This is a genomic window from Clostridium sp. UBA6640 (assembly GCF_002455975.1).
Lineage (GTDB): Bacteria > Bacillota > Clostridia > Clostridiales > Clostridiaceae > Clostridium_J.
Genome location: NZ_DKLM01000138.1, coordinates 1 through 57,671, shown reverse-complemented (window position 1 = coordinate 57,671; position 57,671 = coordinate 1). Strand labels below are relative to the sequence as shown.

Here is a 57,671-nt window from a genome sequence, read left to right as displayed (position 1 = left end):
AGCACAGTTTGTTGTTATAAGTGGTAAGAATATACCAAGAGCTCTATACAAACTAGGATTAGTTTTCTTTATAACTATTTCAATAAATTGTACTAATGACGCAATAACAAGTACAAAGGCTAAAGTTGATAAATATTCTATATTAAGTGGTTTTAATATAAACATATTTACAATGTAAGTTATGATTGAAGACAATACTATTACGAATACAACAGCAAAGCCCATTCCTTTAGCAGTTTCTGTTTTCTTTGATACTCCTAAGAATGAACATATCCCTAGGAATTTAGCTAATAATACGTTATTAACAAGTAATGCACTTAAAAATATACCAAAAAGTCCCAAATTTATTCACCTCTCTATTGCTTATTTAACAGCTTTAGCTTTCTTTTCTTTAGATATTTTAACTTGATTCATTACAGCAAGTATAATTCCTAAAGTTATGAAAGCACCTGGTGCTAGTTGCATAATTCCCATTGGTTCGTATGAACTTGGAAGTATTTGAATTCCATATATTGTTCCAGCACCTAATAATTCTCTTATACATGCTAATACTGTTAATGCTACTGTAAAACCAAGACCCATACCTATAGCATCAAATATAGAACTTACTACTGAATTTTTAGAGGCATAAGCTTCAGCTCTACCTAAAATTATACAGTTAACAACTATAAGAGGTATGAATATACCTAAAGATTTATAAAGGTCTGGTAAGTAAGCTTGAAGCAAAAATTGTATCAAAGTTACGAAACTAGCTATTACAACTATAAAAGCTGGTATTCTGATTTTATCAGGAATAAGTTTTCTAAGTAGAGAAATAACTGCGTTTGAACCAATTAAAACAACAGTAGCTGCAATACCCATACCAATAGCATTTTGCACACTGCTTGTAACAGCTAGTGTAGGACACATAGCTAAAACTTGTACGAAAACAGGATTTTCTGTAATTACTCCAGTCTTTAATCTTTCTATAAGTTTTTTCATAATTACTGTGCTCCTTTCAATTGTTCATTAAATACTTTTGTTGCAATATTTACACCATCAGCAACTGCCTTTGATGTAATTGTTGCACCTGAAAGAGCAGAAATTTGATCATCACCTGAAGAAGCACCTTTAACAACATTCAATTCTGTTTCTGCTTTTTTATCTTTAAATTTATCCATAAATTCAGGTTCAGCAGCTTTTGCTCCAAGTCCTGGTGTTTCACCGTGTGATAATATTTTTATTCCTTTTATTGTTCCGTCTGAAGATATTCCTACCATCATGTTAATATCACCGCCATATCCTTTAGTAGAAACATTTAAGCAATATCCAACATTTTCTCCACTTTTAACACCGCTTTGCACAGCTAAAATTTCAGGTGTTTCAGCATTATCAAATTTAAATTCTTCAAAATCTTCTGCATCTGGAAGTATTTCTCTCATCGCAGCATTTTTTTCTTCTTTTTCTTTAGCCATAATTGGTTCCATTGTTACAGAATAAGCAATTCCTAAGATTATTCCAGCAATAGCTGCTATTGTAAGAAGTATTCCACCTAATTTTAAATTCTCTTTCACTTATTTTACCTCCCCAAAAGCACGTGGCTTGAAAAATTTATCAATCATAGGTACAAACAAGTTCATGATTAATATTGAATAAGATACACCTTCTGCATATCCTCCAAATATACGTATTACTGCAGTTAATATACCGCAACAAATACCAAAGACTATATGACCTTTTGTAGTCATTGGAGAAGTGGTGTAGTCAGTAGCCATAAAACAAGCACCTAAGATTAATCCGCCTGAAAACATTTCTATTAAAGCTTGTTGTGCGACAAATCCGTCTCTTCCAAATTTTCCGAGTACTAATGTTAGTATAAAAGTAGTTGCTATATAACTTACAGGTATGTGAAGTTTAATGACTCTTCTATAAAGTAAATAAGCAAATCCTATTAATAATGCTAGTGCTGAAGTTTCACCTATACATCCACCAACATTACCTATAAACACATCCCAAAGTTGAGGCATTGCACCGCCGCCATTTTTAAAGATTGCTAGAGGAGTAACTGTAGCTACACCATCTAAAGTCCATGTTGTCATATGAACTGGATATGCAGATAATAAAAATGCTCTTGCTGCTAAAGCAGGGTTAACTATATTTTGGCCAATACCTCCAAAAAAGCATTTAACTACTATAATTGCAAATGCACTTCCAATAACTGCTACCCATATAGGGGTTGTTGGAGGCATATTGAACGCTAATAATATTCCGGTAACGATTGCACTTAAATCATATATTTTAATTGGTCTTTTAGTAATCTTTTGAAATAAATATTCAAATGCTACACATGAAATAACACAAGTAGCAGTAACTATTAAAGCACCAGTTCCAAGAAAATATATTCCAGCTATTAGAGCAGGTAACAATGCAATAATAACATCTCTCATTATAGTATTAACGGTTTCTTTTGACTTTACATGAGGAGATGATGATACTGTATATAGTTTATCTGACATACTATTTACCTCGATTTCTTTAGAATTTATCTGAGGAGATGATGCCGTTGTATTTAATTTATCTGACATATTTTTCACCTCGATTATTTATTTTTTATTTCTTCTATTATTTATTATTACTCTTTTTCCTTCACGACAAGTTTGAGTTAAGTGACGTTTAGCAGGGCAGACATAAGTACATGCACCACACTCAATACAAGATAATCCATTATCCTCTTCAAAAGTTTCAAAATCTCTTCTAACTACAGAACTGTTAAGTCTATATGGTCTTAAGAACATTGGGCAAGCACCTACACATTTTCCACATCTAATACAGCTAGATTCTTCTGTAAGTTCTGCTTGTTTTGCAGTTAAAGCTAATACTCCGGAAGTTCCTTTTATAACAGGTGTATTTATTGAAATAAGGGTTGTACCCATCATTGGACCACCAGAAATTATTTTAACTGGATCCTCATTAAAACCATTACATGCTTCAACTAGTTCGCTTATTGGAGTTCCTAATTTAACTCTTAAGTTCTTAGGAGTTTTTACTGCTTCACCAGTAACTGTAACTACTCTTTCAGTTAAAGGTTTACCTGTAGATAGAACGTTTCCAATTTCATATGCAGTTGCAACGTTTTGAACTATACATCCTACGTCAGCAGGTAGCTTTCCTGTAGGTACTTCACGTTTAGTAATAGCATAAATTAATTGTTTTTCAGCTCCTTGAGGATATTTAGTTTTTAAAGCTTTAACTTCTATATTTTTTAGTTCTGCAACAGCAGATGACACTATTGAAATAGCATCTTTTTTATTATCCTCTATACCTATGTAGCATTTTGCATTTGGAAACATGTAAGATAGTATCTTAACTCCTTCAATAATTTCCTTGTAGTTTTCTACCATTAATCTGTAGTCACAAGTTAAGTAAGGCTCGCATTCTGCAGCATTAATTATAATGCTATCAATTTTTTTATCGCTGCCTGGAGATAATTTTACATGAGTAGGGAAGCACGCTCCACCTAATCCAACTATACCAGCTTCATTAATTATAGAGATTATTTCTTCATTACTTAGCTTTGTATAATCATGACCTGTAGCTTCAATTTCCTCATACAATCCATCATTTTCAATAATAACAGACATAATTTTTCTACCGTTTGTATGAAGCATTGGAACAACATTTTTTACAGTTCCAGAAACGCTTGAATGTATTGGAGAAGAAACAAATCCTGCAGCCTGTCCAATTTTTTGACCTACAAGAACTCTATCTCCTTTATTTACTATTGGTTCACATTCACCACCAATATGCTGAGACATAGGAAAGACTAAATCTCCCTTTGGAAGTAATCTTTCAATTGCACTATTTTCAGTTAAGTGCTTTCCATGTGGGGGATGAATTCCACCTTTGAAAGTTAAAAGTCCCATAATGATCCTCCTTTTGTTATAAATAATACAAATTTTCATAATTTATTATACCGCTTAAATATGTAAGGTGCAATAATTATAAGCAATATTGAAAAAAATGTAGAAAAAATAAGAGGTTTTTTAATACTTTTTTAAAGTAATTAAAAAATATTGATAAAAAATAAACAAAATTATACAAAGCTAAAAAAATAATTTTAAATAATTGTTGATTTTTTTAACAAAGCTATGATAAAATAAAGTAAAATCATAAACAAATGTTTATGAAATAAGCATAGGATTAGGAGGTTAAAATGACAAAACGGGAAGAAGAAATACTAAACTTAATAAAATCTAACCCCTTAATATCTCAAAATGAACTCAGTGAAGTTTTAGGAATTACTAGATCCTCAGTAGCAGTTCATATTGCAAATCTTATTAAAAAAGGATATATATCCGGTAAAGGATATATAATTAATGATGAAAATTTTGTCACTGTAATTGGTGGTGCTAATGTAGATATTTTGGGATTTTCGTCTAATGAATTAAGATATAGAGATTCTAATATTGGAAATATAAAAGTTTCATTAGGTGGAGTAGGAAGAAATATAGCAGAAAACCTAGTTAGACTTGGAGTTAATACTAGATTAATAACCACAATTGGTGATGATATCTATGGTATGAAAATATTAAATGAATGTAGGGATATAGGTATTGATTTAGAACATAGTTTAAAATTAGAAGGATATGATTCATCAGTATACATGTCAATTTTGGATTCAAGTGGAGATATGCATGTAGCTATATCACAAATGGATATTCTAGACAATATGTCTATTGATTTTATAAAACAAAAGAAAAATGTAATTGAAAGTTCGAAGATATGTATTATAGATACCAATCTTCCTAAAGAAGTTATTGAATATATAGTAAATAATTTTAAAGATACAAAATTTTTCTTAGATACGGTTTCTACTGAAAAAAGTAAAAAAGTTAGAGATATTATTGGAAGATTTCATACTATTAAGCCAAATAAATATGAAGCAGAAATATTATCTGGCATAAAGATTAATAGTAATGAAGATTTACCAAAGGTATGTGATTACTTTTTAAACAAAGGAGTAGAAAGAGTATTTATATCTCTAGGGGCAGAAGGGGTTTACTATAAAGATAAGTTTACATCCAAATATGTACCTAATTCTAAAATAAAGGTAGTTAACTCAAATGGAGCAGGAGATGCTTTTATTGCTGGGTTAGTTTATAGTCACCTAAATAATTTTGATGTTGATAATACTATAAAATTTGCTATGGGATGTTCACATTTGGCACTATCCCATGAAAATACAATTAATCCTAATATAAATTTAGACAGTGTTAATGAAAAATTAAAGGAGATGGAATTATGTTAAAAAACTATTTAGAAATAAGTGAAGAAGTATCAAAAGCATTAAGTGAGGGAAAACCAGTAGTAGCGTTAGAATCTACAATAATATCTCATGGTATGCCATATCCAAGAAATGTAGAAACTGCATTAAATGTAGAAAAAATAATAAGAGAAAATGGTGCTGTACCTGCAACTACAGCTATATTAAATGGAAAGATAAAAGTTGGATTATCTGCTGAAGAGGTAGAATACTTAGGAAAAGCTAAAAATGTTATTAAAATGAGTAGAAGAGATATGCCATTTATAGTAGCAAATAAATTAGATGGAGCAACAACAGTAGCAGCTACTATGATAATTGCACAATTAGCAGGAATTAAAGTTTTTGCTACAGGTGGAATAGGTGGAGTTCATAGAGGAGCGCAAGAAACTTTTGATATATCTGCAGATTTAGATGAATTAGGAAAAACTAATGTAGCAGTAGTATGTGCTGGAGCAAAATCTATATTAGACATAGGTTTAACATTAGAATACCTAGAAACAAAAGGAGTTCCTGTTTTCGGATTTAAAACAGAAGAATTACCAGCTTTCTTTACTACTAAATCTGGATTCAAAGTAGATTACAGAATTGATAGTGAATTAGACTTAGCTAAAGCTTTAAAAGCTAAATGGGATCTAGGCTTACAAGGAGGAGTAGTTGTAGCTAACCCAATACCTAGTGAATACGCTATGGACTTTGATAAAATAAATAATGCTATAAATGATGCTGTAAAAGAGGCAGAAGAAAAAGGGATAAAAGGTAAGGAAAGTACACCTTTCTTATTAGGTAAAGTTAAGGAAATTACTGAAGGACAAAGCTTAGAAGCAAATATTCAACTTGTATACAACAATGCAAAATTAGGTGCAAAATTAGCTACTGAGCTTAGTAATTTAAAATAGAAGATAATTTATAAAGAATCAGGTTTATAAAGAATCAGGTTTATAAAGAATCAGGTTTATAAATGTAATAATTTATAAACCTGATTCTTTTATATACCTATATTAATGTAGAGAATTTTCTACTAGAGAAAGAAAAAGAATTATGCTATTATGAATGTTGGGAAAAGTTACATATATTTTATTTGGGGAGGAAGTGACATATGGAGAATAGCTTAGATAACAAAAGAAGGTTTTATAAGACAATGTTATCTTTAGCACTTCCAATTATGATTCAAAATTTAATATCATCATCACTAAATATGGTTGACACTATGATGATTGGAAAATTAGGAGAAGCACAAATTGCAGCTGTAGGCCTTGCAAATCAATTTTATTTTTTATTCTCCTTATTTATTTTTGGATTAAATAGTGGGTGTGCTATATTTATAGCTCAGTTTTGGGGGAAGAGGGATGTTAAAAGTATAAGAAAAGTATTGGGATTATGTATAATCTTAGGGAGCATAGGATCGATATTTTTTACAGTAGTAGCATTGATATTTCCTACGAAGGTTATGAGCTTTTTTACTAAAGATAGACAAGTTATTTCATTAGGAGTAGAATATTTAGAAATTGTAGGATGGAGTTATGTAATAACCGCCATTAGTTTTGCTTTTTCTTTTGCATCAAGAAGTATTGGGAGAGCTAAATTGCCTATGATCACAAGTGCAGTTGCATTAATATGTAATACTGTTTTTAATGCAATACTTATATTTGGAAAATTAGGGTTTCCTGTTTTAGGAGTTAAAGGTGCAGCTATAGCTACGGTTATAGCAAGAGTAATTGAGATGGTATTAATTTTATCTGTTACATATATACGAAAAACTGCCTTAGCTGGCAAGTTAAATGAATTTTGTGATTTAAGTAAGGAATTTATATTTAACATAATTAAGACCATATATCCTGTAGTAATAAATGAAATATTTTGGTCTTTAGGCATAACTATGTATTCTGTAGCTTATGCAAAAATTAGTACTAACGCATTGGCTACGTTCCAAATTGCAGGTACAGTTCAGAATATATTTACTGTAGCAGCTTTTGGACTTGCTAATGCTTGCGCTGTAATGATAGGAAATGAAATTGGTGCCAATAGGGAAGAAAATGCTATGACTTTTGCTAAAAGATTTATTAAAGTAAGCTTTTCACTGGGAATACTTATAGGTGCATTATTATTTATTTTCTCATCATCAATAGTTTCACTGTATAATGTATCGCCAGAAGTCATTCGTAGTGCTAAGATAATACTTAGAGTATTTTCCTTTGTTATGCCTTTTAAAATGATAAGTTCGCTGTTCATTGTAGGAATACTGAGAAGTGGAGGAGACACAAAATACTCATTAATACTTGAGATGAGTGGAATTTGGCTTGTGGCAGTCCCTATTGCATTTTTAGGTGCATTAGTATTTAAATTGCCTATAGAGCTTATAGTTTCCTTGGTGTACTTAGAAGAATTAGTTAAAATATCATTTTGCTTTCCAAGGCTTTTTTCTAAAAAGTGGATACGGAATTTAGTAAAAGATATTTAAGAATTTTGAAATAGTATAAAATAAGAAAGCCTATGCATATAATATGCATAGGCTTTCTTTAATCATTTATTTGATTTGTAACAAGTCATAGAGAATTTTAATATGTTTACTGCAGCTAGTCCAATTAAGATATATAAAAATCTACTTAAAAATGCAGTAATAGATTCTGATGGGATTAATGAAAAGAACTTAGATATTAGATTAAAATTAAATAATCCAACTAGTCCCCAATTAAAAGCACCAATTACTATTAATACAAAGGATAGTTTGTCTAATAAATTGACTCTATACATAATATTCCCCCTAAAACAGATATTTATATGTTTATATAAATATATGCTTTAAATATTCTTTTAGAACAGATTAAACACGAACAAACGTATTACTTTTTTGAATTAAGTATGTTATAATATGAATGATACAACAATAATAATAAATTAAGTACGGAGGAAACCATGAGAAATTTATATAGTTCACCATTAAATAAAAGATATTCTTCAAAAGAAATGTCATACATATTTTCAGATGAAATGAAGTTTAAGACTTGGAGGAAGCTTTGGATTGCATTAGCAGAAGGAGAGAAGGAACTAGGCCTTAATATTACGAAAGAGCAGATAGATGAGCTAAAAGAAAATATAGATAATATAGATTTTGCAGCAGCAGAGGCAAAAGAAAAGGAAATACGCCACGATGTTATGAGCCATGTTTATGCTTATGGGTTAGTAGCACCAAAGGCAAAGGGAATTATACACTTGGGAGCTACTAGCTGTTATGTAGGAGATAATACTGATCTTATAGTTATGCGAGAAGCGCTGCATATAATTAGAAAAAAACTTATTAATGTAATTAATCAATTAAGTATTTTTGCTATGAAGTATAAGAATATGTCTACATTAGGTTTTACACATCTGCAACCAGCTCAATTAACTACAGTAGGAAAGAGAGCTACATTATGGATACAGGAACTATTGATGGATTTAGAAAATTTAGATTTTGTTATTGATAATATGAAATTTAGGGGTGTAAAAGGAACTACAGGAACTCAAGCTAGTTTTATGGCTTTATTTAATAACGATGAAGATAAAGTTAAAAAGTTAGATAAGATAGTTTGTGAAAAAATGGATTTTAAGGCCTCTTACCCAGTAACAGGTCAAACTTATTCAAGAAAATTAGACTCTATAGTTTTAAATACTTTATCAGAAATTGCTCAAAGTGCATATAAGTTTAGTAACGATTTAAGAATACTTCAAAATATGAAAGAGATGGAAGAACCCTTTGAAAAAAATCAAATAGGTTCATCTGCTATGGCTTATAAGAGAAATCCAATGAGAAGTGAAAGGATAAGTGCGCTTTCAAGATATATTATAGTAAATTCATTAAATCCAGCCATAACTGCTGGAACTCAATGGTTTGAAAGAACATTAGATGACTCTGCTAATAAGAGAATATCTGTAGCTGAAGGCTTCTTAGCTTTAGATGGAGTTTTAAACTTATACTTGAATATAACAGAAAATATGGTTGTATATCCTAAAGTAATAGCAGCTCACGTTAATAACGAATTGCCATTTATGGCAACGGAAAATATATTAATGGAGGCTGTAAAGCGCGGTGGTGATAGACAAGAATTACATGAAAGAATAAGAATTCATTCCATGGATGCAGCAAGAAAAGTTAAAGAAGAAGGGGAGAGCAACGACTTAATTCAAAGGATTATAGAAGATGAGAGCTTTAACCTTACAAAAGATGAAGTTCTTTCAATTATAAATCCAAGCAAATTTACCGGCAGAGCTAGTGGTCAAGTTGATGATTTCATTCAAGAAATTGTTAATCCAATATTAGAATCCAATAGAGAATTGTTAGGGGAAACTAGTGAAATAAACGTATAGAGCTTATAATACTAGGAACTTATAGAAATAAAAGAGTATACAGAAAATAATTTTTTATATAACATTGTAAAAGTGGATTCCCAAGAATCCACTTTTTTGTATATAATCTTATTACATAGAAGTTAAGATGATACGATATAAACTAGTAATTTAAGAGGAGTGAGAATAAAAATATATGAAGGATTTAATTGATAAATTATATAAGACACATAGCTTAGAAAAAGAAGAGTTCATCTTTTTGATAGAAAATTTTAACGCTGAAATTAGTGAATATCTTTTTGCAAAATCTAGATCTTTGTGTGAGAAACACTTTGGGAAGGATATTTATCTTAGAGGACTAATCGAATTTACAAATTACTGTAAAAATGATTGCTATTATTGTGGAATAAGAAGAAGTAATAAAAATTCTAATAGATATAGGCTTAATGTGGAGGAAATATTGTCATGTTGCGAAACAGGATATAAGTTAGGTTTTCGTACATTTGTTTTACAAGGTGGAGAAGATGCTTCTTTTACAGACGATATAATAGTGGATATTGTTAGTAATATTAGAAAGAACTATCCTGATTGCGCTATAACACTTTCAATGGGGGAAAAAGATTATGAAAGTTACTTAAAGTATTTTAAAGCAGGAGCGAATCGATATTTACTTAGACATGAAACAGCTAATAAAGAACATTATGAACTACTCCATCCCACTGAACTTTCTTTAGGGAACAGGAAAAATTGCTTATATAATTTAAAAGAAATTGGATATCAAGTAGGTACTGGATTTATGGTTGGCTCACCTTACCAAACAGCAGAACATATAGCTAATGACTTGCTATTTATTAAAGAGTTATCTCCTCACATGGTAGGAATAGGTCCTTTTGTTTCGCATAAAGATACAAAATTTGCAAGTTTTCCATCAGGAAGTGTAGATTTAACTTTATTTTTAATAGGGCTTTTAAGACTTATGCTTCCAAAAGCTCTTATTCCAGCAACTACTGCACTTGGTACACTTGATAGTAAAGGTAGAGAAAAAGGAATATTATCCGGAGCTAATGTATTAATGCCAAATCTATCACCTGTTAATGTTAGAAAAAAATATGATTTATACGACAATAAAATATGTACTGGGGAAGAAGCAGCAGAATGTAATGTTTGTCTAAGAAATCGTGTAGCTTCAATAGGTTATAAGATTGTGGAGTCACGAGGTGATTATAATAATATTTCTGCTAGTATAGATGAAAGAGAAAAAACATATCCAAAAACTATTATAGATCTTGGGCTATAAATTTTTCAATTAGTTTTTAAAGGTTTACAGAGTTGTAAGAATATGAAAAAAATAAGAAAGGCATCTAGGAATTACTTTGAAGTAACTTTTAGGTGTTTTTATATTTTTCAGAATTAAAAAATCAATATGTAAGATTATATAAAAGTTAGTACAATTAAGTATTAATAATGAATGGAATTTTTATTTTTAAAAATTTTATTTATTTACCAACCTTTTTTAAAAACTAGACAGTATATAAGTATAAAAGAGAATGAGAGGGGTTTAATCTTGAAAAAGAAGGAAGCAGATAGAATAATAGGAGAATATATAAAACCTCTATATGGTTTTTCTATGAATAAGACTAAAAATATAACTGAAGCTGAAGAGCTTACTAGTAGAATTATACTCCAGGTATATGATGTGCTTGTAAAAAAGGATAGTTTTATTAATCTAAATAGTTATGTTTTTAAAATTGCTCATAATGTATGGACGAAATATCTTGATGATAAAACAAAGATAACTAGCAATCTGTCTATTGATAATATAAATATTTCATCTAATGAAAGAATAGATAGTGACATTATAGAAAATGAAATAACAGGTAAGCTAAGAGTAGAAATATCATTTTTATCAAATCAGCAGAGGGAAATAGTTATCCTTTATTACTATAAAGGATTAAAAGTCAAAGAAATTGCTGAAAGATTAGATCTATCAGAAGGAACTATAAAGTGGCATCTTTATGAAAGTAAAAAGGAGATGAAAAAGGGTATGGAGATAATGAGAACAGTTGGAAATTTGGGCATTAACCCCGTTAAGTTTATAAATATGGGGCATGATGGAGAACCAGGAAAGAGGGGAGATACAAGTGATTTTTTTAGAAAGTCTATAACGCAAAATATAGCTTATGCCGCTTACCACGAGCCATTAACAATAAATAAAATTGCGGAGGAGCTTGGAATATCACCTGTTTTTGTAGAAGATGAAATTAATGAGTTAGAAGAGTATGGTTTTGTAGATAAGTCGCTTGGAAGGAGATACCAAACAAATATGATGATTTTAGAGTATTCAGATGCAAAATGGGATGAGATGTACAGGTTAAGCAAAAAATATGCTGATATAATAGTAGAAGAATATTTGCTTCAGTTTTTCCACATGGAGAAACAATTTAAAGAACTAAATATTTATTATCCTAACAATGATTTCAATCTGTTTTTATGGAGTGTAATCCCTTATGTTACGAAAAAGCTTTCATTTAAAGAGTTAATGCAGATATCCTATGATGAGGTAACCATTCTACGTAAAGATGGGGGAAACTATATAGCTTTTGCTCAGATTCAAAAGGAGCTAAAAAAATGTGATGAATTTAACTATGGCTACTGTGGAGATATGTATAGAGAAAATGAGGAACTAAAAATTTTATCATGGCAACTAAATACCACATGGAGTAATAGAGATATGGGCTGGAGAGATAATCTTACTTCAGATTATGTAGGACTTTATCATTTTATTAATGAAGATTTGATGGAGAATGCTGTAAATATAGATACATATAGAAGGTTAATAGATAAAGGATATTTAATAAAAACTAAAGATGGCTATAAGATTAATATAGTTTACTTTAATAGCGTTGAAAGCACAGATAGATTTGAAAAAATGTTACCAGATCCTTCTGAAACTCTAAAAAGGGTTGCTAAAGAGTTTAGTAGAAAAATTTACGAAATAGAGAAAGTTGGCCAACCTATCCATATGCATAAAACTTTGAAGTATTATTGCCAAAATAAATTAACTAGCTTAAAAACATATGTGTTAAAAAATTTAATTAATAGAGGATTATTAAAGGAACCAAGTGAAGAGGAGTCAAAGGGCATATCAACGATTCTTTTTATTGAGAGGTGAATTAAATGATTAAAAGAATATTGAATTTTTGTAAAATAAGTATTGCTTCAGCACCGGTATTTTTTATTATAAATCTTAGTGTGCTGCTTATAATGGCATTGGCTGGCCTTGGGGTTAGTTATTCTTTTAAATTAGCAACGGATACAATATTATATTATCAAGGTACTGGAGAGTATAGTATTAAAATAATGCTTCCTATATTATTTTTCTTTCTAATGATATGTATCGGTGGTAATACAGGAAACTGTGAGGATATGATGATAACTGCCTATACTAGAAAATCTAAAAAGCTTTTCTCAAAATTCTTTTTATACAAGAGCTATAAATCTAAGCAGGATGATTTTTATGATAATAATTTTTATGATAATTATGAGTTTGTAAGAAAAAATATGGATAATACTACTGAGATAGCAGTTACAGTTTTTAATAAACTTGCCTTATCTAGCTTTAGACTCATTTTATCAGCTCTAGCTATTTCATATTTTGACCCTATTATATTACTATGTATATTCTTTTTATCCTTAGTTTTAATGTTTATAAATAGATATATTGTAAAGAAGCGTATGGCATTGAATGAGGCTTACATTAATGCAGAACGTCAAGGGGATTATTATAGAAATTTACTTTCCTCAAGAAATCATGCAAAGGAACTTAGAATTTTTAAGCTACAAAATAAATTCCTTGAAAAGTGGGATAAATCTTATAAGGAATATAGTATTTCTAAATATAAGTTTGAGGTGAAAGCCACAATACTATCAAATATATCTACAATTATTCAGCAGCTTATGACCTATGGATTAACAGTTTATTTTTTATACCTTGTTTATATTGGAAAGTTAGCTGTAGGAGAGTTCGTATTTTTAAATTCAATAATGTGGTCACTTACCAATAATATTGGATATATAGTGAATATAGTATCAAAGGAGTTAGCTGAGAACTATCAGTATGTAGAAAGATATGAGAATTTTACAGGAAAGGCAAATTTGGAAGTGCTAAAAAGCATATCAGAATCTAACTTGCCAATAAAAAATTGTAATGAGGAATTCGAAAGTCTAACCTTTAAAAATGTATGTTACAAATATCCTCATGGAGAGAAAAATGCTATTAATCATTTAAATTTCACTTTTAAAAAAGGGGAAGTTATAAGCATTCTTGGATATAATGGTAGCGGCAAGAGTACTTTCTCAAAGCTTATGTGCGGGCTTTTAGAGGGTTACACAGGAACAATAGAGCTTAATGGTAAAGATATAAAAACTTATGATAAGGAAAGCTTATATAGATATTTTGGTATAGGATTTCAAGATTTCACCAGATATAGTACATCTTTAAAAGAAAATATAGCTGTAGGAATGATTGAAAATTTTAATGATGAAAATCAAATTGATAAAGCTGTAGAAAAAGGGAATTTAAAGGAGATAATAAATAAGTTACCTAATGGAATAGATACAATGTTAGGTAAAGAGTATGATAATTCTGGCGAGGACTTAAGCGGCGGTCAATGGCAGCGAATAATTTTATCTAGAGCTTATATGGGAGAACCTAGTGTTTTAATATTAGATGAGCCAACAGCAGCTATAGATCCAATTGAAGAGATGAGAATGCTAAATCAATTTAAAGATATAGTAGAGGATAAAACTGCAATTTTAATATCACATAGAATTGGATTTGCTAGGATGTCAAATCGTATTTGCATTATGGATGAAGGACGCATAATTGAAAGTGGAACTCATGAGGAACTTTTAAAACTTAGAGGTAAGTACTATGAATTATTTACTTCACAAGAAGAACTTTATAAGGAAGGTGATGTTAGTGCCTAAGCGTAAAAAGGAAAAAGGTTATACAATAAAGGCATTAAAAGAGGTAAATGCTCTAGCTTATAAAAGTTGCCCAGGGACATATGTACTTTTGATATTGACAGCAGTATTATCGGCTATTAACACCTTTATACTATTAAAGGCTACAGAGTACACAATAAATTCAGCCTATAGGATTTTTGATAAAACTGTAGATTTTAAATCTGTGGTTATTGGCATAACTCTATTTACCTTAGCAAAGATAATTTTTAAAATAATAGATATTATAAAGACATTACTTACAAATAAATTAAACTTGAGCCTTTCTTATATCTTTGAAAAGCAGCTAAACAGAAAACTTTCTAATATTGTAATAGACTATTATGAAAGCAATGGCACCTATGTTAAGATACATGAAGTGCGAGATAAAACTTTAGAAACTATGAAAAATTTTATTGAAAGTACTATGTTTTATATACAATCTATATTTCAAATTATTGTCTATGGATATTTCTTAATACAAATTAATGTACTAGTAGTTGTTGTATATTTGGTACTTGTAATAACTTTTAATAAGATTACTTGTAATATGTATAATAGTATAGGTAATATTTGGGATGAAATTCATCCCTATAGTCAAAAACAAAATTACTTTTTTAGCCTTAGTGGAGATAAAGTTACACACCAAGAATATAAATTTAATAGGCTTTTTTCTTTTGTAAGTAATCGCTGGAGTGAGTTATATGATAAAGAATATAAATATAGAATGAAAATATTTAAAAAATTTGAGATAACTCTTCAAATGGCAAGATTTATTTTTAATTTGCCATATATAGCTATGCTTATATATGTAGCTTTTGAAATAGCTGAAGGTAAGCATGAAATAGGATTTTTCTTATTGTGTAATCAACTTTTTAATAATGTGATAGATACTTTTGAAGGTATACAAAGCACAATTACAAACAATAAGGTAAACTGCAGATTTATTAAAAGTTATGATGAAATAATGGATTATGAAGAAGAAAATAAGAAACATACTGAGGAAAAAGCAGCTAATATTTCTTTTAAAGACATTATATATACCTATCCTCAAGGGAAAAGATATGCTTTGAAAAATCTTAAAATTGATATAAATTCAGGAGAAAAGATAGCAATAGTAGGACATAACGGAAGCGGGAAAACTACCTACACTAATCTTTTAATGGCACTTACTAATCCTATGGACGGAGAAATCTTAGTTGATGGGCATAGTGGGGTAAGAGCACAGTCAATACTAAGGTGCAGTGTTTCCTGTATATTACAAGATTTTGCTCAATATCAAATGACTATAAGAGAAAATATTGAAGTTGGATATGATGGACATAAGTTTTCAGATGAAGAGATATGGAATCTATTAGATAAAGTAGGTTTAAAAGAAAGAGTTGAAAAATTACCTAATGGAATTTATACTCAATTAGGGCAATTAAAAGAGGGGATTGAACTATCAAAAGGACAGTGGCAAAGACTTGCGATTGCAAGGTTATTAGCTAATGAAGAGGTTAATATATGGATATTAGACGAGCCGACGGCCTACTTAGATCCAATATCAGAAATTGAAATCTATGATATGATATATGACTTAGCAGGGGACAGAACAGTTTTATTTATTTCTCATAGGCTAGGTTTTGCAAAAAGAGCAGATAGGATAGTAGTATTTAACGAAGGGAAGATTTCAGAAGAAGGTATTCATAAGGAATTATTAAAAAAAGATGGTATATATTCTGAAATGTATAAAAATCAAGAATCTTGGTATACAGCATAGTATTTATACTTGATAATTTGGTATTATGTATTAATGTAAGGGATATTTTATATACGTATAAAATATCCCTTTTATTGCATTTCAATACAGAGAACTAGCTGTATTGAAGTTGATATCATTCTCCACTTATTATAGAAATTAATATTAAATCTAGTTTGCATAAACGAGCTAAACCAATGTGCTACTTCAACAGCATTAATAATATTACCAATAGTTTGTAGAGAAATCATTAATTTTATTGATATGAGGTATTTTACATAACTTACATAATTTATATGATACAATTAAATTACAGATATAAGTAAAAACATAGTAAATATGGATCAGAATACCTTTTATAGTTATAGTAAAAGATAAATAGTTTCTTATAAATTACAAGTATAGATAGGTGGGGGAAATGTACTATGAAATTCGATGAAAAAGAGATAGAAATATTCCTAAAAAAATGGCAGAATATTTTGAGGTTAAGAGATTGGGATATTAGATATGAAATTGTTAATAAGGAGTGGAGAAAAACCGGTGATATCAAAATTGACATGGACGATAGAAAAGCCATTCTTTTAATAAACAATTATAACCCTAAACAAACTAATTTAGAGGCCTTAATTATCCATGAATTGTTACATTTAAAACTATGGGGAATGGATCAGATGATTGAGGGATTACTTTATTCTGTATTTGGACAAGATGTCCAAGATCCTAAATTTAACTTTGCATATGCCCAATTTATGAACATATTAGAGCCTACGGTAGAAGATTTAGCAAAAAGTTTTTTAATGTTAGGTGGAGAAAATAAAGAAATTTCTTTTGGAAGGGTTCAGCAGCTTGTGAATGCTGAAATAAATAATTGAGTCTAATAAGGAGAAGTCTTATGGCTAAGATAATTCTGAATTTTGAAAAAATATTGCTTCATCACCAGCATTTTTCTTTTATACACTATAATATTATCAAACTATCAAATTTCTGATTATCTAGTTATTTAACGGTAGTAACGAGATAGTAATATATTAGCAAATATTTAATAACGATAGGAGTGACAAAAATGAGTGATTTAAATCTTCGTCTTATGACAGATTCAGAAGTAACGTACTGGTATACACAAGAGTTTGAAAAGCATTTTAACTCACAAGAAAGAAAGCCTTTAGCCGATATTATAAAACTTCGAAATTCTGGTCGCTATGATTTATTAGGTCTATTTAATGAGCAGTCTAATCAAATGCTTGGATATGCAGCTATTTGGAAATCTCCAAATGTAAATTTACTACTCTTAGATTATCTTGGCGTGTCTTCAAGCTTACGCAATAAAGGACTAGGAAGTCAAATTCTATTAGCCCTTAAAAAATACTACAAAAATGAATATATAATAGCAGAATCAGAACTACCTGTTTCTGAAGACTCTCCTTCTGAAAATAATTTACGTGAACGTAGAATAAACTTCTATAAAAGAAATGGATTTAAACCTGTATACGAAATGGCTACATGTGGCATGAGATGGCAGGCTTTAATTCTTAATGATGACTTTATATCAAGCCCATCAGAAATATCTAAGATAATGTGTAATCATAAAGCTATTTATGGCCCATCGCGAAAGGATGTAAAAATTCCAATATATCAAGATGAAGTTCCAGCTATGCCTTATTGGGTGTTAAAAAAGTAATATTAATAGAAAAAAGTATTGAGCAAATCCCAGCTCAATACTTTTTTTTATTTAATATATTTAAATTTCAACGATCTCTTTTTGCCTTCCTAAAATATAGCTTACATCACTATTAAAATAAATATATTCATCTAAATACATACAAACATTTTGTCCATCCCATTCTGATAATTTATCGCAAACATTTAATTCTAATGCATAACAAGTTCCATTTTCTATTGATATCCCCTTAAAATTACAAAAATGTAAGATGCAAATATAGATTTGTAAGGTAAATAAATTTTTAAAATTTTTAGTTGCTATTATAATTAATACTGTAATATAAAAAAATAAAGGGGAATCAATTATGAGAAGAAAAATTTTAACAGTTTTAATAACAGCAGTACTTTGTATATCACTGGTAGGGTGTAATAAGTCGACAGGAGGAGATTCAAAGCAAGCTAAAAATGAAGTTAAAGAAACAGATACTACAAAGGAAAGTGAAGAAAAAATTTTTGAAGGTTCAGGAGTTAAATTCAAGCTTCCTAATAAGTGGAAAGCAAAAGAAAAAAATATAGAGATGTTCGAAATCGGATTCGAAAATACAGAAATAATACAGTTAGACATTAGTTTTAGATCTGATGAGACTATGGATAAGTTCGAAAAGCTAGAGAAGGATTTAGAGAAAATTCCAGAAACAGACCAAGCAAAAATCAAGGAAATTAAAGAAAAACGTATGGATTTATATGACGAAATTAAAAAACTATGTACTGTAACAAGTATAGATAAGAGTAAAGTAGAAAATGAGGATCCAAAAGAATTATTCCCAGCATATGAAAATAAGGATTTGATAGGTAAAGAGGGTAATCTTGAATTTTACTTATTATATAATAAGCCTGATACTAATGGTTTATCAGAAAAATCTAAGAAAGACTATGAAGAGATATATGGAGAAATTAAAAATTTTAAAAGCTTAATTAAGATATTATCAGAAGAAGAAAAATTAAGAATACAAGAAGAAAATTTAAAATTACAAGAAGAATATTTAAGATTAGGAAAAGAAAAATTAAGCAAATATAAGAAATTTGAATTTAAAACTAAAACTATAGATGGTAAAGGAATAGATAGCAGTATCTTAAAAGATAGTAAGCTTACAATGGTAAATATATGGGGTACATTTTGTGGGCCATGCATGGACGAAATGCCTGATATTCAAAAGCTTTATGAGGAAGTTAAGGGAGAGAAAATTAATGTGATTGGTCTTATTGGAGATACTCCAGATGAAGACAATGAAGAATTAGCTAAGGAAATTTTATCAAAAATAGATGTGAAGTATACTAATATTATTCCAGATGAGAGTATTAAAAATAGTATATTAGAAGACGTTTCAACATTTCCTACTACATTTTTTGTTGATAGTGAAGGAAATATTATTGGAGATTTTTTAATGGGAACTAAAAGTAAAGAAGAGTTTAAGAGAGAAATTGAAGAGAGGTTAAAAGACATAAAATAATAAACTACTACCTCATCTTATAATAGGAGAGGTAGACGATACAATTAGAATTCATATATCAATAAAGGATGTGAAATCTATGAATATAAGCAAATTCAATAAAAGTGAAGTATTTATAAAATATAGTATCTTAATTATTAGCATTTTATTCATTTTCACTGGGATATATAGAAATGAAGTAAGAACTGTATTTAAAAAAGCAATAAACATATGTCTGGAGTGTATAGGAATTGGATAAAAGAAGAATAACACAAATTATTGCAGCTATAACCACAAATGCAAACATAAATGGATTTTTAAAAGGTAATATATTTAAAGGAAATACAAAAAAAATCTGTGTTCCAGGTCTAAACTGTTATTCTTGCCCTGGAGCTCTAGGATCTTGCCCTATAGGTTCTTTACAGGCTGTTATTGGAAGTATAAGGTATAATTTTTCATTATATGTAGTTGGACTTATGTCTTTATTTGGTGTTATATTTGGTAGATTTATATGTGGGTGGTTGTGTCCATTTGGTCTTATTCAGGATTTATTATATAAAATACCTTTTAAAAAGGTAAGTGTAAATCAAAAAGTAAATAATATACTTAAATATCTAAAATATATTATATTAGCATTATTTGTTATAATATTACCTATGTTTTTAGTAAATGAATTTGGAATAAGTCCTCCTTATTTTTGTGAATATATATGTCCGGCGGGAACACTAGAAGGTGGAATACCGTTAGTTTTATTAAATAAATCTTTAAGAGGAGCCATAGGATACTTATTTGCCTGGAAGATGCTTTTACTAATTATCGTTATTATAGCATCAATAGTTATATATAGACCATTTTGTAGATATATATGTCCATTAGGAGCCTTTTACTCATTATTTAATAAAGTGAGTTTTTATAAATATGAAGTAGATAAAAATACATGTACAAGCTGTAATATCTGCAAACACAAGTGTAAAATGAATATAGAAGTTTACAAAAATCCTAATAGCTCTGAATGTATTAGATGTGGGGAATGTATAAAAATATGTCCTACAAAATCTATAAAAAAGAATTTAAATTTTAAAAATCTAAATGTGAATAAGTTGAGATCCAATGAGATTAATGCAGTTAAGAAATCTATGGTAAAAAAATAGTCATTAAAGTAAGGGATATTTTATATACGTATAAAGTATCCCTTTTATTGTCTCTCAATACGGAGAACTAGAGCTTAAAGACTTATAATCTTAAGATTACAAAAATGTAAGATGCTAAAGTAAGAAATAGGCATTAAAAAATATGTATGAAAGGGTCAAGGTCTTGATTTCTTGTGCGCATATTGCATGCATACGCACAAAAAATCAAGGCCTTTTTAATAATATGCAGAAAAAAGTTTATGGATATGCTATAATAGGAAAGCTAATTTTTATTAAGCAAGTTGCACTTATTGTTTATGGGCAACGTAACGAATTTATATAATACATAGTCATACCTTTTTATTGATATTGTTGTATATAAAAACATCGAGTCTGGGTTTTGAGCTATGCAAAAAGGAGAGATTGAAAATGAAAAAAATTAAACTTGAAAATCGAGCAGTTGGGCCATTTCCAGCTATGATTGTTGGTTCAATGATGAATGAAAAGCCGACATATACTACTGTTGGCGCGGGAGGGTGCGCTTGTCTTGAACCTGTGCTGTGCGTGTCATTGAAAAATACTCATTATATTACAGAAGGGATTATGCAGACTGGCTATTTCAGCGTCAATATTCCTTCAACGGTATTGGTAAAAGAAATGGATTTCTGTGGCATAACTTCCGGTAAGAACGTTGATAAATCGAGTTTATTTACACCATTTTTTGATAGGGTAGGCCAGGCGCCGATGATAGAAGAGTGTCCGCTGAATTTTCTCTGCAAGGTTTGCGATAGTAAGGAAATACGGGGTTTTACTATGTTCTTTGGCGAGATTGTTGCTGCGTTTGTTAACGAAGATTGTATGACACAAGGCCAGCCTGACCCAATCAAAATTGACCCCATCATTATGATGGCTTTAAATTATTGCAACTTAGAAAGTGTTGTTGGTAAACCTTTCTCTGAGGGGAAAAAGTTGAATATTTTTGGTAATTAGTTGTGGATCTCCGTAAATACAGACGGTAAAGTTATGTCTATTACATATGTGGGGAAATAGGGGATATTGTTAACAAAAGGTATGGAATTAGGGTCAAGAGAACATATAAATCAATGCATAGCATTTACAGGAGAAGTAGCGGAAAAAGTAGCAAGTTTGTATATGAAAAAGCTAGATATTGATCAGTTACAGCTAATCATATCATAAGTATCGGAGTTTTTTTATATTGTGGTTTAATGTGTTTCGCCTTCACCATGAAATCGACTAACCACCTGTAGGTGCCTTAAACAGCTCCTTGCAGGCAGTTATGTTTTTTGTTGGGGGAAGGTAGGTCCAGTAATAAAATTAATCATTATAAACATTATGAGTTCAGCATATACAATTTAGTAATTGGTGCAAATTAATCGGAACTTTAAAAATATATTGACTTTAAAGGATTATCATGTTAGCATAATTAAAAATAAATATTGACATGACTATGATAGAGGAAAGTAAATTTATCTAAAGCTTACAGAGAGTGGGGGCGGCTGAGAACCCTGCAGTGGCAGTTACTTTGAAGTTCCCTCTGGAGTTTTAAGCTGAAATTTTATTAGGTAAAACGGAGCTTTCACCGTTATAAGAAAGAGGATATCGGATTTCATTCCTGTATCTGTTTGAGATGTCAATTGTATTGGGTGTTCTATAAATAGTGTTAGAATATCAAATATGATTGATAAATAAGGTGGTATCGCGTGAGTTTAACCTCTCGTCCTTTTTAGGATGAGGGGTTTTTTTATTTTTAAAAAGTTAAAAGGAGAGGATTAAAATGTCAGAGTCAATTAACCATTTAAAAGAAGTGGTAGTGAGAGCTTTTGAAGAAATTAAAACTATAGAAGAGCTGGAATCACTGAGAATAAGATTTTTAGGTAAGAATGGAGAATTAACAAATATATTAAAGTCACTAAGCAGCCTTAGTACTGAAGAAAGAAAGGCTATAGGTGTTGAAGGAAATAAGCTTAAAAACTACATTACAGAAAGAATATCAGAACTAAAAACTGACCTTGAAAACAGAAGCATGGAAAATAAATTTGATATAACCCTCCCTGGGATGGAATTTGAGGAGGGAACTTATCATCCAATAACAATTGTTCAAAGGGATATTGAAGAAATTTTTAAGGGAATGGGCTTCTTCATAGCTGATACCAATGAGGTTGAAACAGACTACTACAACTTTGAAGCTTTAAATGTTCCTAAATATCATCCAGCTAGAGATATGCAGGATACCTATTGGCTAGAAAATGGTATGGTATTAAGGACTCAGACTTCAGCAGGACAGCAGCATATAATGGAGCAGTATTCACCTCCAATAAAGGCTATTATTCCTGGAAGATGCTTCAGAAATGAGGATATTGATGCGTCCCATGAAAATACATTCTTCCAGCTTGAAGGTATTGTAATAGATGAGGGAATATCTGTGGCAAACCTTATTTATACTATGGAAACAATGTTAAGTAAAATATTTGAAAAGCAAATTACGGTGAGACTTAGACCAGGATATTTCCCGTTTGTAGAGCCTGGCTTTGAACTTGATATAAAGTGTGAGATTTGCGGTGGAGAAGGATGTCCTACCTGCAAACACTCTGGATGGGTAGAATTACTGCCATGTGGAATGGTTCATCCAAATGTATTAAAGTATGGCGGTATTGACAGCGAAAAATACACAGGCTTTGCATTTGGTCTTGGACTTACAAGACTTGCGATGATGAAATACGGAATACCAGATATCAGAGGTTTTAACTCTGGTAATTTGAAATTTATGAAGCAATTTAAATAAGTAATGGAGGAAGAAAAATGAAGATATCATTAGATTGGATAAATGATTATGTGGATATAAAAAATATAGATGTTGATTGGCTTGTAGGTAAATTCACAATTACTACTGCAGAGATAGAAGAAGTAAATTATATAGATAATGACGTGATAATTGAAATAGATAATAAATCTTTAACCAATAGACCAGATTTATGGTGCCATTATGGAATAGCAAGAGAAATTTCAGCAATCACAGGTAGAAAATTAAAAAGTATAGATTATATAAAGGAAGAGCAGCTAAGAGACATTAGTAAAAAGACTTTAGAGGTTGATATTGAAGATAAAGAAAAGGTTTTGAGATATTCTGCAATTAAAATTGGTAATGTGAAGGCAAATAAATCGCCAGAGTTTATTGCTGATAGATTAAGTAACTGCGGCATTAGACCAATTAATATTATAGTAGATATTGCAAATTATGTTATGCTTGATATAGGTCAACCTCTTCATACTTTTAATAGTAGAGATATCCATTCTATTAGAGTAACTAGTTTAAAGCAGCCAATACAGTTCGTTACATTAGATAATTCACAAAGAGATATTCCTGAAGGTACATTAATGGTATGCAGTGAGGATAAGCCTTTAGCCATAGCAGGCATAATAGGAGGATATGAGTCAGAGGTGTGTGAAAATACAGAAGAAATAATTCTTGAATCTGCTACTTTTGATGGGATAGCTATAAGAAAAACTGCCTCATACTTAGGTATTAGAACAGATGCAAGCGTGAGATATGAAAAGTTCTTAGATACCACAATTATTACTGTTGCCGTTGGGAGATTTTTGAAACTGCTTCAGAAGTATCAGTCAGAAATAGAAGTAGAAACATCACTGTACGATAATATTATTAATGAAGTAACGTCTACAGATATTAGCATTGACCATAAATATATAGAAACTTATTTAGGAAACAACATTGATAAGACTACTGTGATAAATATACTAAAGAGTTTAGAGTTTGAGGTAGAAGAGAAAGAGGATGTATATTATATAAAAGTGCCCACCTTCAGGGCAACAAAGGATATCACCTGCAAAGCAGACATAATAGAAGAAATTCTTAGAGTTTATGGCTATGATAATATAAAAGGCAGTCCTAATAAAGCAGAAGTAGCTGCTGGTATAAAAAATCCTATAAAGGATATGGAGTATTTATTGAAGGATATATTAGTGAAAAAATTTGACTTCAACGAGGTTCATTCCTACTCATGGTACGATAACAATTGGCTTAAGAGACTTGGCTATGAATATAAAAACACCTTGAAGATAGTGAATTCTGGAGTAAAGCAGTATGAAAGTCTTAGAAGTGATATGATGCCTAATTTACTCAAAATAATTTATGACAATAGAAAAAGCTTTGAGGAAATTAAAATCTTTGAAATAGGAAGAGTATTCAAAATGAATGAAGGTAAATTAGCTCAACCTAAGCATTTAACTGCTGCAATTTACAGCAGCAAAGATGAGGAGCAATTATATCGCTATACCAAGGGAATTAGCAGATATTTATTAAAAACCGCGAAAAATATTGATGGAAAGTATATTCAAATAAAAAATGACTATAAGGAGCATTGCCTTAGCATAAGCTATAAAGATGTAAAATTAGGCTATGTGTATTCTATACCTTCCTCTACATTGAAATTATTCAGTAGCAAGCATACTATAAAGGTAATAGACATTAATTTGGAGCTTCTTAATACTGTAGAAAAAAATCAAATTAAATATGAAGCAATTTCAAAGTACCCTGAAACTTATCTTGATTTCAGTATATTAACTCCATTGAATACGCTTTATGATGATATAGAATCCCTGGTAAATAAATTCATCCATCCATTAATAATACAAATTAATTATATAGACACTTATTCAGGAAAGAATGTTCCAGATAACATGAAAAGTACTACTATTAGAATGATTATTGGTGATAGTAATAGAACTTTACAAATTGATGAGATTACTAAGGTAAAAGAACTTTTTATTAATTATCTTAATGAAAATGGGTTACAACTTAGATAGTGGAATGGTTACATTACGTTAGAAAATAATTAGAGATAAGCTCACATATAAGGCGAACCATACCATAAATAACGTTGACTTTTTGATGTGACATTAATGATAGACTTCTACTATGAAGAAACCATGAAAGCATACTGTGAAAAGGCAATTTTTGCAATAAAAGTTGCTCGAGAGAATAAAGGTTTAAATCAATTTTTCAATAAGGAGTGTACATGAGTATTTTTCAATCATTATGCTCACTCCTTATTTTCTATAAAGTTGTACTAATACATAGTAATTGAAAATCAAAAATGTAGTTAGTTTTAATTTAATACGTGTTATAACACTTAAATATTTCAGATAAAAGGGGAGAGTAGTATAAATAAATGGAGAAATCGAAAATTTGATTTAATAGTTGAAGTTTTAACGTTATTTTATTAAACTTACTTTAATAAAAAATATATAGTAATAAGAAAATTGACATATAAGTGTGTGCATAAACGTACTTTAAAAGGAATACACATACTTTTATGTGAAACTACAAATGACAATAAAAAATTTTTTCAATATAAAATAGTATTTGAAAAGTATAGGTCAAATAAAAGTTTCAAGTGACATAAAAGTTAGTGCATAATTATATTTTAAAAATAAATGCAACAACTTTTATGTCACAACAGAATCTAATATTATGCAATAACTTTTATGTCATTAATTAGATTCAAAATTATAATTAACTTACAAATAGAGTACATTTAAATGAAATGCAATAACTTTTATGTCATTGTACAATAACTATTTAAATTAAAATAAAGGATTTTACCCCTCTTTTATAGAATATTTATGTCGTGAAATGTAAGTTTCACGACATTATCATATATTTTGGAGGAAAACATGAATAATAATAATTATTATAAACTTAAATATGAATCATCTAATTTTAATAACTTTCCCCCTTTTGTTAAGGATTATTTAAATTATCTTTTAACTGTTAAAGGTGTATCTAAAAGTACTATAACTGCATATACTTCCGATTTGACTCTTTTTTTCAAGTTTTTAAAAATACATAAGAATCTCTTACCTATTAATTTTGATGGTGATTTTGATAATATACCAGTTAATGACATTGACCTTTCTCTTTTAAAAGATCTTACACTAACGGATTTTTATAGCTATCTCTCCTTTTTAGAGAAAGAAAGAAATAATAAATCAAGTGCTAAAGCTAGAAAAGTTGCTTCACTAAAGTCATTTTTCAATTATTTAACTACAAAAGCAAAGTTATTACCTATTAATATAACAGTGGATTTAGAGTCTCCTAAGCTTGGTAAAAGAAGCCCTGTATATTTGACCCTAGATGAAAGTAAAGATCTATTGCAAGCTGCACAAAATAGAGAAAAAAATTCTGAAAGAGATTATTGTATTATAACCCTATTTTTAAATTGTGGTTTAAGACTTTCTGAGCTTTGTAGTATAGATATATCTAAAATTAAAGGAGATACTTTAACTATAATTGGTAAAGGAAATAAAGAAAGAACTATATATTTAAATAAAGCTTCATTAAAGGCAATAAATCGTTATATGCCATATAGGAATGAAATTAATTTTAGAGTTGATAAAGAAGATAAAGATGCCCTATTTATTAGTGGTAAATACAGAAGAATAAATAAAAGAACTGTTGAACGCATAGTTAAAAAATATGTAGGATTAGCAGGGCTTGATAAGGATAAGTATACTCCTCATAAGCTTCGTCATACTTCTGCTACATTAATGCATAAGCATGGCAAGGTAGACGTTAGAACGCTTCAGCAAATATTAGGCCATGAAAATATTGCAACCACTCAAATTTATACTCATGTTGATGATGAGAGGCTTAGAACCGCTATAAATAAAAATCCCCTTTCTGATGAAGATTAGAATACTATAAAATTAGGGCTGAAAAGTATCAGTAGATGCCTTTTGGTCCTAAACTATATTATATGTAGTATATTTTGAAATGGCTGATTCCCCTATCTTATAATTTTTAAAACAGGAACATATGTTCAACTCCCCTGTTTTTAGCTATTTTTTTAATATTATAACTAAATATTTAGCTATAATATTAAAAAAATGATCAATTGAGCAACTTTGAACATAAGTTCGTAGTGTGTTAGGTTAATACTAACTTTTTTTAAGGATCCTTCAGCAGCAACTCTTACTTCTTTAGTCATTTGCAATTGAAATGTTTTATAATCACTATGATGGAATAATCTATCTTTCACTTAATATTTCTAAAGCTTCATTAGCCATTGTTAAAATATTTTCTTGAATATTATTAGCATCTTTCAAGTCTTCTTTAGTATACCATTTGAGTAAATTAGATTCTCCATCCGCTGGTCTTGTTTCATAAGATTTTGCTGTTGCATAATAAACAAAGTCTATATGGCAATGTTCTGAAGTTATTTCACCAAAAATTGTGTACATAGGATTTATTAATAATTTTTCTCCTACCAAAGTGCATGATTTCTTTAGTTCTTTGTTTGCTGGGTTATATAGATTTATTTCCAAACCTGATTCTTCCTGTGCTTCGCGAATACATGTTTCTTCAGGTAATTCATTAACTTCTATATGGCCACCCAAGGGAAGTATTTTTTTAGCCTTTTTATGTGAGTGTAATAACACTTTATCTTTATGAATAATAAATACCGAAACTGTAAAATGTCTATCCATATTTATATTTCCCACTAAAATTGAATACCAAATATTTCGCCATAAAATACAATTCTTTATTCATTATATAGTAATATAGTATTTTAAAAAGAAACCTTCCTTTATTTTGTAGGTATTGCAATTACATATTTCTCGCCATCAAAAGAATCAACTATCTGTCCCCCATTTTTAAGCATTACTTTAATAGTTGGAATATTACTTTTGTATGGAAATAACTTTATATCATCATAACCAAAGGAGATACATTTCTTTAATAATTCTTTAAATATGATATTTCCATAACCCTTTCCACGGTATAGTTTACTAACTGCATACCCTAAATTACCAACACCTATACTTTCTAAATACTTACTTGACTTATGTCTAATTCTTCCTATACCAACAGGCTTATCATCAATATATAAAAAGTAGGTTGTTTCTGGAATCCATCCATCAGGCAAATTATTTCCTTTTGAATAATCATCTTCTTTTTGAAGCCACAAAAGATATTCTTCATATGATTTTTCATAAACTGGGTTATAAAAACCATTTTCATCGTTTTTTATGTTTTGTAACATTTCGTATTCTTCATTAGAACAATTCAAAGATAATTGTTTAATTTCTATTTTCATCACTATACTCCTTATTAGAAATGTTGATAGTACCTTATATAATTTTTAAAATAGGAACATATGTTCAATTCCCCTGTTTTTAGCTATTTTTTTAATATTATAACTAAGTATTTAGTTGTAATCTCCGTAAAGTGATCAATTGAGCAACTTTGAACATATGTTCGTAGCATGTTAGAATAATACTAACTTCTTTGATGATATAGAGACGAAACATCCATACCTTATATAATGTAAGCCATAAATTTGTTGTTGATAACCATAATTAAAATGCTACCTTTAAAATATTACAAATATATATTAAGGTAGCATAAGTACATCTTTATTAAATTAAAAATAGCTTCATTCTTAATGCTTCAAAATAATCACTACAAGTGAATTCTATAGTATTATTACCTTTTAATTTTACATTAGGATAAAAGCTTGCTTTATAAGCATCGGTATGACGATTATAGCAAATTTCCACTTTAAATTCTTCTGGCATTTTTCCTAAGAAAGATTCCTTATTATAATCTTTAATGATACCCTCAACGGTTTCTTTAATTTTCTCTTCAACTAATACGGGGTGTAAATGTCTTGCTCCAGCACCTATCCCCTCTTTTACTGCTAAACCTTTTATATTTGGATTAGTATTATTAACATCTTTAATTAAGTCCTTATCTCCAGATACAAATATTACTGGAACTCCTAAATAAAGAGCTGTATAATAATTTAATTTAAATTCACTTGCTAGCTCATCATTTAATTTTATATATCTGATTTTACTGCTACTTATTGTGTGAGCTAATGGGTTGCCATTAAAGCCAGCACCACAATGATATCCAATAAATAGAACTCCATCAAAGCTTTCATCTAAGCCTTCCATCATGCCATAAGGATGACCATACCAACCATTTATTAATTCAGTTTCTTTAGGTAAAAGTTCATGGATTATATTTCTAGCTGTAGCATGTGCGTCTTTAATTAGTATTTCTTTAGCTCCAGATTTAAGTGCTCCTTCAGCGGCAGCTCTTACTTCTTTAGTCATTTGCAATTGAAATGTTCTATAATCACTATGACTTTTGTTTGCTTCTACCCAATCTACTATGCCAGAAACTCCTTCTATATCTGCACTTATAAATAATTTCAAAATAACCCCTCCTTTTTTTAAGTATCTTATTCTATTATGGAGAGATATAGTCCTTTATTTATAATTATGTATTTTTGTATTTAGTTATCTTTAAATTCATACCAGTCTCCAAATTTCTTTATACAACTGTCCTCTTTTGAATTGTCATATGTTATAAAATCCTCTTCAGTAAAATCTGCCAGCGTTTTATTGAAATTTTCCGGCTTAAATATGTACCATAAATCAGACCATTTATTTTTATTTTCTTTACCCTGTATATTTTTTGAAATTATTCCTGGAGATTTGCTTTCAAAAAATTTAAAATCTACCCCATCATAATATGCCAAGCAGGATTTAAATTCACAATATCTATCTTCTACTCCATCCATAAGTTTTAATAACCCTTTTATCCCTATGGTTTCTAGCATATGATTAACATATGCCTTAGGAAAGCCATTTAACTCACTTACAAAGAAGCCTGAATCTAATGATATACATGGCTTTTTTACAATTCTATATGCCTGTAAAACCTTTTGTTTTGCTATTTCTTTTATATCCTCACTTCTTGGTTCAATTAACTCAGCGTTATAAGCTAAAACTACTATGTTTTTTAACTCCCTTTGTGCAGAAGCAATTTTCCCCCTATTAGTTGTTACAAAAATGATTTCTTTCATTTTGCCTCACCTCACCTCTTTAGTTGTACCTATCCTATAAAAATAAATTTAAAATTAGTTACAATTATAGCATAGGAATATAGATAAAATAAATTTATTATAATCAATTAGATGAATCAACCTATAAAAATTATTTCAAAGTATGGTAAATAATGATAAGATTATGTATAGCTACAATTTAATGGTAGTCTACTATAGACTAAAGAATATTTATATTAGCATATAAAAGGGGACTAAACATGGAAAAGTTAAATAAAATCACTTTCGTACAAGAAAAACTGGCGCTTGATTGGAAATGTAACTGCAATGTTTTTAAAGAAGATGAGAATATTTTTATTAAATCAGAAAACCAGTTCTTTGATATGGCTACATTCGGGAAAAATGCAGTTATTAAAGTAGATCCCTCCATCTATAATTGGTGTGTAGAGCTTTTTTCGACTACACCTGCACATGATATAATGGATGGTGATAATTTATTTACTATTGAAATGAAACTAAGAGAATTTGGGAAAAAGCTTGCAGGTGAACATACTCGATACCTATATCTAAATAAAAATAAAACTATTTATAGACCAAGTAGTTTTCAGTATAAATTCTTTGATAAAACTAATATCAATACTTTATATAGTGAAAAAGGTTTTGATTTTGATAATGCATTAAACTATCAAAATGATGTTATTGCATTTGGGGCTTATAAAGAAGATCAGCTTGTTGCTTTAGCTGGAGCTGATGATGGTATGGAAGGCTTATGGCAAATTGGAATAGATACATTGCCAGAATATCGAAATAGAGGACTTGCCTGTTATCTTGTAAAAACTCTAGCTGATGAAATTGAAAGACAAGGTGTATTGCCGTACTATACCACATGGAGCCCTAATATTGCATCAACAACGGTTGCTCTTAAATCAGGTTTTTCACCTGTCTGGGTTCAATATTATTCAGTAGATATATAGCTTAGATTATCCATATCAAATAAATAGAATATATAGCTTGTGATTTATAATTAATTAGAAAATGGGGATGAGTAATTTATGAAGGTTATATTTTTAGATATAGATGGAGTACTTAATTCAGAAGAATTTTTAGAGAATAATCAAGATGAAGCAATTGACAGAAATAGTGTAACTGTTTTAAAAAACATAATTGATAAAACAGGGGCAGTTATTGTTATGTCTTCTGGCTGGAGATTATGGTTTGATGAAGATATGATGCCTAAGGATGGATATTCACAATACCTATATGATATTCTCAGCGAGTTTGATATAAAATTATTTGACAAAACACCTGATTTTAGTACTGAAGAAATTCGCACTAGAAAAACTTTTAGCCATGTAAAAGCTAAAGAGATTATTGCTTGGTTAAGTGAACATAAAACTGTTGACAAATATATTGTGTTAGATGATTTAGATTTGAAGAATGAAGAAATTAATTCACATTTAGTTAGAACAAACGCTATGGTTGGCATTACTGAAGAGGATGAAAAGCGAGTAATTGATATGATTAACTAATAAAAATATTTTTATTATGCAAGATATATTGGATAACTTATACTATTAAAAAACAAGAATATTACAACTCTTGTTTTTTTAATAGTATAAGGAAATTACGCAGCAGACGTTAAAGGTTATCAAGTCCAAGGTAATCTTTTCTAAATGCATCGATTGAATCATAAGTAAGTACCTGAAGCTGTAATTTATCATAATCTTTCTTATATAGCTGCATTGCTTCTTCGAATGCATCGGCAAAAGATTTTAGATCATTTGCTTGAAAATGTTTCATTAGATTAATAGAAATAGTACCGCATTCCCTATGCATTAAATCATAAAAACTCTGACAACTAACACCAGAAGAAAAAGCTAGAAATATATCTTTATTATCTGCTGCATATTGTATTTTATTTTTCCAGTTTGACCATATTTCTTCATATGTTCCTTTAAGATTGTCTTTTGTTGGAACTGCTTTTTCCAATATTTCTTCTACTATTTCATCATACAGATCTTTAACTGTTCTAATTAATTTTGTAGTAGTTTCTTTAATATCAAGCACTGATGTTGCATATATAACCCCATTAAAATACTGCTCAAAATATTTTGGAACACGTTTCATAGCAAGCATTTCTTCCAAATAATGCTTAACTCCAAGTTTAAAATAGCTATGATTCAGAAAGCATACAGTATTGGTCAAGTGAGAGATAACATCTCCAGATAATTGTCTTATAGCGCCTATTTCTTCCTCAAGCATCATTTTTCCGTATGTAAGAGTAGCATTATCTAGATGTTTCTTTGCTTTTTGAAGAATTTCTGTAGTCATAGGGCTATTTATAATATTTAGAGTATTTTGTCTTAGATGCATAAATCGCTCTATATATTGAGGTTCTCTGCAATAGACAATATCAACGTCTATAATTTGTGATATAAATGTATCATCAAATGATGCGCTTCTCTCAAGTTTTTCCCATGTTGAACCATAGAAATCATATCCGATGCCATCTAATATAAAACATGTTGAAAATCCCCATCCTCTTTCATTATTCAAAACTACTAATAAATCCAAATCTGATTTTTCATGAAAGTCACCAGTGAAAAAGGAACCAAAAACACCAATCAAATCGATATCATCTTGATATTCTTTCTGAACCTTTTGTATTACAATATTTATCAATTCTTTATTCTTTTGTTTCAGTCGATTTATTTCACTACTATCCATTTTTTATCCTCCTAACGTACAAAATCAGTTCTTATATCTATTGATACTTTTTATAAGATTTAGTTTAATAATATAATTTTACAATATAAGTAAATGAATTGAAATGTAAAGAACTATTCTGAACTAATTTGTACATTAGTGTTATGTTATTTATATAGTGGAAAGTATATACTAAATTTTATTTCTTTATTGACCATATCCCTAATAGGGATATAATCAACATTTCGACAAAACCCACTCTAAGGAATAAAATAGGTAATTATTCTGTAAATTACACCCATTAATATATAATGGTTACTTGTAAGTAATGGTATAATTTAGTTATTCATAATACAATATTACATATGAAAGTTGTAAAACAACTCAATAAATAGTAATTTGGCAAGGAGATTATTTATATAATGGGAGGGTGAGAAATGTCAATAATTACAGGTTTAGAAACCACATTTAACTCTGTTTACACTGAATACGACAAGTGGCGGCCGCATTATGTTAAAGAGCTATACGATGATATTTTTGATGCAAAAGAAATAAATCCGTCAAGCAATGTGCTTGAGGTTGGAATAGGAACTGGACAAGCTACGACACCAATACTTAAAACAGGTTGTAGTTTAACTGCAATTGAATTAGGTGACCAATTGGCGGAATTTTCAAAACATAAATTTAAAGATTATGATAAATTTAATGTTAAAAATTTTGCATTTCAAGATTTTGAGTGTCCTCCTAATTCATTTGACCTAATCTTTTCAGCAACAGCCTTTCACTGGATACCTGAAGATGTAGGATATACCAAAGTGTTCGATATACTAAAAAGCGGTGGGGTTTTTGCACGATTTGCTAATCACCCATATAAAGATAAAAAACGCAATAACATCCATACTGCATTTGAAAATATATATGAAAAGTATATGCCAGGTTCATTAGGAGAAGATGAATATAGCGAGGAAAATGCCAAAAATATAGCTAACATAGCATGCAAATATGGATTTATAGATGTAAGTTATAGACTCTATCATAGAACAAGAACTTTTACAGCTGACGAATACACATCATTATTAGGTACTTATTCAGGTCACATTGCTATTGAACAAAGGGCAAGAATGAAATTTTTTGATGAAATAAGAGAAGCGATTAATAATAACGGTGGTATTATTACTATATACGATACAATAGATTTACAACTTGCAAGAAAACCATAACTTCCAATTTGTAGAGTTGATGTAACAAAATTTTAAGTTTAGTTGTGTCGTATCATTCTTATATTACTCATCAACAAGAATTGAAATGCTCTTGTTTTTATTTTTTATAAAAGCACCATAAACGGTCGTTTTAAGAACTAGAAGAATTTGATATTCTTTTAGTTCTTTATAAAAATAACAAACAAGAGTTCTAAGTATCCATTTATCAACATCCAATAATTCATCTAGACTTACTGCAACTATTAACACTACAAATATAACGCCTTTTCTAGCAATATCTTTAAGCACTACATAACTAGATAATTCTTTATTAAAATATGCTCTTATCCAACCAGCTGCATAATATAAAGCCATTAAAGTAATTAATATCCGTAACGCTAAATCCTAAGTTCCAAACAACAAAGCACCTACTATTTAGTAAGTGCTAATTTTGCATTATTTGCTTAATATTTTATTTTTCTCAGCCATAAACTCCTCTTGTGTTAATATACCTTCATCTAATAAGCCTTTTAATTTAATCAATTCATCTGCTGTAGATACTATAGTAGTTCTGCTTTCTTGTTGACTTTCCACTCCATTATTTGGTGTAATTATTGAAAACATTGATAGTATATCTTGAGCTGATGTATATGCTACTTTATACATAAATGAACTAGAGTTAGTTTCTTTATATATTAGATTTATATAAACACTAGGATTAGCTGTTTGGCTAACAGTTATTTTAATTGTTGATATGGACATGACAACTCTTAAAGCTCTAGAGGATGTTATAAAAAGATTTAATCAGCTTTTAGACATGCTTGAAAGAGAGTTAGATAATGAATAGGAAAACCAGATAATGAGTTATGCAAATAAATGAAGTTTGAAAAAATTCTTCAGGTAGATGATAGTAATTACTTTAAGTAATAGCTAAAAAAGTCTACTTTAATTATTTTAAAATAATTAAAGTAGACTTTTTTACATTCTGAAAAATGAATTCATATTTGTATTTAAATTTTAACTTTTCATTTTTAAAATCATTTTAACTAAAGATTTCTAAATTTTGATTCGAATAAAGCAAATGCTTCATCCAAAATCCTCTGAGGAATCATGCTGAAACTATCACCAAAAGAAAATTCTGATCTACAAGTAAGGTTATCTACTACGCTGATATTGGATATTAAGCACACATTATATTTCTCAATAATTTCTGCAAAAACACTTTCTACCCTTTCTTTTGGAGCTTTGAAATACGCATGGAACATATTGCAAACAGGGGCTTTTGGAATTGTTGTTATACCCTCTATTTTGTTGAATATTTCTGCTACAGATACAGCGGACTCCCAGTATTCCTTCATTTTGCCTATACGGTTGTCCATAGAATATTTTGCATTAATTATATAAGGATATAAGCTAATTAAATCACCGCCATGACGTCTCTTCCAAACCTTTGCATCATCTGTAAATACAGAATTTCCTGCAAGAATAGCTCCGGCAATACCACCAAGTCCCTTATAGAAAGATACATATACACTATCAAATAGGCTACAAATTTCATTTGCTGATTTATTATAATAAGGAAGCACTTCAAATAAGCGAGCACCATCTAAATGTAATTTAATATTATTTTCCTTACAGTAAAGAGAAATTTCTACTAACTCATCCCATGAAGGTAACTGACCACCTATTTCTCTTTGAGGAAGCTCAATTAGTAAACATGAAATAGGAGTATTGATAGATTTTAAATCTTCAATAGTAAATAATCTATCTTTTTCTCCTAACAAAATAGGTTCTAAATAGTGAAGCTTCTTTAGTCCATCTTGTTCGTGAATTTCCAAATGGCAAAGAGGATGGTAAGCAACTTTTTTTAGATTCTTTTCATCAGACCAGATACGAAGGGCAATTTGCTGTGCCATGGTTCCACTTGGAAAGAATACGGCAGACTCCTTTCCAAGAAAATCAGATATTTCTTTTTCAAAATCATTGATTACGCTACCAGTACCATACATATCGGCATCTAAAGAAGGAGAAACTTGCTTAAAGGATTCCATAAGTAATCCGATGCTTCTGTTTCCATTCCCGGTAAGTTTGTATGTAGCAGATTTACGAAGTTCATTATATAGCTTTGTCATAACACTATCCTCCCAAAAAATAATCTAGTTATATTATAGCATTAATAGAATTGATAGGTATCATTGTTTATAATTAGTAGTTTAAAATGAATTTACTATAAATATTTAAATTTCAATTTTAACCTTTCATTTTTCTAAAAGCCAATGGTGTTTTTCCATGAACCTTTTTAAACATTTTTACGAAATTTCCACTATGATTATATCCAACCATTTTAGATATTTCATCAATGCTTAATTCTGTTGTAGATAACAGATTTTCTGCCATTGTCATTTTAATGGAATTAGTATATTGTCTAATAATTCTTTATTTTTGCGATTACGATTAATAGCATCGACTACATCTGCCTTAAATGCTGTTTCAAAAGGTTTATTTAATTCTTTTAATGCAGTCTTCTGACTTATGAGACCAGCATTAAAGTTGAGTTAAAGAATATTATTTTTTAATCAACAAACCTCTTATAATTTCCGCATCCTCCTGTCTTTTATTTAATAGTTCCATTATTTTGTTGTTTAGTTCATCTTCCCTATTCTTTAGTTCCTCTTTTTGTTTTTCTTCAACTAATAATATCCTTTTACTTGTTTCAAGTTGTTGTTTTTCTATTTCAAAATTAAACTTTTCTTTATTTTTATTATTAAGTTCTTCTATGTCACTTTGGAATCTTTCCTTCATTTCCTTTACTTCTTTATCTTTGTTTAAGAGTTTAATCTCTATTTCCTCTAATCTAGACTTTAATAAAGAATTATCATTATTTAAGTTTAATAAATCACTTTTTAAAGTTTTTATTTCTTCCTCTTTTTCATTTATAGTTTGCAATGATGATTTAAGTGAGGTTAATTCATTGTTTAAGTGATTATTCTTCTCTTGTAACATATTATTTAATTCTTTTGTTTGAGCCAAATTTTCTTTAACTTCTTTAATAATTTCTTCTTTTTTCTTTACTTCCTCATTTAGCTTAAAAATTTTCTTATTTTCTTCTCTAATAGATGCCAATTCTTCCTTAAGTTTTTGAATTTCTAAATCTTTCTTCGATAATTGATCTTTATTTGTATTCCCTAGCTCTCCAATTTTTATTTTGGCTTTCTCCATAGAATTTATATAAATGTCTACAATCCTAGAAGTTATATCTTGAAGTTCAGTTATGTCATCCGAAATGTTTAAATTACTATCTTTTATAGAGTTTAATTCATAGAACTTTATAACTTGCTCCATAAACTCCTTGTTATTTATGCCCTCCTTTTGGGCTAATTCATTAAATTTTGACTTCAAATCGTCATTTATTCTTACGCTAAAAGTTGTATCCATAATTTCCTCCTGAAATGTTTACTTATTTTGATTATTATTTACATGTAAACATATTGAATATACTTGTAAACTTAATGTTTACAAGTATATTGTATCATGAATTTAGAATAAAATGAATGAAAAAGCTAAAATTAAGATAAAAAACCTAACTCAATATAACTTTTATTATATTGAGTTAGAATATATGAGATAAATAAATATTAAAAAAGACGATAAAAAGAGGAAGCAATAAATAAATGAGGCTAAAAAGTAATCAAAGATGGATAAATACTTTCTATTAGATAAAACTTTAGAAAGATTGCATTTATATAAGCTCTAGAAATAAATATTACTTAAAAAAGCAAATATGATTTTACTGAGGAACATATTTAAAATTAGTTTCTTTTGTTCCATATGGACTGGTACTAAAAGTTATTGTTGCAGTTCCACCAGGAGGATTATGTGCTCCTGTAAAAGTATCCACTTCCACAACTATATAAAATTGAAATTCTTCACTAGGTCTTTTAATACTAACTATATTTGCATCAAATAAATCAAACTGTCTATCTATACCAAAACGTTTTTCAATTGAGGTTGTAATGTATGGATATAACATACTTAATAGAGCTTCATTACATAAATTCTTCGGCTGCTCAATTTTATTAATTGTTGTATAATCCACCATTGACACAGTATTAGCACATACCTCTAAAGGGGTTAATAACATAAATATAGTTACAATTATTAAATATACCTTGATTGCAAATTTCTTCATAAACTAATCACCTCTTTTTACATATTAGTATGTTAAAAAGAGTATATAATTATTTACTGATAAATAGTTGAAATAAATTATATTAATGTATACAAAAAGCACAAAAAGAGAAAGCAAAAATACGTTCTCATATATAAAAATGCATTTGCTTTTCTTCCTATAAAAATTAAAAGTATTTTTTCTGATTTAATCATTAAAAGTAACTTTATCGTAATTGCAACGATTAAATTTATTTCTTAAAGTTAATGCTGGTAATACTATGATATATGAATATATAATTGTCCTAAGCACCCATATGCTATTGTAAATATAGGCATTGTAAATTAGTATTTATATATATCGTTAAGTCTAATCGTACTATCTATTAAACCTCTGCCTGGGAAATCTGCAGCAAGTATTCCAACACGTGTATACTTAGAATTATTAATTCTATCTGTTGTCAATATATTTGTTCCTTCAAAAGCTATAGTACATATACCTATAAAACAATTCACTCTTGGAAAATCCGGATATTTATTTTTCCATCCAGGAGTCGTAAGTCCAGTTGCCAATCTAGGGGCACCTGTTCCAGAGCTACTATGTCCACTTGCAATAAAATAAGGGAAAGATCCACCAGATGCTGATAAATAATTTAAGTAAATTTCATCATTCTTTGGCGAGGCATTTGCCTTTTCAAGATGATCTCTAACACTTTCCCATTTACTATATAAATCCCAATTTGTTGATACATGATAATCATCCTGTCTATTTAACTTACGATGATAGCTTAATCCAAAATTTAGTCCTCCTACATCATACAATACTACAATTTTACCTCTAATCTCATCTAAAGTTGGATTCTGCATATTATTACCGTTATTATCCCAAAACCAATCATTATATCTATTAACATAGGATTTAAAAGTATCATTAAATTCAGAATCACTTACTGAGCTATATTCTTGTTTAACTCTCATTAATATAGTTTCACTTGGATTTCTCCTTAAAAAATCTATAGTTTCATTTAAAACATCTCCAAACATAGCTTCTTGATATACAAAACCATGATGAATTGAAAAAACAGTTTCATTAATATATCTACATCTAATATCTAAATAGCGTATTCCAGACTTTAATTGTGTCTCTAGATTCATACTTTGAGTTTGAACGCTATCTCCACCATATAGAGACATGGTGTCATGTGTACCAGGTATTGAAAGTTGAGATAATTTTGTAGATCCATCTATTTTACTCATCCAATTCTGATTTTCATATCCTATACTTTTATCATGAGAGTATCCTGAATGATCATGAGCTATTGCTATCTTGCTAGTAAGGAGCAAAAATAATACGCTAGTCAGTATTATTGGTTTTATTTTCTTCATAAAATTAATATATCCTCTCATATAAAATAATTACTCTTTGACCAAAATAAATTCTAATATTATGTCTTATTTTATATTTACTTCATAATGCTCTTCATTAAGTCTCACTACTTCAAGTTCTTTTTTATTCTCATTCAATTTCAATGCTAAACTTTGAATTCCAAAGAATTCTGTGAAAGTATGACTCCCGATGATAAGATTTATCCCTTTAAACTTAGCATATTGAATAGTATACAAATCACATTCACCTGTAATGTATACATCGCACTTATTTTCAACTGCTTCCTTAATGCAAGCTGTTGACCCTCCATTACCACAGACTAAGCCCACTCGCTTCACCTTTTTGTCATTAAATTGCCAAAATTTAACTGGCTCTTCAAGTAGATTTTCAATTTTTTTTACTAATTCATTAAGTTCAATCTCTTCATCATATTCTGCGATTCTACCAAAATATAATCCTTCCCATTTAAGGGTTCTTTTAACAATTTCTAAATTCAATTTTTTTAATAAACTATCATTTGTTCCAAAGTTACAGTCATCAAGTGGCAAGTGATTATAGTAGTGACTTATACCATACTCTGCTAGTTTTTCTATGCATGCCTCTTTTAATCCATATATTTCATCCCATGCATCATGATGTGTCACCATCATATCAACTCCATGAACTCTTGCTTCCTCTATAGTTTCAAGCGTTAGGTTAACACAGTATCCTATTTTTTTAACTTTTTTATCCGCATGATATGTAACCCCAGATTCACTAGAATAGATTTCATTATTTGTTACATTAAAAAAATCATTAATTCTTTCAACAATATGCGAAACATCCATATACTTACCTCCTCATTTTCATCATGTTTTGCCATATGGGTGTATAATATAATATTAAACAAATAAATACAAAATCCTTCTTAAAATACAAATTTCTTACTTTCATCATCTGTAACAAATACTTGTTTTTTTAAAAAAAACTCAATTATCCAATTGAGAATTCTAGAATTGTTTTTATCAGCAGCTTACCTAGAAGTTAAAATATGGTATTATAATAGTAACTAAAGAATTATTTTATGATAAATAAGAAGCAATTTAATAAATTGAATATATAAAAACTAGTTCCTATTTTTATAAAGTAAATAACTAGTAAAAAAGGGGATGAATATTAAATGGACTTAAATTCATGGAATAATGAAATTAAACAATTAAGAGAGATAATTTTAAAACCAGATAGGATTGAAGAAAGCAAATATTTATCATTGAATTTACATTCAATGGTTCATTTGTCTGTTATGTCAGGAATAGATAAAAAAACTTTTGAAGATAAACTGTGGGAAGAACTAGACGAAAATACTTTTAGAACATCAACAAATAAAAAAGGCCGTACTGTAGCATATGGTGTTTGGCACTCAACTAGAATAGAAGATATAACAATTAATTTGTTGGTTGCAGGAGAGGAACAGATATTTAATGTAGGAAATTGGCAGAAAAAAATAAATTCAAAAATTATAGATACCGGCAATGCAATGTCTGAAAATGAAATATTGGAATTTGGTAAAAATATACATATGGAGGAATTAAAAAATTATAGGATTGAAGTAGGAAGAAGGACTCAAGATATAATAAAAAATCTCTCTATCATGGATATGAAAAGAAAATTTGATAAACATAGATTACAATGTATAATAGATGAGGGAGCAGTATTGGATGTGGAAGCTTCAAACTGGCTCATTGATTTTTGGGGAAGAAAAACTGTATCTGGAACTATATTAATGCCTGTTACAAGACATAATATAGTTCATATAAATGAATCTTTAAGTGCAAAAAAGAAGCTTAAAATAATCAAGTCATAATATTTTTATATTGCTAATTAAAAAACATATAAAGATAAAATATGTAGAAGACATATTCATATCTTTATATGTTTTTTATTACATTAACTTAACACCATGTTCAGGATTCCAGTCATATTCCATGATACTTGCTGTATTTAAAGCTTTTTCTCTTCCAAGAATTCTTTCTACAATATATAAGGACATATCTATTCCAGCAGATATTCCAGCTGATAATACAATTTTCCCATTATCTATAAACCTAACCCCTCCTCTAACTTTTGCACTTGAAGGAGCAATTTCTTTTAAGACTTCTAAGGATAAATGATGAGTAGTTATTTCTAAGTTATCAAGTAAATCAGCCTTTGCTAATAAAAAGGCACCAGTACAAACAGAAAGAACTAATTCTGCATTTTTTGATACTGATTTAATCCAATTAATAATAATAGGATTGTTCATCTTTTTCCTTGATCCCTTTCCACCTGGAATTAAAACAATATCAGGCTCAGGACAATTGAAAATACTATAGTGTGGGTTTACACTTAACTTATTATAAGTTAAAATTGGTGTTGTTTTTTCCGCCACCGTATAAACATTTAAATTTGTATCGCGAGCTGTAATAGAAAATACCTCAAAAGGACCGCAAAAATCAAGAATTTCTACATCTTTAAATATTAAAATTGCAACATTTTTAATCTCCTTCATTAACATACCCTCCATGTTTTCATGTTATTTAAAATGATATAAAATTATAACCTTACTAAAAAACTAATTATATCAAAATCTTAATCTAAAATTATAAGGTATTCAAGTTTAAAATTTAAAAGATTATAAAAAAGAGATAATGTTGCTTTATGCGACGAATTTTTATGACAAGGTAAAAAATAAATTATCCATATTATTACTTATTACGTTTTTTACAATACTTATTTTTTATATCTATAGTGCTAGACATGTTTATTTTTAAAGCATTATAAACAATAAATATTTATATAAATTTGCTTTAAATGCTAGGAAATATTATGTAGAAAATTATATAAGGCAGGGTTTTATTTATGTTAACTAAAATTTTAGTAATAGAATCTATAATTACATTGATAGCTACTATATCCTGTTGTATAAAAAACAGAAAAATGAAATACTTCTACATTCTTATATGGTCTGGTATACTAATAAATTTAGGTATGATATTTTTAGTTATAATATCTGTTGTTATATAATTTAAAAAGCTATTTCATATTCAAATATGAAATAGCTTTTTATCTACATTTTTTCTACAGCTTTATATTCAACACCAAAAGTATCAACTGTTACCTTTTTCATTTTAGCATCTTCTTTTGGTCTATCTTGACCATCAGTTTCTATTGCTGCAATTTTATCTACAACTTCTATACCTTCTATAACTTTACCAAAAGCAGCGTATTCTCCATCTAAATGAGGTGAATCTTTGTGCATAATAAAGAATTGAGAACCAGCAGAGTTTTTATCTTGGGCTCTTGCCATAGAAATAACTCCTCTATCATGCTTTAAATTGTTTTCAAAACCATTACTTGAAAACTCTCCTTTAATAGAATATCCAGGACCTCCTACTCCAGTTCCTTCAGGATCCCCACCTTGAATCATAAAACCAGGTATTACTCTATGAAAAATTAATCCATCATAAAAATTAGAATTAGCTAATGAAATAAAATTTCTAACTGTATTAGGTGCTACATCTGGATACAATTCAATTTTAATTTTTGAACCGTCCTCCATTTCTATAGTAGCTACTGGATTTTTATCATCTTTACCTTTTTCTTTTTCTGTTTCTGTTTCTGCTGTATCAGTATTAGTTGAAGTATTATTTTCATTAGTAGGTTCTTCTTTTTTACTGCAACCTATAAATAATGAAAAAGATAAAACTATTACTAATAATAAGCTCATAGTTTTATTAACTCTCATCTTTTATCCTCCTTTAAATTAAGTTACAAAATTTATTTTAACACATTGAAGAAAAATTTGTAATTAAATAAAAGAAAAATGGTATGTAACATTAATAATTAACATACCATTTCATTATTATACTTCAAATTTTTATATTTCTTCAAAAGCTACTGCTTCATATCCATAATCATCTAAAGCAGTTCTAACTTTATCTTCGTCTAATTTATCCTCTGATTCTACAATAGCAATTTTAGAATCTAAATCAACTTCTACAGATTTTACATTTTCAAGTTCTGATAAACATTCCTTAACATGATTAACACAATGCATACAGCTCATACCATTAACAGTTATTTTAGTTTTCATATTTATTACTCCTTCCAAATATTATTTTATTTTAAAGCTTTTAAGTCTAAGTGCATTTAACAATACTGATACTGAACTTAAACTCATTGCTAAAGCCGCAATCATAGGATTTAATAGCTTTCCGCCAAGAGCATACCAAACACCCATAGCTACAGGAATTCCTAAGGTATTATAGGCAAAGGCCCAAAATAGATTTTCTTTTATATTTAGTATGGTTTTTTTACTTAATTCTATAGCAGTTGGTACATCCATTAAATCACTTCTCATAAGAACTACATCTGCTGATTCTATAGCTACATCTGTACCTGAACCTATAGCTATACCTATATCAGCCTGAGCTAATGCTGGGGCATCATTGATACCATCTCCAACCATAGCAATTTTTTCACTTTCATTTTGAAGTTTTTTAATTTGGTCTGATTTTTCATTTGGCAGCACTTCTGATATGACAATATCAATTCCAACTTGCTTTGCAATAGCATCGGCTGTTTTTTTATTATCCCCTGTTAGCATAGCAACTTTAATTCCCATTTTATGAAGCTTTTCAATAGCACTTTTACTACTATTTTTAACAGTATCTGCAACAGCTATTATTCCAGCTAAGTCATTATTTATAGCTATAAACATAGGAGTTTTACCTTCACCTGCTAACTTTTCGAAAGAATTATTAAAACTTTGTATATCTATATTGTTTTCAGTCATAAGCTTTTCATTACCTAATAATACTGTTTTGTTATCAATTGTAGATATGATACCTTGACCAGGTATAGCTTTAAATGTTGACAATTCTTTTAAGGTAATACCTCTGTTCTCTGCTTCTAGTACTATGGCTTCTCCTAAAGGGTGTTCTGAGCCTTTTTCTGAGGAAGCTGCAAGCATTAATAGCTTGTCTTCATCTATATCATTAGTTATAATGTCCGTCACTTTAGGTTTCCCTTCAGTGATAGTACCAGTTTTATCAAAAACTATGGTTTGAATTTTATGAGTTTCTTCTAATGCAGAGCCATTCTTAAATAATACTCCCAGTTCTGCACCCTTTCCTGTACCTACCATTATTGCTGTTGGAGTGGCAAGCCCTAAAGCACAAGGACAAGCAATAACTAATACAGATATAAATATAGTTAATGAAAATACTACATCACCTTTGAAGAAATACCAAACTATTGCTGAAAGAAAAGCTAGTGCAATTACTATAGGTACAAAGTAACCAGATACTATATCTGCAAGTCGTGCAATAGGCGCTTTAGAACCTTGAGCATCTTCAACTAACTTAATTATTTGAGACAATGCAGTATCTTTACCTACTTTTGTAGCCTTATATTTTATAAGGCCATTTTTATTAATACTTGCACCAATTACATTGTCATCTACATTTTTTTCTACAGGTATACTTTCTCCTGTAAGCATGCTTTCATCTATAGATGTAGATCCACTTATAATGACACCGTCTACTGGAAGCTTTTCACCAGGTTTAACGATAATTATATCCCCTACTTCTACATCATCAATAGGAATATTTTGTTCCTGTCCATCTTTTTCTACAGTTGCAGTTTTAGGGCTTAATCCCATTAAGGTTTTAATTGCCTCTGAAGTTTTACCTTTAGTTTTGGCTTCTAAATACTTACCTAAAGTTATTAAAGTTAATATTACTGCAGCAGATTCAAAATATAATTTATTATGAGCAATATCATGACTTCCGCTAAAATATATTTCAAACATGGCGTAAATACTATAACCATAAGATGCTAGAGTACCAATAGAAATAAGAGAATCCATATTTGGACTTCCTTTTATTAAGGATTTAAATCCAACTTTGAAAAATTTCTTACCTATAAATATAACAATAGTAGTTAATATAAATTGTGTAAGCGCAAAGTTAAATGGACTATCTGTAGGATTGATAATTGTAGGAAGTTCTAAGCCTACCATAGATCCCATGGAGATTATAAGTAGTGGTACTGCAAATATTGCTGAAAAAATAAATCTTTTATATAGTGATTTTTCTTCACTATTTTTTCTTTCTTTTTCTTCATCTATATTTAAATCATCATTTAATGGGTTATAACCAGCTTTTTCTATTGCTTTTTTTATTTCAGAAAGTCTTATCTTATCACTTTCAAATTCTACTGTAAGTTTTTCAGTAGCTAAATTGACATTTGCAGCTATAACACCATTAAGCTTTTTGCATGCCCTCTCTACTGCTTTTGAACAAGAGGCACAGGTCATACCTTGAATTTTTAAAGTCTTTATAATACTATCATTTTTAGCTTTATAACCAGCTTTTTCTATAGTTTGTTTTATATCTTCAAGAGATATTTTGTTTTCATCAAAGGTAATATTCAACTTTTCAGTAGCTAAATTAACATTTGATTCCTGTACACCATCTAATCTTTTCGTAACTCTTTCTACTGCCTTAGAGCACGCGGCGCAGGTCATGCCTTCTATTCTTAGCATCTTTTTAGCCAATTCTATCACCTCTTTACTTGTTTATTAACTTTTCTATTAAAGTATCTATTTCTTCAATTTTCTCATCTATATCTCCGTTGTCATATGCATTTTTTACACAATGTTTTAAGTGTTGCTTTATAATAACTGAGTTTGCTTTTTTTAATATAGATTGAGAAGCTATTATTTGATTTGAAATATCAACACAATATCTGTCGTCCTCAATCATTTTTATTATGCCTTCTATTTGACCTTTTGCAATGTTTAAATATTTAATTGCATTTTTTCTCTCAGGATTTATATTTATAGTTTTATTACTCATGGGTACCTCCTTTTATTCGTAATTATATTTTTACAATACTCTATACCCCTGTAGGGTATACTTAAATAGTAAATCTAATACTATAAATAGTCAATAGAAAAATTAATAAAATTTCTTATGTACTTAAAATTTTCACACATGGCACATTACCTATTATTTAAATATTTACTTGTTTTATTTTTTACATTAAATTTTATTTATATACTAAATAAAAACAGAGATATCACCACAAATCTCAAAATTTTTATAGTAATATCTTTGTTTTTATATAAGCACTTATTTATATTTTACATAAGTCTAGCTAAAACATATTCTTTAAATTTTTCAAAGTCGCCACTTTCTGTTGAAGTCCCTTTATCTATTTTATTATTTATATAATTATATTCAGCAAAACCGTAATTAAATTTAGGATTAGAAACTCTAATTGCAACATCATTAATTGTGTATACAGCTTTATTTTCTAAAACCTTAGTTAGAAATTCTAATAATTCTTCACAAGATTTAACTTTTCCTTTTAAAATCATTTTCAAACCATAATAAAATAAATTATAAGAACCACTTAGTTCATTGATTTGCTCATTTTTGATATAGAATGTTTTCCCTGTGTTATAAAAATATTTCATAGACTCAAAAGTTAAAGTCCTATATTCATTATTAATTTCTACTTTTTCATCATATAACTCTTTTAACCCATCTAATATACTTTCCCAACTTCTTGTATTTAATGATTTATTATCATTTATAATTTTATTAAATTTATCAACTGATTTTTCAAAGTCCTTTTCTTTATTTACTATAGTACTATTTACTAAAATTGTATATTCATCATTCTCATACACTAAACTTATTTTCTTTTCCATAATACCACACTCCATATAATAATTAATAATTATTATTATATCATATTCATTATTAATTTCTACTACTAATTCTTATGCATTAGTTTTTGTGGATTTTTATTAAACATATTTTTTATATATGCTATAACCTAACTCATCCATTTTATCCTTTGGTATGAATTTAAGTGCAGCTGAATTTATACAATATCTAAGTCCTCCAAGTTCATTAGGACCATCATCAAACACATGACCCAAATGAGAATCTGCTCCGTTACTTCTTACTTCAGTTCTAATAAGCCCATGACTTAAATCATCTTTTTCTTCAACAGCTTTTTTCTCTATAGGTTTAGAAAAACTTGGCCATCCACATCCAGAGTTAAATTTATCTTTTGATGAAAAAAGCGGCTCTCCACTTACTATATCTACATATAATCCTTCTTCGTTCTGATTCCAAAATTCATTGGCGAAAGGTTTTTCTGTACCATTTTCTTGAGTAACATGAAATTGAATTTTACTAAGTTTTTTATTTAGCTCTTCTAATGATGGTTTTTTATATAATTTATTAGTCATAATATTCACTCCTTATAAATTAATATTATCTAATTTTTTATAAATATGCTAATATAGATTATTAAATTTTAATTGTATAAAATAGTAAAAGCCACCTAATTAATAGGTAGCTTTATTATTCAAATTCCTCACAAATGTACAAATATATTTTTTCGCTCCAATATTTATGGAGCTTTGGGTCTATGTCCGCTACAAAAAATAAGAATTCATCTAGTTTATTTCTTTTGTAAATTCCTTTCATTAAATGCCGTGGATAATGTACTACTTTAGTAAATTGATTTTTAGGATCTATAACCTTTACTGAGAAATCTTCCTGAACGTATAAATCCTTACATCTTATATCCAGTCTTTTATAACCTAGTTTTTTAAAATCTTTCATTAATTTAACTAAGTGTTCAGCCAATGTTCTATTCATATTATTTCTTCTTAAATATTTATCTAAACGTATACCACCTACAAAATCTCTTATAATATAATGCTCTCCATGTTCATATACCCTAGGAAAATACTTGCTTTTTTTCGAACGAATTAGAGTATTATATTCATCTTTACAGACTTTTGAACTGTTAAATATTTTTATAATTTTATTATCCGGGAGCAAATAAACTATACCATTATTCCCTTTACCTAAATATTCTGCTTCTCTTATCATTTTTTCTGTTTTTTCGTTTAAATAAACTGGATTTGTAAAAGGCCTGCCCATATATCCTCCAAATTTATCGCTATCCATATAATTATATGCAATCTCTTAAACAATTAGCATTAATTTAAATGTTATAGGATGAATAAATAAAAATGAGGTGCTTTATACCCTTCTTCTATTCCACCGCCTAGAAAAACATAATTATAATGAGACAAGGATAAAATTTAGTAATTGATAGAGTTAGTAATATCTTTAATCTCAATTAACAAAAATGAAAGCTTTGATAATCTATTGTTGGAATAAGTGACTCTTCAGACAGCACCTTTTTGATTAAATCACACTTTTTTTTATAAACCTTTTTCTTGAAAACTAATTTTTAATATAATAGTTGAAATTTCAACTTTATTATATTATACTAAAAATTAGTTGAAATTTCAATTAATTTAGTTAAGGAGATTTTTAATGGAAAAATTAGAGTCTAAAGCACTAAGATTTGTAGGATTATTATCCAGAACTATAAATTCCAGATCTGATTTTAAGTATAAGCAGCTAGGATTACAAAAAGGTCAATATATGTTTTTAACGAGAGTTTGTGAAAATCCTAAGATCAATTTAGTAGACTTATCTAATATGCTTAAAGTAGATAAAGCTACAACTACTAAAGCGATAAAAAAGCTTATTGATATAGGATATATTAATAAAAAACAAAATGAAAAAGATAAGAGGGAATACAGATTAACTCCGACCAATAAAGGTTTACAAATTTATAAACTTATTATCAATGAAGAAAAAAAACAGCTAGATATAAGTTTTGATGGATTTAATGAAGATGAAATAGAGATGGCAACTAAGTTGATAGAACGGATGAGTAAAAATATTGAAAAATACTGGTTGGATGCAGGTAACAGTTTGGGAAAGATGGAACTTTAAAACAAAGTTTTATATTTATTAATGAATACATAAGTAAAAGGAGTGGAACAATGATGAAGTTTAGAAAATCAGTTCAAACAGATATAGATAATATAATGAAAATTATTGAACAAGCTCAAGACTATTTTAAAAATCAAGGAATTAATCAATGGCAAGATGGTTATCCTGATCTAAATATTATAAGTTGCGATATTATAAATGGAAATAGCTACGTTTTAGAAAAAGATGGTTATATCGTAGCTACTGTAATGGTTTCATTTGAAGGCGAGAAGACCTATGATTTAATTTATGAAGGGAAATGGATAAGCGACAAAGAGTATGCAACAATTCATAGAGTGGCTGTTAATAATGATTATAAAGGTCTCGGGTTATCATCTCAAATTATTAAATATATTGAAGAACTTTGCTTACAAAAAAATGTATATAGTATAAAAGTTGATACACATGAACAGAATGTTTCCATGCAAAAAGCACTTAAAAAAAATGAATTCCAGTACTGCGGAGTAATATATTTGGAAGACAAAAGTAAAAGAATAGCGTTCGAAAAAGTACTAAACTAATTATAATTAAATTTCTGTCCCCAAATTTTATGAATCAAAAACAAACATAAAGAATCATTTGTGAATTTTGAAAATTATAGTATTTTTTGCTACATAACACTTAAAAAATAGTAAATCAATATTTCTCTTTTATCTTAATTCTCCATAAAATTGAATGTGAGTAATTACAAGTAATTCCACATATGCATCCTATTTGGATGATGATACAATAGAGAAAGTGACAAGGAATTATCAAGAAGAATAAAATAAATCACCATCATCTTTTATTACTATACTCCTTGCGCTTTCTCTCATTTTCTTATCCTACCTATTTACTTAGAACATATATGAATCTCTTTCGACTATTGAGTTATATAAATAATTAATTTTAATTGGAAAATAATTATCGCATCCAACATAATACCTCTTCTGCTATTATGTCAGGTTTATCCCAATGAAGTAAATGTGTTGTTCCTTCTATTTTTTTAACTATAGCATTAGTGCCTTCTTTGAATTTTTCTATCTCTAAAGTTCTAACTTCATCCCAAGAACTAGGAAGAGTAGCTTGTAGCAACAATATAGGTAGTCTTAGTTTATCATATAAAAGATTTGTAGGAGAATTATACATAGATTTAATGGCTCCTCTAGCAGTATCTCCGCTTGCACAAAATATGATTTTCCCATCTTTTTCTTTCATTAAATCTTTTGCTGCTATCTCTAATAATTCTGACCATCTTAAATAATTACTTCTCTCCACCTCTAAAAAGTCATCCCAACTAGAGAATATATATTCATCAAAATCAGATTTATATGACTGTATTTCTTCATCTAAAGAGCAATTAGGCCTAAAACCTAGCTGTTCTTTATTTGCATTAACAAAATAATCATATTCAAATTGTTTTATATGATAACCTCCATCTAATAACAAGATTTTTTTTACCTTTTCTGGGTAAAGCGCTGCATAATGAAGACCAATACAGCCACCCCAAGAATGTGCCATTAAAGAAAAGTCATCCTTCTCAATTATATCAATTACTTTGGAAATCCAGGCTATTAAATTAGGAGTTTCATAGTCTTCATCTTTATTAAATGCAGGACTTTTCCCATGGCCTGGTAAATCAATAGAAAAAATATGATATTTATCCTTTAATAACTCTCCTAATTCTAAAAAACTCAAATTACTGCTACCAAGTCCATGAATACAAATTATTGTAGGGTTTTTTTATCCCCCCATTCACTAACCCCTGCCTTTACGTCTTTATTACTAATAAAAAACTGTTTCAATGTTATCCCCCACTTCTTTAAACATTGATTTGCACTTGTTTCCATATTTTTTTAATGTTTTTTCCTTAAAAAATATGGAATTTGAAATCGTTTATACATTTACTAAGTGATTTTTCAGTTTCATCAAAATAAATATCATATTTCGCAAGTTTTTTGTTACATATCCTTAAGTCTCTACTTTTAGTTTTAAATGATTCAGTATCCTTAATTAATAATTCATGAATTCTATGTTCTAATCCCATTTCTTTAAGAATACTCTCTCCAAGCTCATAGGTGTTTAAATTATTTTCACTACCTGCATTATAAACTCCTCCAGGTAATTGAAGAATTTTATCAAAAGCATTTATTAAATCATATACATATGTTATTCCTCTATATTCATTAGCTCTAAATTCTACCGGCCTATTATTCAGCGCTGCTTTTACTACATTCCAAATTATATTTGGCTTCAACGGCTTGTTTCTTTCTGGTAGACTATAAAGCCAAGTTATTCTTAAAATAACCGCATCCTCCAAAATTTCTTTTAGTGCTTTTTCCGCCTCTAATTTATGTTTACCGTATATATTATTTGTAATTGGTACAGTAATTTCATCATATGGGCCTATATCCTCATTTCCGCCATATATCTGATCTGAGCTTAAATATATCATTTTTACTCCCATCATATCACAAGCCTTAGCAATATTTATTGATCCATTAACATTAACCTCGTAAGATAACTCAGGATTTTTTTCACAAAAACCTGTGTCTGATATTGCTGCTGTATGAATTAAATAAGTTGGTTTTACACTCTTTATTAATTCAATTGCTCTTTCATAGTTTTTTATATCTAAATCATTATGGGCTAAAGGAATAATATCATATTTATCTTTATAAAAATCTATAAACCTTGAAGCAAAAAATCCGTTGGAACCTGTGATTGCTATTTTTTCCATAATACCACCTTCATTTTCTAAAATAATACATATTAATTCACATTATACTCTTTTAAAACGTAGCATATTGTCGCATTTTGAATAATTATTCTATTTATTTACGACATGTAATTTTATTATTTTGTAAGGTTTGAATCTATATTTTACTCAGTAACTATATAAAGTTAATTAATATAGTTTTAGGTGGGGTACTTATATAAAAACTACAATAAATACAAACAAAAATTAATGCCTCAAAAATATAGCCATCTAAGTCAATTAGATATCTATATTTTTGAGGCATTAAATTCTTATATATTTGGACTTTTCACTAGTCCTCTATATTTTATTAACATCAAATAGAATCTTTAATTAGTTATTTTTCGGATTATTTAGAGAAATTAGCCCTGGAAAAACTTCTGAACCTAAAGAACTTATATCTTCCCCATCCTCTAGAAATTCTTTAATTTTATCAACATCCTCTAAATAGCTCCAGTTATTTTCATCATCAAGGGCATCTATATATTCACTAGATACTTCTTCCAAAGAATCATCATAATTATCTTCTAAATCCTCTTCTAAATCAAAATCACTAAAATCTTCAATGTTTATTTTTTCATTATACTTTTCAAATGCAGTATTTTGTTTTTTATCTTCAAAAACTTCATCAATCTTAACAGCTTTTACATCATATCCTTCTAATTGCAAACATTTTCCACAATTATCACAGGCTTTATTATTATTAAGCTCACATAAATTACATTCATTACAATTGTTACAATTCTTATTTTTGTCAAAGATACATATTTTACTCATATAACTACCTTCTTTTCACTATAATTAGTTTTAAAGCAAATTTTATTGTAACAAATTAATAATTTAAATTCAACTATTTATTAAGTTTATAGGCTGATAATTTAATTATAGTAAAAAAAATTATAGCAATTATGGTTATATCTAACTTTAATCTAGACAATAATAGGATTATAACTTACTATTATTAGTATGAAACATAATATTTTTAAAAGCTTTATTTTTTTGCTTTTAGTATATATACATAGGAGGATTTATTATGGCAAGTAATTATTCATTTGATATTGTTTCTGAAGTAAATATGCAAGAGGTAGATAATGCTATCAATCAAACATTGAAAGAGATTGGTCAGAGATATGATTTTAAAGGAACTAAAACTCAAATTGAGCTTGGAAAAGATGAAATTAAAATAGTATCAGACGACGAATACAAATTAAATGCGGTTATTGATGTTTTAAAAGGAAAATTTATAAGAAGAGGAGTTTCTCCTAAAGCCTTAGAACTTGGTAAAATAGAAACTGCATCACTAGGCAGTGCAAGAGTAATAGCTAAAATAGTAAAAGGAATTTCTACTGAAAAAGCTAAAAAAATAGTAGCAGAAATAAAATCAAGCAAAATTAAGGTGCAAACTCAAATTATGGATAACCAATTAAGAATTACAGGAAAAGATAAAGATGATTTACAAGCAGCTATTCAATTAGTTAAATCAAAGGATTTTGGAATAGATCTTCAATTTACTAATTATAGATAAGAAAATTATATTTTTAAAAATAATTCTCCACTAATTAATAAGGTGGAGAATTATTTTTCTTATATTATAGATCTTTAAAATTATTTGTATATATAATTATTACTTTTTAGCTCTAACTACTGATGCAAAAGAGTTAATTGTAAATTCTTCTTTTAAAAAGCTACCGTATAATTCTATATCTGTGAAACCTGCATCTGAAAGCATTGATAGTAAATCACCACTTTTAAGTATTAAAAGTGGTACAGAATTTTCATAAATTTCTTTGCCACCTTTTAAAACTAATTTAGTGTTAAAGTCTACTTTATTATTCTCTGGTCTATGCATATAATGTCTAATAAATTCTAAAGGAACTTCAGAATTTTGTATTGTAGGTAATTCTGTGACTCCAAATTTAACTATTCTATCATAATTAACAATTTGAATAATTAATTCTCCATCATTTTCCAGCATTGAATAGATATCTTTTATTAATCTAAATATTTTGTCTTTATCATCTAAATGTACTATAGAATTTCCTACACAAAATATAGAATTATATTTGTTCTCCTTAAATATTTCATTTATTTTAGTCATATCCCCACTTACAAAATTAACTTTATTTTCTTCATTGATATTTTTACAAATAGCTTTTTCAACCATATTTTTCTCTAGATCTATTCCATCCACGTTAAATCCCATTTTAGAAAGCGCAATGGAATAATCTCCTGAGCCACAAGCTAAATCTAATATTCTATCGCCTTCTTTTAGGTCTTCACTAATAAATTTTAAGGTGTTTTTATTTAATGGAAACACATATTCATACACTTTACTTAACTCTCCATAAAATGACATTTCGGCCACTCTCCTTTTTATTACAATAATAACAGTATTTTTATATTTTTTACTTGTACATTATGTATATTTTTATTTTAATTGGATAATTTAATAATATAGTATTTACAAACATATTATCAAATATTTTTACAAAAATTTGCGAAATAATAACACATATGTTTACCAATATTGATAATATGTACTATAAGTATTTTTAAAAAGTATTTTTAAATATTTATAAAATTTTTATATGCTAATAGGAGGAGAAAAATGAAGTCAACAGGTATAGTTAGAAGAGTAGATGAATTAGGTAGAATAGTAATACCTATAGAATTGAGAAGAACTTTAGATATTGAGATTAAAGATGCATTAGAAATATATGTAGATAAGGATCAAATTATCTTAAAAAAATATGAACCAGCTTGTATTTTCTGCGGAAATGCTAGAGACATTACAAATTATAAAGGAAAAAATATATGTAATGAATGTCTTGAAGAATTAAGTAAGGAAAAATAATATTATCTTTACAATTAGAAAAAGTATTTCAACCCATTAATTGGGTTTTAATATAAAATGAGGGTTGCCTATTTTTAGGTAATCCTTGTTTTAATTTTCAGTATAAATAAAAATTAGTAACGAATTATATGAATAATACATAATATATACTATCCTATACAATATATGTAACACAGGGGGGTATAAAATGAGAGACTGTTCATTAATACTAATACTATTACTATTCTTTTGCTGCTGTCCATTCTTCGGCATATGGTGGTGGTGGATAATTATAATAATTTTATTGTTTGACTTTGATGAGGACTGTGACTGTAGAAGACGTCGTGACCATTGTTGTTTTTAATATAAAAAGAAGGGTGAAGTTCACTCTTCTTTTTCATTTATAATCCCATCTCCATGAAGAAAAATAATTAACTCCATTTCTTCATTTTTTTCATTTTGTTTTTTTAGACATAATCAAAGTAGATGATAAATGCTCTTTTGAAGTTTTATGATTATTTGCTTTCCCATCATATTGTAGCTATTTTACCAAAAGAAAATAATTCCTAAAGTCAATAAAATATCCAATAAATTGTAAATTGATATTTTTATTTTATTCATTTAACGCTTTTCCCATTCCATAAAATACCAACATGGTTCACGAAAAAGTATCCATTTCCAGAAACTATTTTTTTTATTTTTAATTTGGAATCCTTCTTTTGTATAAAGATGAATGGCATTCTTATTTTTAGTAGAAACACATAAAGTTAATTTTCCTCCTTGTTCAATAAAATCTTGTGCCCAATTTATAAGCACTTTTCCTATACCCTTTCCACGATAATTTTTATCTACTGCAATATGATCAATATACCATTCCCCTTTTTTTACAGAATGCTCTAAGGCTAACAGTCCAACAATAAGCTTAATCACATTTTTCCATCCATACTGTTTAGATAAGGATACGTAATTAAACTTTAATCCTTTTTCTTTTTTATTTGCCCTTTTCTTTATTAACATGGTAGCACAAATATGATGGTTATCTTTAATCACTACTTGTTTTGCATTATGTGAATCGTACGGAATCTTCCAAAAATGATTTATCAGAGAGATATAGTTAATTTCATCAAGATTAACAAGTGAAGCAAATTTTGATTGAAAAGCATTTACAACTAAAGATTTAATCTTCTCATCTTGATAAATATTACAGTATTCTACCTCCATATAATCCATGTTTACACATCCCCTAACTGTACTTTTATTTGCATTTCATAAACAAGAGCTTCTGCATGAAAGATAGATGAGTAGGATTTCTCAATTAGAATTACAGGCTTATGATAAGTGAAGGCAGAATTCTTAATATAACACTCTACGTGATCTAAAGCTTTTTCTATATCTTCTTTTTCATATACAAGAAAATTCCTACATAAATATTCTCCCTCTTCCAAATTTATAATTTCTTTATTTTCACTTTCAACATACACATCTAACTCTTTCTCCACATATAAATAAATTAAATCACTGCTAAAGAATGAAGAAAATTCCTTCGATTTTCTTTTTAATTTATTTAAATCTATATCTTTTGATTCGTCTAATATATCTTTTTTGTGAAGATAGCGTTTAGGAAAATATTGAATCTGAAAGTTATTCATATTATCCTTTAAATTCTGTTGATTAGTTAGTATTTGCTGGGTTTTCTCTTTTACAAGAGTTAGCTCCTCTATTTGTTTCTGTATTTTTTGTAATGATTCTTCTAAAAGTAATTCAAATTGTTTTGGCGTATAATCATTGTTCGCTTCATAAATCTTCTGAACAGGTATTTGCAAACTTCTTAAGAGTAGTATTTGTGAAAGCTGGTATATTTCATTGATTCCATACATTCTGTAACCGTTATTGTCAATATAAGCAGGCGAAAATACCTCTTTTTTTTCAAAATATCGAAGTTGGTGAGCAGATACTTCCATTAGCTTAGCTAATTCACTAATTTTTAGATAATTTTCCATGATTATTATCCTTTCTTGTGTAGTAAATTTATTATATACCTTAGGCCAATGCTAAGGTCAATAGAAATCACAGTAACACTTTTTCTAATTATGAAGAAATAATTAATATGCAGAAATATTTATACTTAAAGATAATGAATAAAAATCTTATATATATTTATTTTAAGCATAAAAAACAACGTAGTATGTCATCATACT

Annotated in this window: 60 protein-coding genes, 1 pseudogene and 1 other annotated feature (1 of these 62 running past the window's edge); of the genes and pseudogenes, 28 read left to right on the top strand and 33 right to left on the bottom strand. The window is 28.6% G+C overall.

The genetic code is table 11. The features are described 5' to 3' along the window. The 5 genes from rsxA to rsxC form a co-directional block, all read right to left on the bottom strand. A protein-coding gene (gene rsxA, locus B2W91_RS15340; protein ID WP_291582486.1) for an electron transport complex subunit RsxA crosses the window boundary here: on the bottom strand, nucleotides 1-342 show its 5' portion. Its footprint begins 234 nt before the window's first position; only the first 342 of its 576 coding nucleotides appear in the window; its start codon is at nucleotides 340-342; the stop codon falls past the left edge of the window. A gap of 21 nt (nucleotides 343-363) precedes the next feature. Next, entirely contained in the window at nucleotides 364-981 is a 618-nt protein-coding gene (gene rsxE, locus B2W91_RS15335; protein WP_291582484.1) for an electron transport complex subunit RsxE, read from the bottom strand. A gap of 2 nt (nucleotides 982-983) precedes the next feature. Continuing rightward, nucleotides 984-1,553 carry an RnfABCDGE type electron transport complex subunit G gene (locus tag B2W91_RS15330; protein ID WP_291582482.1) on the bottom strand — a complete coding sequence of 190 codons (570 nt, stop codon included), beginning with the start codon at nucleotides 1,551-1,553 and terminating at the stop codon, nucleotides 984-986. After that, a complete protein-coding gene (locus tag B2W91_RS15325) occupies nucleotides 1,554-2,495 on the bottom strand; it encodes an RnfABCDGE type electron transport complex subunit D (RefSeq protein WP_291582509.1) in 942 nt (313 codons plus the stop codon). Nucleotides 2,496-2,582: 87 nt separating this feature from the next. Beyond that, a complete protein-coding gene (rsxC, locus tag B2W91_RS15320; RefSeq protein WP_291582480.1) occupies nucleotides 2,583-3,902 on the bottom strand; it encodes an electron transport complex subunit RsxC in 1,320 nt (439 codons plus the stop codon). 290 nt (nucleotides 3,903-4,192) lie between these two features. Between rsxC and B2W91_RS15315 the strand changes: the two genes are divergently transcribed. The 3 genes from B2W91_RS15315 to B2W91_RS15305 all read left to right on the top strand — a co-directional run bounded on the left by B2W91_RS15315 (nucleotide 4,193) and on the right by B2W91_RS15305 (nucleotide 7,760). Beyond that, the gene (locus B2W91_RS15315) at nucleotides 4,193-5,287 is read left to right on the top strand and encodes a PfkB family carbohydrate kinase (RefSeq protein WP_291582479.1); all 1,095 of its coding nucleotides are present in this window, start codon (nucleotides 4,193-4,195) and stop codon (nucleotides 5,285-5,287) included. Next, nucleotides 5,281-6,198, top strand: coding sequence for a pseudouridine-5'-phosphate glycosidase (locus B2W91_RS15310; RefSeq protein ID WP_291582478.1), 918 nt, complete (start codon nucleotides 5,281-5,283; stop codon nucleotides 6,196-6,198). The genes B2W91_RS15315 and B2W91_RS15310 overlap by 7 nt, the downstream gene beginning before the upstream one ends. A 200-nt stretch (nucleotides 6,199-6,398) precedes the next feature. Continuing rightward, nucleotides 6,399-7,760: an MATE family efflux transporter gene (locus B2W91_RS15305; RefSeq protein WP_291582476.1), complete on the top strand. Its 1,362-nt coding sequence runs from the start codon at nucleotides 6,399-6,401 to the stop codon at nucleotides 7,758-7,760. Nucleotides 7,761-7,822: 62 nt separating this feature from the next. Here the strand turns inward: B2W91_RS15305 and B2W91_RS15300 are convergent, their stop codons facing one another. Beyond that, nucleotides 7,823-8,053: a DUF378 domain-containing protein gene (locus B2W91_RS15300; RefSeq protein ID WP_291582474.1), complete on the bottom strand. Its 231-nt coding sequence runs from the start codon at nucleotides 8,051-8,053 to the stop codon at nucleotides 7,823-7,825. 162 nt (nucleotides 8,054-8,215) lie between these two features. Between B2W91_RS15300 and purB the strand changes: the two genes are divergently transcribed. From purB to B2W91_RS15225, 15 genes are all read left to right on the top strand, one after another. After that, complete coding sequence (gene purB, locus B2W91_RS15295) at nucleotides 8,216-9,646, top strand: adenylosuccinate lyase (protein ID WP_291582472.1); 1,431 nt, start codon at nucleotides 8,216-8,218, stop codon at nucleotides 9,644-9,646. A gap of 175 nt (nucleotides 9,647-9,821) precedes the next feature. Next, entirely contained in the window at nucleotides 9,822-10,922 is a 1,101-nt protein-coding gene (hydE, locus tag B2W91_RS15290; protein WP_291582470.1) for a [FeFe] hydrogenase H-cluster radical SAM maturase HydE, read from the top strand. Nucleotides 10,923-11,189: 267 nt separating this feature from the next. Next, a complete protein-coding gene (locus B2W91_RS15285) occupies nucleotides 11,190-12,797 on the top strand; it encodes a sigma-70 family RNA polymerase sigma factor (protein ID WP_291582468.1) in 1,608 nt (535 codons plus the stop codon). Nucleotides 12,798-12,802: 5 nt separating this feature from the next. Further along, nucleotides 12,803-14,614 (top strand): ABC transporter ATP-binding protein, encoded by a 1,812-nt coding sequence (locus tag B2W91_RS15280; RefSeq protein ID WP_291582466.1) that lies wholly within the window; start codon nucleotides 12,803-12,805, stop codon nucleotides 14,612-14,614. Continuing rightward, nucleotides 14,607-16,391, top strand: a complete 1,785-nt coding sequence (locus tag B2W91_RS15275; RefSeq protein WP_291582464.1) for an ABC transporter ATP-binding protein — start codon at nucleotides 14,607-14,609, stop codon at nucleotides 16,389-16,391. The genes B2W91_RS15280 and B2W91_RS15275 overlap by 8 nt, the downstream gene beginning before the upstream one ends. Before the next feature lie 404 nt (nucleotides 16,392-16,795). Further along, nucleotides 16,796-17,242: a hypothetical protein gene (locus B2W91_RS15270; protein WP_291582462.1), complete on the top strand. Its 447-nt coding sequence runs from the start codon at nucleotides 16,796-16,798 to the stop codon at nucleotides 17,240-17,242. A 191-nt stretch (nucleotides 17,243-17,433) separates the two neighbouring features. Further along, a complete protein-coding gene (locus tag B2W91_RS15265) occupies nucleotides 17,434-18,048 on the top strand; it encodes a GNAT family N-acetyltransferase (RefSeq protein WP_291582461.1) in 615 nt (204 codons plus the stop codon). A 346-nt stretch (nucleotides 18,049-18,394) separates the two neighbouring features. After that, nucleotides 18,395-19,540: a TlpA family protein disulfide reductase gene (locus B2W91_RS15260; RefSeq protein WP_291582458.1), complete on the top strand. Its 1,146-nt coding sequence runs from the start codon at nucleotides 18,395-18,397 to the stop codon at nucleotides 19,538-19,540. A gap of 79 nt (nucleotides 19,541-19,619) precedes the next feature. Next, nucleotides 19,620-19,778 (top strand): CD1871A family CXXC motif-containing protein, encoded by a 159-nt coding sequence (locus B2W91_RS15255; RefSeq protein WP_291582457.1) that lies wholly within the window; start codon nucleotides 19,620-19,622, stop codon nucleotides 19,776-19,778. Next, nucleotides 19,771-20,670, top strand: a complete 900-nt coding sequence (locus B2W91_RS15250) for a 4Fe-4S binding protein (RefSeq protein ID WP_291582456.1) — start codon at nucleotides 19,771-19,773, stop codon at nucleotides 20,668-20,670. The genes B2W91_RS15255 and B2W91_RS15250 overlap by 8 nt, the downstream gene beginning before the upstream one ends. A 408-nt stretch (nucleotides 20,671-21,078) precedes the next feature. Beyond that, a complete protein-coding gene (locus B2W91_RS15245; protein WP_291582455.1) occupies nucleotides 21,079-21,639 on the top strand; it encodes a flavin reductase family protein in 561 nt (186 codons plus the stop codon). A gap of 66 nt (nucleotides 21,640-21,705) precedes the next feature. Continuing rightward, a complete protein-coding gene (locus B2W91_RS15240; RefSeq protein ID WP_291582511.1) occupies nucleotides 21,706-21,846 on the top strand; it encodes a hypothetical protein in 141 nt (46 codons plus the stop codon). Nucleotides 21,847-22,108: 262 nt separating this feature from the next. Then, nucleotides 22,109-22,395: a binding site (T-box leader), on the top strand. Nucleotides 22,396-22,444: 49 nt separating this feature from the next. Beyond that, nucleotides 22,445-23,452 carry a phenylalanine--tRNA ligase subunit alpha gene (gene pheS, locus B2W91_RS15235; RefSeq protein ID WP_291582454.1) on the top strand — a complete coding sequence of 336 codons (1,008 nt, stop codon included), beginning with the start codon at nucleotides 22,445-22,447 and terminating at the stop codon, nucleotides 23,450-23,452. Nucleotides 23,453-23,469: 17 nt separating this feature from the next. Beyond that, entirely contained in the window at nucleotides 23,470-25,494 is a 2,025-nt protein-coding gene (pheT, locus tag B2W91_RS15230) for a phenylalanine--tRNA ligase subunit beta (RefSeq protein WP_291582452.1), read from the top strand. 870 nt (nucleotides 25,495-26,364) lie between these two features. Beyond that, nucleotides 26,365-27,384 carry a tyrosine recombinase XerC gene (locus tag B2W91_RS15225; RefSeq protein ID WP_291582451.1) on the top strand — a complete coding sequence of 340 codons (1,020 nt, stop codon included), beginning with the start codon at nucleotides 26,365-26,367 and terminating at the stop codon, nucleotides 27,382-27,384. A 333-nt stretch (nucleotides 27,385-27,717) separates the two neighbouring features. Here B2W91_RS15225 and B2W91_RS15220 read toward each other — a convergent pair whose 3' ends face one another. The 4 genes from B2W91_RS15220 to B2W91_RS15205 form a co-directional block, all read right to left on the bottom strand. Next, on the bottom strand, nucleotides 27,718-28,176 hold the full coding sequence (locus tag B2W91_RS15220; protein ID WP_291582449.1) for an NUDIX hydrolase: 459 nt from the start codon (nucleotides 28,174-28,176) through the stop codon (nucleotides 27,718-27,720). A 101-nt stretch (nucleotides 28,177-28,277) separates the two neighbouring features. Continuing rightward, the gene (locus tag B2W91_RS15215; RefSeq protein WP_291582448.1) at nucleotides 28,278-28,787 is read right to left on the bottom strand and encodes a GNAT family N-acetyltransferase; all 510 of its coding nucleotides are present in this window, start codon (nucleotides 28,785-28,787) and stop codon (nucleotides 28,278-28,280) included. 322 nt (nucleotides 28,788-29,109) lie between these two features. Then, a complete protein-coding gene (locus B2W91_RS15210; protein WP_291582447.1) occupies nucleotides 29,110-29,913 on the bottom strand; it encodes a M55 family metallopeptidase in 804 nt (267 codons plus the stop codon). Nucleotides 29,914-29,993: 80 nt separating this feature from the next. Beyond that, nucleotides 29,994-30,566, bottom strand: a complete 573-nt coding sequence (locus B2W91_RS15205) for a non-canonical purine NTP pyrophosphatase (RefSeq protein ID WP_291582445.1) — start codon at nucleotides 30,564-30,566, stop codon at nucleotides 29,994-29,996. 239 nt (nucleotides 30,567-30,805) lie between these two features. On the opposite strand from B2W91_RS15205, the gene B2W91_RS15200 reads away from it, so the two are divergent. Together B2W91_RS15200 and B2W91_RS15195 are read left to right on the top strand one after the other, a co-directional pair. Further along, nucleotides 30,806-31,519: a GNAT family N-acetyltransferase gene (locus tag B2W91_RS15200; RefSeq protein WP_291582443.1), complete on the top strand. Its 714-nt coding sequence runs from the start codon at nucleotides 30,806-30,808 to the stop codon at nucleotides 31,517-31,519. Nucleotides 31,520-31,597: 78 nt separating this feature from the next. Next, entirely contained in the window at nucleotides 31,598-32,074 is a 477-nt protein-coding gene (locus B2W91_RS15195; protein WP_291582442.1) for an HAD domain-containing protein, read from the top strand. A gap of 109 nt (nucleotides 32,075-32,183) precedes the next feature. Here the strand turns inward: B2W91_RS15195 and B2W91_RS15190 are convergent, their stop codons facing one another. After that, nucleotides 32,184-33,272 carry a nucleotidyltransferase domain-containing protein gene (locus B2W91_RS15190; RefSeq protein WP_291582440.1) on the bottom strand — a complete coding sequence of 363 codons (1,089 nt, stop codon included), beginning with the start codon at nucleotides 33,270-33,272 and terminating at the stop codon, nucleotides 32,184-32,186. Between the two features lie 416 nt (nucleotides 33,273-33,688). Between B2W91_RS15190 and B2W91_RS15185 the strand changes: the two genes are divergently transcribed. Then, on the top strand, nucleotides 33,689-34,471 hold the full coding sequence (locus B2W91_RS15185) for a class I SAM-dependent methyltransferase (RefSeq protein WP_291582439.1): 783 nt from the start codon (nucleotides 33,689-33,691) through the stop codon (nucleotides 34,469-34,471). 63 nt (nucleotides 34,472-34,534) lie between these two features. Here B2W91_RS15185 and B2W91_RS15180 read toward each other — a convergent pair whose 3' ends face one another. The 8 genes and pseudogenes from B2W91_RS15180 to B2W91_RS15145 form a co-directional block, all read right to left on the bottom strand. Then, the gene (locus B2W91_RS15180) at nucleotides 34,535-34,840 is read right to left on the bottom strand and encodes a phage holin family protein (protein ID WP_291582507.1); all 306 of its coding nucleotides are present in this window, start codon (nucleotides 34,838-34,840) and stop codon (nucleotides 34,535-34,537) included. A gap of 66 nt (nucleotides 34,841-34,906) precedes the next feature. After that, entirely contained in the window at nucleotides 34,907-35,212 is a 306-nt protein-coding gene (locus B2W91_RS15175) for an SHOCT domain-containing protein (protein ID WP_291582438.1), read from the bottom strand. Nucleotides 35,213-35,496: 284 nt separating this feature from the next. Further along, nucleotides 35,497-36,582, bottom strand: coding sequence for a threonine aldolase family protein (locus B2W91_RS15170; protein ID WP_291582436.1), 1,086 nt, complete (start codon nucleotides 36,580-36,582; stop codon nucleotides 35,497-35,499). 118 nt (nucleotides 36,583-36,700) lie between these two features. Beyond that, nucleotides 36,701-36,880: pseudogene (locus B2W91_RS15165) on the bottom strand (helix-turn-helix domain-containing protein); the annotation flags it as partial. Between the two features lie 135 nt (nucleotides 36,881-37,015). Then, nucleotides 37,016-37,885 (bottom strand): ribbon-helix-helix protein, CopG family, encoded by an 870-nt coding sequence (locus B2W91_RS15160; protein ID WP_291582434.1) that lies wholly within the window; start codon nucleotides 37,883-37,885, stop codon nucleotides 37,016-37,018. A gap of 352 nt (nucleotides 37,886-38,237) precedes the next feature. Further along, nucleotides 38,238-38,639 (bottom strand): DUF3888 domain-containing protein, encoded by a 402-nt coding sequence (locus tag B2W91_RS15155; protein WP_291582432.1) that lies wholly within the window; start codon nucleotides 38,637-38,639, stop codon nucleotides 38,238-38,240. A 323-nt stretch (nucleotides 38,640-38,962) separates the two neighbouring features. Further along, a complete protein-coding gene (locus B2W91_RS15150; protein WP_291582430.1) occupies nucleotides 38,963-40,003 on the bottom strand; it encodes a phosphatidylinositol-specific phospholipase C in 1,041 nt (346 codons plus the stop codon). 66 nt (nucleotides 40,004-40,069) lie between these two features. Next, nucleotides 40,070-40,831, bottom strand: coding sequence for a Nif3-like dinuclear metal center hexameric protein (locus B2W91_RS15145; protein WP_291582428.1), 762 nt, complete (start codon nucleotides 40,829-40,831; stop codon nucleotides 40,070-40,072). 332 nt (nucleotides 40,832-41,163) lie between these two features. On the opposite strand from B2W91_RS15145, the gene B2W91_RS15140 reads away from it, so the two are divergent. Next, nucleotides 41,164-41,847 (top strand): DinB family protein, encoded by a 684-nt coding sequence (locus tag B2W91_RS15140; protein ID WP_291582427.1) that lies wholly within the window; start codon nucleotides 41,164-41,166, stop codon nucleotides 41,845-41,847. A 78-nt stretch (nucleotides 41,848-41,925) separates the two neighbouring features. Here B2W91_RS15140 and B2W91_RS15135 read toward each other — a convergent pair whose 3' ends face one another. Further along, nucleotides 41,926-42,531 carry a DJ-1/PfpI family protein gene (locus B2W91_RS15135; RefSeq protein WP_291582425.1) on the bottom strand — a complete coding sequence of 202 codons (606 nt, stop codon included), beginning with the start codon at nucleotides 42,529-42,531 and terminating at the stop codon, nucleotides 41,926-41,928. A gap of 350 nt (nucleotides 42,532-42,881) precedes the next feature. Here B2W91_RS15135 and B2W91_RS15130 point away from each other — a divergent pair, with 350 nt between their 5' ends. Then, a complete protein-coding gene (locus B2W91_RS15130) occupies nucleotides 42,882-43,046 on the top strand; it encodes a hypothetical protein (RefSeq protein ID WP_291582423.1) in 165 nt (54 codons plus the stop codon). A gap of 43 nt (nucleotides 43,047-43,089) precedes the next feature. Here the strand turns inward: B2W91_RS15130 and B2W91_RS15125 are convergent, their stop codons facing one another. The 7 genes from B2W91_RS15125 to B2W91_RS15095 form a co-directional block, all read right to left on the bottom strand. Beyond that, on the bottom strand, nucleotides 43,090-43,767 hold the full coding sequence (locus B2W91_RS15125; RefSeq protein WP_414633130.1) for a peptidylprolyl isomerase: 678 nt from the start codon (nucleotides 43,765-43,767) through the stop codon (nucleotides 43,090-43,092). Nucleotides 43,768-43,899: 132 nt separating this feature from the next. Further along, a complete protein-coding gene (locus tag B2W91_RS15120) occupies nucleotides 43,900-44,115 on the bottom strand; it encodes a heavy-metal-associated domain-containing protein (RefSeq protein WP_291582421.1) in 216 nt (71 codons plus the stop codon). A gap of 21 nt (nucleotides 44,116-44,136) precedes the next feature. After that, on the bottom strand, nucleotides 44,137-46,581 hold the full coding sequence (locus tag B2W91_RS15115; RefSeq protein WP_291582419.1) for a heavy metal translocating P-type ATPase: 2,445 nt from the start codon (nucleotides 46,579-46,581) through the stop codon (nucleotides 44,137-44,139). A gap of 13 nt (nucleotides 46,582-46,594) precedes the next feature. After that, complete coding sequence (locus B2W91_RS15110; RefSeq protein ID WP_291582503.1) at nucleotides 46,595-46,861, bottom strand: metal-sensing transcriptional repressor; 267 nt, start codon at nucleotides 46,859-46,861, stop codon at nucleotides 46,595-46,597. A 308-nt stretch (nucleotides 46,862-47,169) separates the two neighbouring features. Continuing rightward, nucleotides 47,170-47,742, bottom strand: coding sequence for a hypothetical protein (locus tag B2W91_RS15105; protein WP_291582417.1), 573 nt, complete (start codon nucleotides 47,740-47,742; stop codon nucleotides 47,170-47,172). Nucleotides 47,743-47,841: 99 nt separating this feature from the next. Beyond that, nucleotides 47,842-48,291 carry a peptide-methionine (R)-S-oxide reductase MsrB gene (gene msrB, locus B2W91_RS15100; RefSeq protein ID WP_291582415.1) on the bottom strand — a complete coding sequence of 150 codons (450 nt, stop codon included), beginning with the start codon at nucleotides 48,289-48,291 and terminating at the stop codon, nucleotides 47,842-47,844. A gap of 115 nt (nucleotides 48,292-48,406) precedes the next feature. Further along, nucleotides 48,407-48,994 (bottom strand): protein kinase, encoded by a 588-nt coding sequence (locus tag B2W91_RS15095; protein WP_291582413.1) that lies wholly within the window; start codon nucleotides 48,992-48,994, stop codon nucleotides 48,407-48,409. A gap of 402 nt (nucleotides 48,995-49,396) precedes the next feature. Between B2W91_RS15095 and B2W91_RS15090 the strand changes: the two genes are divergently transcribed. After that, nucleotides 49,397-49,864 carry a MarR family winged helix-turn-helix transcriptional regulator gene (locus B2W91_RS15090; protein ID WP_291582411.1) on the top strand — a complete coding sequence of 156 codons (468 nt, stop codon included), beginning with the start codon at nucleotides 49,397-49,399 and terminating at the stop codon, nucleotides 49,862-49,864. Between the two features lie 53 nt (nucleotides 49,865-49,917). Beyond that, nucleotides 49,918-50,424, top strand: a complete 507-nt coding sequence (locus tag B2W91_RS15085) for a GNAT family N-acetyltransferase (RefSeq protein ID WP_291582501.1) — start codon at nucleotides 49,918-49,920, stop codon at nucleotides 50,422-50,424. 382 nt (nucleotides 50,425-50,806) lie between these two features. Here the strand turns inward: B2W91_RS15085 and B2W91_RS15080 are convergent, their stop codons facing one another. The 3 genes from B2W91_RS15080 to B2W91_RS15070 all read right to left on the bottom strand — a co-directional run bounded on the left by B2W91_RS15080 (nucleotide 50,807) and on the right by B2W91_RS15070 (nucleotide 53,417). Next, the gene (locus B2W91_RS15080) at nucleotides 50,807-51,610 is read right to left on the bottom strand and encodes an alpha/beta hydrolase (protein ID WP_291582499.1); all 804 of its coding nucleotides are present in this window, start codon (nucleotides 51,608-51,610) and stop codon (nucleotides 50,807-50,809) included. A 142-nt stretch (nucleotides 51,611-51,752) separates the two neighbouring features. Beyond that, complete coding sequence (locus tag B2W91_RS15075) at nucleotides 51,753-52,622, bottom strand: SDR family oxidoreductase (RefSeq protein WP_291582408.1); 870 nt, start codon at nucleotides 52,620-52,622, stop codon at nucleotides 51,753-51,755. Nucleotides 52,623-52,973: 351 nt separating this feature from the next. Further along, nucleotides 52,974-53,417, bottom strand: coding sequence for a hypothetical protein (locus tag B2W91_RS15070; protein ID WP_291582407.1), 444 nt, complete (start codon nucleotides 53,415-53,417; stop codon nucleotides 52,974-52,976). Between the two features lie 256 nt (nucleotides 53,418-53,673). On the opposite strand from B2W91_RS15070, the gene B2W91_RS15065 reads away from it, so the two are divergent. Then, entirely contained in the window at nucleotides 53,674-54,165 is a 492-nt protein-coding gene (locus B2W91_RS15065) for a YajQ family cyclic di-GMP-binding protein (protein WP_291582406.1), read from the top strand. 99 nt (nucleotides 54,166-54,264) lie between these two features. Here the strand turns inward: B2W91_RS15065 and B2W91_RS15060 are convergent, their stop codons facing one another. Beyond that, nucleotides 54,265-54,996 carry a class I SAM-dependent methyltransferase gene (locus tag B2W91_RS15060; RefSeq protein WP_291582404.1) on the bottom strand — a complete coding sequence of 244 codons (732 nt, stop codon included), beginning with the start codon at nucleotides 54,994-54,996 and terminating at the stop codon, nucleotides 54,265-54,267. Nucleotides 54,997-55,248: 252 nt separating this feature from the next. Between B2W91_RS15060 and B2W91_RS15055 the strand changes: the two genes are divergently transcribed. Both B2W91_RS15055 and B2W91_RS15050 read left to right on the top strand, forming a co-directional pair. Continuing rightward, entirely contained in the window at nucleotides 55,249-55,494 is a 246-nt protein-coding gene (locus B2W91_RS15055) for an AbrB/MazE/SpoVT family DNA-binding domain-containing protein (RefSeq protein ID WP_291567454.1), read from the top strand. A 187-nt stretch (nucleotides 55,495-55,681) separates the two neighbouring features. Beyond that, entirely contained in the window at nucleotides 55,682-55,837 is a 156-nt protein-coding gene (locus tag B2W91_RS15050; protein WP_291582402.1) for a hypothetical protein, read from the top strand. A gap of 257 nt (nucleotides 55,838-56,094) precedes the next feature. Here B2W91_RS15050 and B2W91_RS15045 read toward each other — a convergent pair whose 3' ends face one another. Together B2W91_RS15045 and B2W91_RS15040 are read right to left on the bottom strand one after the other, a co-directional pair. Further along, nucleotides 56,095-56,703, bottom strand: coding sequence for a GNAT family N-acetyltransferase (locus B2W91_RS15045; protein ID WP_291582401.1), 609 nt, complete (start codon nucleotides 56,701-56,703; stop codon nucleotides 56,095-56,097). A gap of 2 nt (nucleotides 56,704-56,705) precedes the next feature. Further along, nucleotides 56,706-57,473 carry a MerR family transcriptional regulator gene (locus tag B2W91_RS15040; RefSeq protein WP_291582400.1) on the bottom strand — a complete coding sequence of 256 codons (768 nt, stop codon included), beginning with the start codon at nucleotides 57,471-57,473 and terminating at the stop codon, nucleotides 56,706-56,708. Nucleotides 57,474-57,671 lie beyond the last annotated feature (198 nt).

Coding starts and splice junctions, on each gene's coding strand:
- rsxE (WP_291582484.1), bottom strand. CDS start 981: ATGAAAAAACTTATAGAAAGATTAAAGACTGGAGTAATTACAGAAAAT.
- B2W91_RS15325 (WP_291582509.1), bottom strand. CDS start 2,495: ATGTCAGATAAACTATATACAGTATCATCATCTCCTCATGTAAAGTCA.
- rsxC (WP_291582480.1), bottom strand. CDS start 3,902: ATGGGACTTTTAACTTTCAAAGGTGGAATTCATCCCCCACATGGAAAG.
- B2W91_RS15315 (WP_291582479.1), top strand. CDS start 4,193: ATGACAAAACGGGAAGAAGAAATACTAAACTTAATAAAATCTAACCCC.
- B2W91_RS15310 (WP_291582478.1), top strand. CDS start 5,281: ATGTTAAAAAACTATTTAGAAATAAGTGAAGAAGTATCAAAAGCATTA.
- B2W91_RS15305 (WP_291582476.1), top strand. CDS start 6,399: ATGGAGAATAGCTTAGATAACAAAAGAAGGTTTTATAAGACAATGTTA.
- B2W91_RS15300 (WP_291582474.1), bottom strand. CDS start 8,053: ATGTATAGAGTCAATTTATTAGACAAACTATCCTTTGTATTAATAGTA.
- purB (WP_291582472.1), top strand. CDS start 8,216: ATGAGAAATTTATATAGTTCACCATTAAATAAAAGATATTCTTCAAAA.
- hydE (WP_291582470.1), top strand. CDS start 9,822: ATGAAGGATTTAATTGATAAATTATATAAGACACATAGCTTAGAAAAA.
- B2W91_RS15280 (WP_291582466.1), top strand. CDS start 12,803: ATGATTAAAAGAATATTGAATTTTTGTAAAATAAGTATTGCTTCAGCA.
- B2W91_RS15270 (WP_291582462.1), top strand. CDS start 16,796: ATGAAATTCGATGAAAAAGAGATAGAAATATTCCTAAAAAAATGGCAG.
- B2W91_RS15265 (WP_291582461.1), top strand. CDS start 17,434: ATGAGTGATTTAAATCTTCGTCTTATGACAGATTCAGAAGTAACGTAC.
- B2W91_RS15260 (WP_291582458.1), top strand. CDS start 18,395: ATGAGAAGAAAAATTTTAACAGTTTTAATAACAGCAGTACTTTGTATA.
- B2W91_RS15255 (WP_291582457.1), top strand. CDS start 19,620: ATGAATATAAGCAAATTCAATAAAAGTGAAGTATTTATAAAATATAGT.
- B2W91_RS15245 (WP_291582455.1), top strand. CDS start 21,079: ATGAAAAAAATTAAACTTGAAAATCGAGCAGTTGGGCCATTTCCAGCT.
- pheS (WP_291582454.1), top strand. CDS start 22,445: ATGTCAGAGTCAATTAACCATTTAAAAGAAGTGGTAGTGAGAGCTTTT.
- pheT (WP_291582452.1), top strand. CDS start 23,470: ATGAAGATATCATTAGATTGGATAAATGATTATGTGGATATAAAAAAT.
- B2W91_RS15225 (WP_291582451.1), top strand. CDS start 26,365: ATGAATAATAATAATTATTATAAACTTAAATATGAATCATCTAATTTT.
- B2W91_RS15220 (WP_291582449.1), bottom strand. CDS start 28,176: ATGGATAGACATTTTACAGTTTCGGTATTTATTATTCATAAAGATAAA.
- B2W91_RS15215 (WP_291582448.1), bottom strand. CDS start 28,787: ATGAAAATAGAAATTAAACAATTATCTTTGAATTGTTCTAATGAAGAA.
- B2W91_RS15205 (WP_291582445.1), bottom strand. CDS start 30,566: ATGAAAGAAATCATTTTTGTAACAACTAATAGGGGGAAAATTGCTTCT.
- B2W91_RS15200 (WP_291582443.1), top strand. CDS start 30,806: ATGGAAAAGTTAAATAAAATCACTTTCGTACAAGAAAAACTGGCGCTT.
- B2W91_RS15195 (WP_291582442.1), top strand. CDS start 31,598: ATGAAGGTTATATTTTTAGATATAGATGGAGTACTTAATTCAGAAGAA.
- B2W91_RS15190 (WP_291582440.1), bottom strand. CDS start 33,272: ATGGATAGTAGTGAAATAAATCGACTGAAACAAAAGAATAAAGAATTG.
- B2W91_RS15185 (WP_291582439.1), top strand. CDS start 33,689: ATGTCAATAATTACAGGTTTAGAAACCACATTTAACTCTGTTTACACT.
- B2W91_RS15175 (WP_291582438.1), bottom strand. CDS start 35,212: ATGTCCATATCAACAATTAAAATAACTGTTAGCCAAACAGCTAATCCT.
- B2W91_RS15170 (WP_291582436.1), bottom strand. CDS start 36,582: ATGACAAAGCTATATAATGAACTTCGTAAATCTGCTACATACAAACTT.
- B2W91_RS15160 (WP_291582434.1), bottom strand. CDS start 37,885: ATGGATACAACTTTTAGCGTAAGAATAAATGACGATTTGAAGTCAAAA.
- B2W91_RS15155 (WP_291582432.1), bottom strand. CDS start 38,639: ATGAAGAAATTTGCAATCAAGGTATATTTAATAATTGTAACTATATTT.
- B2W91_RS15150 (WP_291582430.1), bottom strand. CDS start 40,003: ATGAAGAAAATAAAACCAATAATACTGACTAGCGTATTATTTTTGCTC.
- B2W91_RS15145 (WP_291582428.1), bottom strand. CDS start 40,831: ATGGATGTTTCGCATATTGTTGAAAGAATTAATGATTTTTTTAATGTA.
- B2W91_RS15140 (WP_291582427.1), top strand. CDS start 41,164: ATGGACTTAAATTCATGGAATAATGAAATTAAACAATTAAGAGAGATA.
- B2W91_RS15135 (WP_291582425.1), bottom strand. CDS start 42,531: ATGAAGGAGATTAAAAATGTTGCAATTTTAATATTTAAAGATGTAGAA.
- B2W91_RS15130 (WP_291582423.1), top strand. CDS start 42,882: ATGTTAACTAAAATTTTAGTAATAGAATCTATAATTACATTGATAGCT.
- B2W91_RS15125 (WP_414633130.1), bottom strand. CDS start 43,767: ATGAGAGTTAATAAAACTATGAGCTTATTATTAGTAATAGTTTTATCT.
- B2W91_RS15120 (WP_291582421.1), bottom strand. CDS start 44,115: ATGAAAACTAAAATAACTGTTAATGGTATGAGCTGTATGCATTGTGTT.
- B2W91_RS15105 (WP_291582417.1), bottom strand. CDS start 47,742: ATGGAAAAGAAAATAAGTTTAGTGTATGAGAATGATGAATATACAATT.
- msrB (WP_291582415.1), bottom strand. CDS start 48,291: ATGACTAATAAATTATATAAAAAACCATCATTAGAAGAGCTAAATAAA.
- B2W91_RS15095 (WP_291582413.1), bottom strand. CDS start 48,994: ATGGGCAGGCCTTTTACAAATCCAGTTTATTTAAACGAAAAAACAGAA.
- B2W91_RS15090 (WP_291582411.1), top strand. CDS start 49,397: ATGGAAAAATTAGAGTCTAAAGCACTAAGATTTGTAGGATTATTATCC.
- B2W91_RS15085 (WP_291582501.1), top strand. CDS start 49,918: ATGAAGTTTAGAAAATCAGTTCAAACAGATATAGATAATATAATGAAA.
- B2W91_RS15075 (WP_291582408.1), bottom strand. CDS start 52,622: ATGGAAAAAATAGCAATCACAGGTTCCAACGGATTTTTTGCTTCAAGG.
- B2W91_RS15070 (WP_291582407.1), bottom strand. CDS start 53,417: ATGAGTAAAATATGTATCTTTGACAAAAATAAGAATTGTAACAATTGT.
- B2W91_RS15065 (WP_291582406.1), top strand. CDS start 53,674: ATGGCAAGTAATTATTCATTTGATATTGTTTCTGAAGTAAATATGCAA.
- B2W91_RS15060 (WP_291582404.1), bottom strand. CDS start 54,996: ATGTCATTTTATGGAGAGTTAAGTAAAGTGTATGAATATGTGTTTCCA.
- B2W91_RS15055 (WP_291567454.1), top strand. CDS start 55,249: ATGAAGTCAACAGGTATAGTTAGAAGAGTAGATGAATTAGGTAGAATA.
- B2W91_RS15050 (WP_291582402.1), top strand. CDS start 55,682: ATGAGAGACTGTTCATTAATACTAATACTATTACTATTCTTTTGCTGC.
- B2W91_RS15045 (WP_291582401.1), bottom strand. CDS start 56,703: ATGGATTATATGGAGGTAGAATACTGTAATATTTATCAAGATGAGAAG.
- B2W91_RS15040 (WP_291582400.1), bottom strand. CDS start 57,473: ATGGAAAATTATCTAAAAATTAGTGAATTAGCTAAGCTAATGGAAGTA.